Annotated in this window: 51 protein-coding genes and 4 pseudogenes; 39 read left to right on the forward strand and 16 right to left on the reverse strand. The window is 65.8% G+C overall.

Annotation, left to right across the window (positions count from 1 at the left end; genetic code table 11):
- Positions 1 to 99: 99 nt before the first annotated feature.
- Complete coding sequence (locus ACFXKN_RS31040; RefSeq protein ID WP_379434389.1) at positions 100 to 891, reverse strand: 3-oxo-5-alpha-steroid 4-dehydrogenase; 792 nt, start codon at positions 889 to 891, stop codon at positions 100 to 102.
- 104 nt (positions 892 to 995) lie between these two features.
- On the opposite strand from ACFXKN_RS31040, the gene ACFXKN_RS31045 reads away from it, so the two are divergent.
- The 7 genes from ACFXKN_RS31045 (at position 996) to trmD (ending at position 5,912) form a co-directional block, all read left to right on the forward strand.
- Positions 996 to 1,814: a nuclear transport factor 2 family protein gene (locus ACFXKN_RS31045; RefSeq protein ID WP_379434391.1), complete on the forward strand. Its 819-nt coding sequence runs from the start codon at positions 996 to 998 to the stop codon at positions 1,812 to 1,814.
- 109 nt (positions 1,815 to 1,923) lie between these two features.
- On the forward strand, positions 1,924 to 3,018 hold the full coding sequence (locus ACFXKN_RS31050; protein WP_379434393.1) for an amidohydrolase family protein: 1,095 nt from the start codon (positions 1,924 to 1,926) through the stop codon (positions 3,016 to 3,018).
- A gap of 227 nt (positions 3,019 to 3,245) precedes the next feature.
- Positions 3,246 to 3,824, forward strand: coding sequence for a Uma2 family endonuclease (locus ACFXKN_RS31055; RefSeq protein ID WP_378965316.1), 579 nt, complete (start codon positions 3,246 to 3,248; stop codon positions 3,822 to 3,824).
- A gap of 202 nt (positions 3,825 to 4,026) precedes the next feature.
- Positions 4,027 to 4,464 carry a 30S ribosomal protein S16 gene (gene rpsP / locus ACFXKN_RS31060; protein WP_378965320.1) on the forward strand — a complete coding sequence of 146 codons (438 nt, stop codon included), beginning with the start codon at positions 4,027 to 4,029 and terminating at the stop codon, positions 4,462 to 4,464.
- On the forward strand, positions 4,464 to 4,706 hold the full coding sequence (locus ACFXKN_RS31065) for an RNA-binding protein (protein ID WP_056811833.1): 243 nt from the start codon (positions 4,464 to 4,466) through the stop codon (positions 4,704 to 4,706). The genes rpsP and ACFXKN_RS31065 overlap by 1 nt, the downstream gene beginning before the upstream one ends.
- A complete protein-coding gene (gene rimM, locus ACFXKN_RS31070; RefSeq protein WP_379434395.1) occupies positions 4,707 to 5,231 on the forward strand; it encodes a ribosome maturation factor RimM in 525 nt (174 codons plus the stop codon).
- Between the two features lie 3 nt (positions 5,232 to 5,234).
- Complete coding sequence (trmD, locus tag ACFXKN_RS31075) at positions 5,235 to 5,912, forward strand: tRNA (guanosine(37)-N1)-methyltransferase TrmD (protein ID WP_379434397.1); 678 nt, start codon at positions 5,235 to 5,237, stop codon at positions 5,910 to 5,912.
- A gap of 1 nt (position 5,913) precedes the next feature.
- Here trmD and ACFXKN_RS31080 read toward each other — a convergent pair whose 3' ends face one another.
- Entirely contained in the window at positions 5,914 to 6,282 is a 369-nt protein-coding gene (locus tag ACFXKN_RS31080) for a VOC family protein (RefSeq protein WP_378626370.1), read from the reverse strand.
- Positions 6,283 to 6,681: 399 nt separating this feature from the next.
- Positions 6,682 to 7,527, reverse strand: a complete 846-nt coding sequence (locus ACFXKN_RS31085) for a LuxR C-terminal-related transcriptional regulator (protein ID WP_379434399.1) — start codon at positions 7,525 to 7,527, stop codon at positions 6,682 to 6,684.
- Between the two features lie 96 nt (positions 7,528 to 7,623).
- Between ACFXKN_RS31085 and ACFXKN_RS31090 the strand changes: the two genes are divergently transcribed.
- From ACFXKN_RS31090 to ACFXKN_RS31165, 16 genes are all read left to right on the forward strand, one after another.
- On the forward strand, positions 7,624 to 9,234 hold the full coding sequence (locus ACFXKN_RS31090) for an AMP-binding protein (protein ID WP_378965349.1): 1,611 nt from the start codon (positions 7,624 to 7,626) through the stop codon (positions 9,232 to 9,234).
- Complete coding sequence (locus ACFXKN_RS31095; RefSeq protein ID WP_379434402.1) at positions 9,234 to 10,847, forward strand: AMP-binding protein; 1,614 nt, start codon at positions 9,234 to 9,236, stop codon at positions 10,845 to 10,847. The genes ACFXKN_RS31090 and ACFXKN_RS31095 overlap by 1 nt, the downstream gene beginning before the upstream one ends.
- A gap of 99 nt (positions 10,848 to 10,946) precedes the next feature.
- On the forward strand, positions 10,947 to 12,128 hold the full coding sequence (locus tag ACFXKN_RS31100; RefSeq protein WP_379434404.1) for an alpha/beta hydrolase family protein: 1,182 nt from the start codon (positions 10,947 to 10,949) through the stop codon (positions 12,126 to 12,128).
- Positions 12,129 to 12,175: 47 nt separating this feature from the next.
- Positions 12,176 to 14,560: a Tex family protein gene (locus ACFXKN_RS31105; protein ID WP_379434406.1), complete on the forward strand. Its 2,385-nt coding sequence runs from the start codon at positions 12,176 to 12,178 to the stop codon at positions 14,558 to 14,560.
- Between the two features lie 24 nt (positions 14,561 to 14,584).
- Positions 14,585 to 15,475 carry a hypothetical protein gene (locus ACFXKN_RS31110; protein WP_378965371.1) on the forward strand — a complete coding sequence of 297 codons (891 nt, stop codon included), beginning with the start codon at positions 14,585 to 14,587 and terminating at the stop codon, positions 15,473 to 15,475.
- 157 nt (positions 15,476 to 15,632) lie between these two features.
- On the forward strand, positions 15,633 to 15,974 hold the full coding sequence (rplS, locus tag ACFXKN_RS31115) for a 50S ribosomal protein L19 (RefSeq protein WP_056811812.1): 342 nt from the start codon (positions 15,633 to 15,635) through the stop codon (positions 15,972 to 15,974).
- A gap of 107 nt (positions 15,975 to 16,081) precedes the next feature.
- The gene (gene lepB, locus ACFXKN_RS31120) at positions 16,082 to 16,825 is read left to right on the forward strand and encodes a signal peptidase I (RefSeq protein WP_378965528.1); all 744 of its coding nucleotides are present in this window, start codon (positions 16,082 to 16,084) and stop codon (positions 16,823 to 16,825) included.
- Positions 16,826 to 16,901: 76 nt separating this feature from the next.
- The gene (locus ACFXKN_RS31125) at positions 16,902 to 17,606 is read left to right on the forward strand and encodes a ribonuclease HII (protein WP_378912402.1); all 705 of its coding nucleotides are present in this window, start codon (positions 16,902 to 16,904) and stop codon (positions 17,604 to 17,606) included.
- A 46-nt stretch (positions 17,607 to 17,652) separates the two neighbouring features.
- Entirely contained in the window at positions 17,653 to 17,958 is a 306-nt protein-coding gene (locus ACFXKN_RS31130) for a DUF2469 domain-containing protein (protein ID WP_011210678.1), read from the forward strand.
- 91 nt (positions 17,959 to 18,049) lie between these two features.
- Positions 18,050 to 18,406: a YraN family protein gene (locus ACFXKN_RS31135; protein WP_378965380.1), complete on the forward strand. Its 357-nt coding sequence runs from the start codon at positions 18,050 to 18,052 to the stop codon at positions 18,404 to 18,406.
- A complete protein-coding gene (locus tag ACFXKN_RS31140) occupies positions 18,406 to 19,914 on the forward strand; it encodes a YifB family Mg chelatase-like AAA ATPase (protein ID WP_378965385.1) in 1,509 nt (502 codons plus the stop codon). Before ACFXKN_RS31135 ends, ACFXKN_RS31140 begins: the two co-directional genes overlap by 1 nt.
- Positions 19,911 to 21,080: a DNA-processing protein DprA gene (gene dprA, locus ACFXKN_RS31145; protein ID WP_378965394.1), complete on the forward strand. Its 1,170-nt coding sequence runs from the start codon at positions 19,911 to 19,913 to the stop codon at positions 21,078 to 21,080. The genes ACFXKN_RS31140 and dprA overlap by 4 nt, the downstream gene beginning before the upstream one ends.
- Positions 21,081 to 21,264: 184 nt before the next feature.
- Complete coding sequence (locus tag ACFXKN_RS31150) at positions 21,265 to 22,188, forward strand: tyrosine recombinase XerC (RefSeq protein WP_378965402.1); 924 nt, start codon at positions 21,265 to 21,267, stop codon at positions 22,186 to 22,188.
- Positions 22,189 to 22,669: 481 nt separating this feature from the next.
- Entirely contained in the window at positions 22,670 to 23,035 is a 366-nt protein-coding gene (locus ACFXKN_RS31155) for a YidH family protein (RefSeq protein ID WP_378965405.1), read from the forward strand.
- A 17-nt stretch (positions 23,036 to 23,052) separates the two neighbouring features.
- The gene (locus ACFXKN_RS31160; RefSeq protein ID WP_378965409.1) at positions 23,053 to 23,331 is read left to right on the forward strand and encodes a DUF202 domain-containing protein; all 279 of its coding nucleotides are present in this window, start codon (positions 23,053 to 23,055) and stop codon (positions 23,329 to 23,331) included.
- Positions 23,332 to 23,658: 327 nt separating this feature from the next.
- Positions 23,659 to 24,000, forward strand: a complete 342-nt coding sequence (locus tag ACFXKN_RS31165) for a hypothetical protein (protein WP_378965412.1) — start codon at positions 23,659 to 23,661, stop codon at positions 23,998 to 24,000.
- A gap of 160 nt (positions 24,001 to 24,160) precedes the next feature.
- Here the strand turns inward: ACFXKN_RS31165 and ACFXKN_RS31170 are convergent, their stop codons facing one another.
- The 3 genes from ACFXKN_RS31170 to ACFXKN_RS31180 all read right to left on the reverse strand — a co-directional run bounded on the left by ACFXKN_RS31170 (position 24,161) and on the right by ACFXKN_RS31180 (position 25,760).
- On the reverse strand, positions 24,161 to 24,673 hold the full coding sequence (locus tag ACFXKN_RS31170; protein ID WP_378965416.1) for a DUF1990 family protein: 513 nt from the start codon (positions 24,671 to 24,673) through the stop codon (positions 24,161 to 24,163).
- A 61-nt stretch (positions 24,674 to 24,734) separates the two neighbouring features.
- Positions 24,735 to 25,217, reverse strand: a complete 483-nt coding sequence (locus ACFXKN_RS31175) for a M23 family metallopeptidase (RefSeq protein WP_378965532.1) — start codon at positions 25,215 to 25,217, stop codon at positions 24,735 to 24,737.
- Between the two features lie 300 nt (positions 25,218 to 25,517).
- Positions 25,518 to 25,760 carry a hypothetical protein gene (locus ACFXKN_RS31180; protein WP_378965420.1) on the reverse strand — a complete coding sequence of 81 codons (243 nt, stop codon included), beginning with the start codon at positions 25,758 to 25,760 and terminating at the stop codon, positions 25,518 to 25,520.
- A 761-nt stretch (positions 25,761 to 26,521) separates the two neighbouring features.
- On the opposite strand from ACFXKN_RS31180, the gene rpsB reads away from it, so the two are divergent.
- From rpsB to ACFXKN_RS31205, 5 genes are all read left to right on the forward strand, one after another.
- Positions 26,522 to 27,400, forward strand: coding sequence for a 30S ribosomal protein S2 (gene rpsB / locus ACFXKN_RS31185; RefSeq protein WP_378965423.1), 879 nt, complete (start codon positions 26,522 to 26,524; stop codon positions 27,398 to 27,400).
- A 249-nt stretch (positions 27,401 to 27,649) separates the two neighbouring features.
- Positions 27,650 to 28,474: a translation elongation factor Ts gene (gene tsf / locus ACFXKN_RS31190; RefSeq protein WP_378965427.1), complete on the forward strand. Its 825-nt coding sequence runs from the start codon at positions 27,650 to 27,652 to the stop codon at positions 28,472 to 28,474.
- Between the two features lie 168 nt (positions 28,475 to 28,642).
- Positions 28,643 to 29,371, forward strand: a complete 729-nt coding sequence (pyrH, locus tag ACFXKN_RS31195) for a UMP kinase (protein WP_378607015.1) — start codon at positions 28,643 to 28,645, stop codon at positions 29,369 to 29,371.
- A gap of 49 nt (positions 29,372 to 29,420) precedes the next feature.
- On the forward strand, positions 29,421 to 29,978 hold the full coding sequence (gene frr / locus ACFXKN_RS31200) for a ribosome recycling factor (RefSeq protein ID WP_358187502.1): 558 nt from the start codon (positions 29,421 to 29,423) through the stop codon (positions 29,976 to 29,978).
- Positions 29,979 to 30,089: 111 nt separating this feature from the next.
- On the forward strand, positions 30,090 to 30,974 hold the full coding sequence (locus tag ACFXKN_RS31205) for a phosphatidate cytidylyltransferase (protein WP_378965536.1): 885 nt from the start codon (positions 30,090 to 30,092) through the stop codon (positions 30,972 to 30,974).
- A 3-nt stretch (positions 30,975 to 30,977) separates the two neighbouring features.
- Here the strand turns inward: ACFXKN_RS31205 and ACFXKN_RS31210 are convergent, their stop codons facing one another.
- Complete coding sequence (locus ACFXKN_RS31210; protein WP_378965435.1) at positions 30,978 to 31,346, reverse strand: lipopolysaccharide assembly LapA domain-containing protein; 369 nt, start codon at positions 31,344 to 31,346, stop codon at positions 30,978 to 30,980.
- A gap of 101 nt (positions 31,347 to 31,447) precedes the next feature.
- On the opposite strand from ACFXKN_RS31210, the gene rlmN reads away from it, so the two are divergent.
- From rlmN to ACFXKN_RS31225, 3 genes and pseudogenes are all read left to right on the forward strand, one after another.
- The gene (rlmN, locus tag ACFXKN_RS31215; RefSeq protein WP_301902122.1) at positions 31,448 to 32,557 is read left to right on the forward strand and encodes a 23S rRNA (adenine(2503)-C(2))-methyltransferase RlmN; all 1,110 of its coding nucleotides are present in this window, start codon (positions 31,448 to 31,450) and stop codon (positions 32,555 to 32,557) included.
- 363 nt (positions 32,558 to 32,920) lie between these two features.
- A pseudogene (locus ACFXKN_RS31220) lies at positions 32,921 to 33,145 on the forward strand (low molecular weight phosphatase family protein); the annotation flags it as partial.
- A 192-nt stretch (positions 33,146 to 33,337) separates the two neighbouring features.
- Entirely contained in the window at positions 33,338 to 34,135 is a 798-nt protein-coding gene (locus tag ACFXKN_RS31225) for a PIG-L deacetylase family protein (protein WP_378965451.1), read from the forward strand.
- Positions 34,136 to 34,195: 60 nt separating this feature from the next.
- Here ACFXKN_RS31225 and ACFXKN_RS31230 read toward each other — a convergent pair whose 3' ends face one another.
- The 7 genes and pseudogenes from ACFXKN_RS31230 to ACFXKN_RS31260 all read right to left on the reverse strand — a co-directional run bounded on the left by ACFXKN_RS31230 (position 34,196) and on the right by ACFXKN_RS31260 (position 42,521).
- Positions 34,196 to 36,310: an MMPL family transporter gene (locus tag ACFXKN_RS31230; RefSeq protein WP_378965457.1), complete on the reverse strand. Its 2,115-nt coding sequence runs from the start codon at positions 36,308 to 36,310 to the stop codon at positions 34,196 to 34,198.
- A gap of 159 nt (positions 36,311 to 36,469) precedes the next feature.
- A complete protein-coding gene (locus ACFXKN_RS31235) occupies positions 36,470 to 36,697 on the reverse strand; it encodes a hypothetical protein (protein ID WP_378965460.1) in 228 nt (75 codons plus the stop codon).
- 224 nt (positions 36,698 to 36,921) lie between these two features.
- Positions 36,922 to 37,329: pseudogene (locus ACFXKN_RS31240) on the reverse strand (ATP-binding protein); the annotation flags it as partial.
- Entirely contained in the window at positions 37,326 to 38,834 is a 1,509-nt protein-coding gene (gene istA, locus ACFXKN_RS31245; protein ID WP_378965464.1) for an IS21 family transposase, read from the reverse strand. The gene istA and the pseudogene ACFXKN_RS31240, both read right to left, overlap by 4 nt.
- Positions 38,835 to 39,146: 312 nt before the next feature.
- Entirely contained in the window at positions 39,147 to 40,709 is a 1,563-nt protein-coding gene (locus tag ACFXKN_RS31250) for a caspase family protein (protein WP_378965469.1), read from the reverse strand.
- Positions 40,706 to 41,071, reverse strand: a complete 366-nt coding sequence (locus ACFXKN_RS31255; RefSeq protein WP_378965472.1) for a hypothetical protein — start codon at positions 41,069 to 41,071, stop codon at positions 40,706 to 40,708. Before ACFXKN_RS31255 ends, ACFXKN_RS31250 begins: the two co-directional genes overlap by 4 nt.
- An 82-nt stretch (positions 41,072 to 41,153) precedes the next feature.
- A complete protein-coding gene (locus ACFXKN_RS31260) occupies positions 41,154 to 42,521 on the reverse strand; it encodes a DUF4041 domain-containing protein (protein WP_378965478.1) in 1,368 nt (455 codons plus the stop codon).
- Between the two features lie 194 nt (positions 42,522 to 42,715).
- Here ACFXKN_RS31260 and ACFXKN_RS31265 point away from each other — a divergent pair, with 194 nt between their 5' ends.
- From ACFXKN_RS31265 to ACFXKN_RS31300, 8 genes and pseudogenes are all read left to right on the forward strand, one after another.
- Positions 42,716 to 43,681, forward strand: coding sequence for a VWA domain-containing protein (locus tag ACFXKN_RS31265; RefSeq protein ID WP_378965481.1), 966 nt, complete (start codon positions 42,716 to 42,718; stop codon positions 43,679 to 43,681).
- A gap of 35 nt (positions 43,682 to 43,716) precedes the next feature.
- On the forward strand, positions 43,717 to 44,421 hold the full coding sequence (locus tag ACFXKN_RS31270) for a protein phosphatase 2C domain-containing protein (RefSeq protein WP_378965485.1): 705 nt from the start codon (positions 43,717 to 43,719) through the stop codon (positions 44,419 to 44,421).
- A complete protein-coding gene (locus tag ACFXKN_RS31275; protein ID WP_379434415.1) occupies positions 44,418 to 46,463 on the forward strand; it encodes a hypothetical protein in 2,046 nt (681 codons plus the stop codon). The genes ACFXKN_RS31270 and ACFXKN_RS31275 overlap by 4 nt, the downstream gene beginning before the upstream one ends.
- Positions 46,464 to 49,259 (forward strand): AAA domain-containing protein, encoded by a 2,796-nt coding sequence (locus ACFXKN_RS31280; RefSeq protein WP_378965493.1) that lies wholly within the window; start codon positions 46,464 to 46,466, stop codon positions 49,257 to 49,259.
- Between the two features lie 73 nt (positions 49,260 to 49,332).
- A pseudogene (locus ACFXKN_RS31285) lies at positions 49,333 to 49,726 on the forward strand (23S rRNA (adenine(2503)-C(2))-methyltransferase RlmN); the annotation flags it as partial.
- A 123-nt stretch (positions 49,727 to 49,849) separates the two neighbouring features.
- Complete coding sequence (locus ACFXKN_RS31290) at positions 49,850 to 50,572, forward strand: hypothetical protein (RefSeq protein WP_378965496.1); 723 nt, start codon at positions 49,850 to 49,852, stop codon at positions 50,570 to 50,572.
- Between the two features lie 93 nt (positions 50,573 to 50,665).
- Complete coding sequence (locus ACFXKN_RS31295) at positions 50,666 to 51,001, forward strand: helix-turn-helix domain-containing protein (RefSeq protein WP_378965500.1); 336 nt, start codon at positions 50,666 to 50,668, stop codon at positions 50,999 to 51,001.
- Positions 50,965 to 51,375, forward strand: a complete 411-nt coding sequence (locus tag ACFXKN_RS31300; RefSeq protein WP_378965539.1) for a hypothetical protein — start codon at positions 50,965 to 50,967, stop codon at positions 51,373 to 51,375. Before ACFXKN_RS31295 ends, ACFXKN_RS31300 begins: the two co-directional genes overlap by 37 nt.
- Positions 51,376 to 51,911: 536 nt before the next feature.
- Here the strand turns inward: ACFXKN_RS31300 and ACFXKN_RS31305 are convergent.
- The gene (locus ACFXKN_RS31305; RefSeq protein ID WP_379434418.1) at positions 51,912 to 52,745 is read right to left on the reverse strand and encodes a hypothetical protein; all 834 of its coding nucleotides are present in this window, start codon (positions 52,743 to 52,745) and stop codon (positions 51,912 to 51,914) included.
- 183 nt (positions 52,746 to 52,928) lie between these two features.
- Positions 52,929 to 53,167: pseudogene (locus ACFXKN_RS31310) on the reverse strand (IS630 family transposase); the annotation flags it as partial.

Below are 53,167 nucleotides of genomic sequence, written 5' to 3' on the forward strand. Positions count from 1 at the left end.
TTCGGCTCAGCGCTTTCGAGCGCTAACCGGCGACCCGGCCGCGGACCGGCCACTTCGTGGCCGCCGCTCCCCAGGGGTCGCGGGTGCGGGGTTGGTGTGTCAGATCACGCCGGGGATCAGCGCCTTGCGGGTTGTGGGGTAGTCGGCGAACTTCTCCCGGTACCACCGGTGGGTTGCGAAGGCGCGCGGCACCAGGTTCCCCGCGGTGATCAAGAAGATCACGACACCGGCCAGCGACCAGGTGAGCAGCGCGAACCCGGCCCAGGCGATCAGTTCGCCGAGGTAGGCCGGGCTGGTGACGAACCGGAAGCCCGCGCCGTGCGGGATGCGGTACTCGGCGGCGCCGGGGTTGTTCTTGTCCCGCAGATTGCGCACGATCGCCTCGGACCGGACCAGCAGGCCGAAGCCGCACAGGTACACGAGGACTCCGATCAGGAAGCGTGGATCGGTGAACCAGGCGGTGCTGTACTGGTTGTTGTAGTCGTTGCTGAAGAACGCGCCGTTGAGATAGCCGTGCAGGGCCGTCACGAACACGCCCGCCGCGACCACCGAGACGTTGAAACTGCTCTTCTTGCCCGGCACCTGCCGGATGGACAGCGGGAAGAACCAGCCGCGGTTGCTGTAGTGCAGCAGCCAGATGGCGGCCAATACCAGCGGCACCGGTTCGAAGCGATCGGGGCCGCTGAGATAGAACACCGCGAACACGACGGTCGCGGGCAGCTCCATCAGCCACCAGCCCAGTTTGGGGTTGAGATTGAAGCCGACTTTGTTCGACGCGAAGCGGCCGTAGGGGCTCTGCGCGAACAGTCCGCCGACGATCACGAACGCGGCGAAGGCGAAGGCGATGGTCAGCACGGTGTCGTAGGTGGTGTTCCCGGTGTACCAGTCCATCGAGATCCTCTTGTTCAACAGGCGCCGGGCACGATCGCCGACGCAAAACTAGAACACGTTCTATCATGGATCGCGCAGGGTGAGCACGACTATGGAGGACGTACATGCCGTTGGATCGGACCGATGAAGACCTGCTCGCGGCCGTGCGCGAGTCACCGCGAGCCGTGGCCGCGCACGACAAGGACGCCTGGGTCGGATTGTTCGCCGGGAACGCCGCGGTGCACGACCCGTACGGCTCGCGCGAGCACATCGGCCCCGACGCGATCTCGCGCTTCTACAACGTCTTCATCGCGCCGAACTCCATCGCGTTCAGCGTCGACCGCGATCTCGTCGCCGGGCACACGGTGGTGCGTGACCTGCACATCGAGACCACGATGTCGACCGGCGCGACCGTCACCGTGCCGATGCATCTGCGCTACGACCTGGTCGCCGCGCATGGCGGCTGGCGGATCGCCCGGCTCGCCGCGCACTGGGAGCTCGCGGTGATGATCGCGCGACTGCTGCGCACCGGGCCGACCGGTCTGCTCGCGGGCGCGAAGCTCGGTCCGCAACTCGTCGCCGAGCTGGGCGTGGGCGGGGCGATGGGCATGATGCGGGCGTTGCGGGGTGTGGGCGGGGCGGGGAAACGTGTCGTCCGCGGGCTGTTCGAGGCGGCTGCCGCCGGTGACTCGGACGGTGTCCGCGCGCTGCTCGATGAGCGGGCGGTGGTCGAGTTGCCTGCCGGTCACCCGATCGCGGCGGCGGACTTCGCCGAGCGCGCGCGAGACATCGAGTGGGACAAGATGATCGCCGCGGGGCGCACCGTCAGCGTGAGCGTGCGGGTCGGTGCGTCGCGAGGTGTGGCCTTCGTCGACTTCGCGCCGGATCGGCCGCGGGTCACCGCCGTGCGGGTCTTTCTCGATGGCGATCCGGTAGGCGACTGACGGCGCCCGCGAAGGGTTCGCGGTCGGCGCCGAGTTCCGCCGCGGGGTCGTGTGCGTGCATCGATCGCGCGCGGTAGGTTCGATCTCAGGCCGACGTCTGGAGGTTCGTGTGCATCTGCGTGGTGTGGTCCTGCCCGGTGACGAGGAGCGCGACCTCTGGGTTGTCGACGGGGTCGTGACATACGAGCCCGTGCGTGAGGCCGAGACCCTGTGTCGCACAGGATGGATCGTGCCGGGCCTCGTCGATGCCCATTGCCATGTCGGCATCCGCTACGGCGGCGGGGACGAGACCCACGAGGGCGCGATCGAGCAGGCCGAGACCGAACGCGATGTGGGCGCGCTGCTCCTGCGCGACGCGGGCTCGCCGATCGACACCCGTTTCATCGACGAGCACGCCGAGCTGCCGCGGATCATCCGCGCGGGTCGTCACATCGCCCGCCCCAAGCGCTATATCCGCGAACTCGGCATCGAACTCGACGACGAACGCGACCTGCCCGAGATCGTCGCCGAGCAGGCCCGCTTCGGCGACGGCTGGGTGAAGATCGTCGGCGACTGGATCGACCGTTCGGTCGGCGACCTGCGGCCGCTGTGGAGTGACGACATCCTGAAGCAGGCCATCGACGCGGCCCACGCGAACGGGGCTCGGGTCACCGCGCACGTGTTCGGTGAGGACGCGCTGCCGGGTCTGATCAACGCCGGCATCGACTGCCTCGAACACGGCACCGGCATCACCGACGACACCATCGAGTTGATGGTGGCCAACGGCACCGCCCTGGTCCCCACCCTGATCAACATCGACACCTTCCCCGGCATCGCCGACAGCGCCACGAAGTTCCCGGTCTACGCCGCCCACATGCGCGATCTGCACCGCCGCGTCCGCGACACCGTCGGCAACGCCCACGAGGCGGGCGTTCCGATCTACGCGGGCACCGACGCGGGCGGCTCCATCCGCCACGGCCGCATCGCCGACGAGATCACCGCCCTGTCCGGGGCCGGCTTGTCACCCCACGAGGCTCTCGGCGCCGCCTCCTGGAACGCCCGCACCTGGCTCGGCCGCCCCAGCATCGAAGAAGGAGCCCCGGCCGACTTCGTCGTTTACGCCGAAGACCCTCGCACCAATCCCGCCGCCCTCACCGATCCCCTATGGGTGGTCCTCCGCGGCATGGTCGTCAAAACCCCCAACCCCGTCACCGGCCACCGCTGAGCCCCGGCTCCATCTCACCGTTCGGTGTGAAATACGCGCAAACCGTGCGAACTTCGCGCGTAACGCTCACCAGTTTCGCGCGAAACGCTCACCAGGCTTATATACAGTGGAGTCGAGCGGTCGGCCGGTGGCTACCACAAAGTTCGTTGCCCGCCGCCTACCCTGGTTGACCGCACGAGTTCGGTTCGAGCGAGCGCCAAGCGAACGGGAGATCGGACGGAATGACCATGAGCGCTGAGGTTTCGATGTTCCACCCGCTGGGCCCGAAGACTGTGCAAGACTGGCTCGCCGAAGAGCAGCCGGTCGATGGATCTCGACTCGAACTCATCTGGGGGTACCTGCACATGACGCCGCCGCCAGGTGGTCCACATCAGTACGCTGCGGGTGAGTTGTTCGTCGCTCTACGCGCTGCTGTTCGTGCGGCGGGTCGCCCGGATCTCACGGCGCTCCTCGCTGTGGGTGTCCGGATCAGTACGCCTTTTCGTATCGGGATAATTCCCGATATCGCGGTGGTCAGCGTTCCGCCCGACCGCGTCAATTTTGCGGCGGACGATGTGGTACTCGCGGTGGAGGTGTGGTCCCCGGGCAACAGCCGCGAGGAACGGGACACCAAAATTGCGGCCTACGCATCGGCGCGGGTGCCGTATCTGTGGATCATCGAACTTCCAGACGGCAAGCCCGCGCGCTTCTGGGGCTACACGCTGGGCGAGTCCGGCTACCGCCAGGAAGTGTTCGCCACCGACGGTGAGACGGTGAAGGCGCCCGGTCCGGTACCGGTGCTGGTCGACACCTCGCAGTTGCGGTGAGATAGCGCGTCACCGAGGGAGGCGATTTCCGGGCTCGCCTGGTCGTCTGGCAGAATGAACCCTCGTCCTTCCTGGACAGTGTCAGCCCGTCTCCGGTTACGCACCGCGCGGCGGTCACGCACACATGCGCGAAACCGGACCCGCAGACCATGCGGGTCGCTGAATCGCGTGGTGACCAAACTAGTGAAAGAGGCAGATCAGCATGGCTGTTCGCATCAAGCTCACCCGCCTGGGCAAGATCCGCAACCCGCAGTACCGCGTCGTCATCGCCGACGCCCGCACCCGTCGTGACGGCCGGGCCATCGAGTCCATCGGCCTGTACCACCCGAAGGAAGAGCCTTCGCTGATCCAGATCGACGCCGAGCGCGTCGCGTACTGGCTGTCCGTCGGCGCGCAGCCGACCGAGTCGGTGCAGCGTCTGCTGGAGATCACCGGCGACTGGCAGAAGTTCAAGGGCCTGCCGGGCACCGAGGGCACCCTGAAGGTCAAGGCCCCGAAGACCTCCAAGCTGGACCTGTTCAACGCCGCGCTCGCCGCCGCCGACAACGCGCCGACCACCGAGGCCGTCACCCCGAAGAAGAAGGCCGCCAAGAAGGACGAGGCTGCCGCTGAGGAAGCCGCCACCGAGGCTGCCGAGTAATGACTGCTGTTGTTGCCGATGCCGTCGAACATCTGGTTCGCGGCATCGTCGCCAACCCTGACGACGTCCGTGTCGAGCTGCTCACCGGACGTCGTGGGCGCACCGTCGAGGTGCACGTCCATCCTGAAGATCTGGGCAAGGTGATCGGGCGCGGTGGTCGTACCGCGACCGCGCTGCGCACCCTGGTCGCCGGCATCGGTGGCCGTGGGATCCGGGTCGACGTGGTCGATACCGACGCCTAGATGGAACTCGTCGTAGGTCGGGTCGCCAAGTCGCACGGCGTGCGCGGCGAACTCGTCGTCGATGTTCGCACCGACGAGCCGGACGTCCGGTTCGCGCCGGGCGCTACGTTGCGCGGCAGGCTGCCGAAGTCCTCGGCGACCCGTGACTACACCGTGAAGTCGGCCCGAGAGCACTCGGGCCGGCTTCTGGTGTACGTCGACGGAATCGACGACCGCACCGCCGCCGACGCCCTGCGTGGCACCTTGTTCGTCGTCGACAGCGATTCACTGCCGCCGTCGGACGATGACGATGCCTTCTACGACCACGAGCTCGAAGGCCTTCGGGTCGAGTTCGCCGACGGCACCGCAGTCGGCACGGTCACCGAGGTGCTGCATTCGGCCGCGGGCGAACTGCTGTCGGTGCGTGCCGCCGACGACGGTCGCGAAATTCTCATTCCCTTTGTCACCGCCATCGTGCCGACGGTTTCGCTCGCCGATGGACTGGTGGTCATCACACCGCCCGAGGGCCTGCTCGATCCGGAGTAATTCGTGCAACTCGATGTCGTCACGATCTTCCCGGAGTATCTCGAGCCGCTGCGTACCGCGCTGCTCGGCAAAGCCGTCGACAAGGGCCTGATCTCGGTCGATGTGCACGACCTGCGCAATTGGACGCACGACGTGCACAAGTCGGTCGACGACTCGCCCTACGGCGGTGGTCCCGGCATGGTCATGAAGCCCACCGTCTGGGGCGATGCCTTGGACGAGGTGTGCCCCGACGACGCGTTGCTCGTCGTCCCCACCCCGGCCGGTGTGCCGTTCACTCAGGCCACCGCGCAGCGCTGGGCCACCGAGAAACACCTCGTCTTCGCCTGCGGGCGCTACGAGGGCATCGATCAGCGCGTGTTCGATGACGCCGCCCGCCGCGTCCGTGTCGAAGAGGTGAGTATCGGCGACTACGTGCTCATCGGCGGCGAGGCCGCGGTGCTGGTGATGACCGAGGCAGTGGTGCGCCTGATCCCCGGCGTGCTCGGCAATCAGCAGTCCCACCAGGAGGATTCGTTCTCCGACGGACTCCTCGAAGGCCCCAGCTACACCCGGCCGGTGTCGTGGCGGGGCCTCGACGTGCCGCCGATCCTGCTCTCGGGCGACCACGCCAAGGTAGCCGCGTGGCGCCACGAACAGTCACTGGAACGAACAGCGCAGCGTCGTCCCGATCTGCTGCCCTGACCTATCCCGCGATCACGCGGGTGGTGATGCAGAACGGATGCCCGGCAGGGTCGAGCAACACGCGCCAGCGCGGATCCGGTTGCACCGGTGCGGGTTTCGCGCCGATCGCGAGGGCGTGCTGTTCGCAGAGATCCAGGTCGGCGTCGGCGGCGAGGTCCAGGTGTACCGCGGCTGTGCCGGGCCACTGCGGCGGATAATAGTCCTCGACGCGTTGCGCGGCGACCGTCAGTCCCGACGGGATACGGATCCCGACGCTGTGCGCGTCGTTCCACAGGACACGGCCACCGAGCAGCCCGAGATAGAAGCGGGCGAGGGACTCGGGGTCGTCACAGTCCAGTGAGAGGCCGGCCAGTTGAAAAGGCTCCGTCATCGGACCGACGGTACCGGGCCGGATGCGCGCCGAGATTGTTTTGCCTAAAGACAGTTGGGTATCCATTGCGGTCATGCGTTGTGCGATCGTCCAACCTGAGACTTGCTGGTTCCATTCGGAATGGGTTCGGTACCTGCGTCTTTCGGCGCGATCGGGTCCGGCGCGGTGAATCCGGACGGGCTGCGCGCCGATGTTCCCAGTACAGGCATTGCGTCCGTGGGTGATCGGCTGTTACCGACGTAAGTGTGTTGCGAGTTTCGATGCCGGTGTCTCGTGCCGCTGTGGGCGATCGGGTCCGTCCGCGTGACTGTTCCAGGGCATTGGAACACTCATGACGGTCGAATAAAAGTGATATATCGCACATAGGGGACAGTGCGTGAAGGGGGCGGTGACGGCCGTTCAGGGCAGCAAGCCGTGCCGCCGTGCCAGCGCCACCGCCTCGTGTCGAGTGCTCGCATCGAGCTTGCTCATCGCCTGCCGCAGATAACTCTTCACGGTTTCGGCGCCGAGCGAGAGCCGAAGCGCCGCTTCCTGATTCGTGCAGCCGAGCGCGATCTGGGCGAGCACATCGAGCTCACGCCGCGACAGTCGCGGCGCGTCGCCGCCGGGCGCGCCGGTCAACACCTCGGTCAATCGTTCGCACACCCCGGAAAGCCGGTCGCGCAGGGCGAGATCGCCGGTCGCGGTCGCGAGGGCGCGCAGTTCGGCGTGGATCTCGCGCAGTTCCTCGGTCGCCGCCGGCGTGGACGCCGGCGGCGGCGCCGCGAGGTCGAGCAGCCGGACCCGCCGGTCCACCTCATCGCGGACGGTGATCTCGGCGGCGAGCCGCCGACTCGCTTGCAGGATCACCTCGGCGGTGCGGTCGCCGAGCGGGGTCGCGCCACGAGTGGCCGCGTAGAGCACCGCGCGAGGTTGATCGGAGACCAGGACCGGCACGGCGATCACCGACCGCAGTCCCTCGCCGAGAACCGCGGCGTCGTAGTGGTGGGTGATGGTGGGCGCGCCCCGATAGTCGGCCACCGACGCGGGCCTGCGGTACTCCATAGCCTGTCCGCCGAGACCGGAGGTGCGCAGCACCGACAGCCCGCGCATGCCCGTGGTGACGGTGCCCGCGAACTCGGTGAGCAGCAGGGTGTCCTCGTTCACCGCGCCGCCGAACACCACCGGGACGCCCGCCCGGCGCGCCACCCAGCGGATCTCGGCGCGCAGCGCGTCACCGTCGCGCGGGCGCAACAGGGAAGTCATGGATCACCCCTTTTCGGGGGTAGTGGTCGTCGTGAGCTATGCCACATTCTAGGTCAGACCCGGCAGACGATGCCCGGGTGTTGAGGAGAAGCTGCGATGACTACCGACCTGGACGCGCGGGTGCGCGACCTGCTCGACGACTACGACGGACCCGGGGCCTGCGCGGCCGAACTGCTCTGCGATCGGCATCCGGCCGAGCAGATCGCGTTCACGGTGGTCGAAGCCGATCTGAGCGCGCACGAGTTGACCTACGGCGAGCTGCGGGAGCGCTCGACCCGATTCGCCGCCGCGCTGGCCGAACTCGGCGTCGAGCCAGGCGACCGGGTGGGGACGCTGATGGGGAAGTCCGCTGAGCTCGTGGTGGCCCTGCTCGGTATCTGGCGCCGTGGCGCGGTGCACGTGCCGTTGTTCACCGCGTTCGCCGCACCCGCCATCGAGCTCCGGCTGAGCGCGAGTCACGCGAAAGTCGTTGTCGCCGATGCCGACCAGGCGCCGAAACTCGCCGCGGCCGGCTACCGGACGATCATCGTCGGCGACGCCGAGATCCCCGGCGCGCTGCGCTTCGACGATCTGCTCGCCGCGCACCGGCCCGACGATCCGCGCGCGCGGCCGGTGGCGGTCGGCGGCGACGGCCTGCTGGTCCAGTTGTTCACCAGCGGCACCACCGGAACACCCAAGGGCGTGCCGATCCCCGTCCGCGCGCTGGCGTCCTTCCACGCCTACCAGGAATTCGCCCTGGACGTGCGCCCAGCGGACGTCTTCTGGAACGCGGCCGACCCGGGCTGGGCGTACGGCCTCTACTACGCGATCCTGGGGCCGCTGGCCACCGGCGTGCGCAGCCTGCTGCTGCACGCGGGCTTTTCGGCGCCACTCACCTGGGACGTGCTGCAGCGCTTCGGCGTCACCAACTTCGCCGCGGCGCCGACCGTCTACCGGGCGTTGCGCGCCGACAGCGGTCCGGTCCCGGACGGATTCGTCCTGCGCAGGGCGTCGTCGGCGGGGGAGCCGTTGACCCCGGACGTGGTGGCGTGGTCGCAGCGCACCCTCGGTGTGGCGGTGCGTGATCACTACGGCCAGACCGAGCACGGCATGGTCATCTGCCACGCGTGGCATCCAGCCCTCGACGTCGCCGCCCCGCTCGGTTCGATGGGCAGACAGCTGCCCGGGTGGACCTGTGCGGTCCTGGCCGAGGACGCCGACATCGAGGCAGCACCCGGTGAGATCGGCCGGGTCGCCATCGACACCGACCACAGCCCGCTGCTGTGGTTCCTGGGCTACCTCGACGATCCGGAACGCACCGCGAGCCGATTCACCGCCGACGGACGTTGGTATCTGACCGGTGACGTCGGCGCCCGCGACGCCGACGGCTGCTTCCGCTTCAGTGCCCGCGACGACGACGTGATCATCATGGCGGGCTACCGGATCGGCCCGTTCGAAGTCGAGAGCGTGCTGGTCCTGCACGAGCAGGTCGCCGAGGCCGCCGTGGTCGGGATGCCCGACGAACTCCGCGGCGAGGTGCTCGAGGCCTTCGTGGTGACCCGCGCCGGCACCGAGGGCAGTGCCGAGCTGACCGCTGAACTGCAGCAACTCGTCAAGGACAAGTTCGCCGCCCACGCCTATCCGAGAAGGGTTCACTTCGTGGACAGCCTGCCCAAGACCCCGAGTGGCAAGGTGCAGCGATTCCTGCTGCGCAAGGAGATCCGCTGATGTCCGAACTCAGCTACACCTGCGGGCCCGCCGAAACCCCGCTGCTCGGTGACACCATCGGCGCGAACCTCGACCGCACCGTCGCGGCCCACCCGACGCGCGACGCGCTCATCGACTGTCCGACGGGGCGCCGCTGGACCTACCGCGAGCTGGGCGCCGCTGTCGACGCCGTCGCGACCGGCCTCGCCGCGCACGGCATCGGCCCCGGTGACCGGGTCGGCATCTGGGCGCCCAACTGCGCGGAATGGCTTCTCGTGCAGTACGCCACGGCGAAGATCGGCGCGATCCTGGTCAATATCAATCCCGCCTATCGCACCAGCGAACTCGACTTCGTCCTCCGCCAGGCCGGAGTGCGCCTGCTGATCGCCGCACCGGAGTTCAAGACCTCGGACTACGTCGCGATGATCGAGCAGGTCCGACCGAACTGTCCAGCCCTGGAACAGGTGCTGATCCTCGGCACCGCGCCGTGGCAGCAGGTGGCCGAGACGGTGCCCGACGCCGGGCGGTTGGCCGCGATCGCCGAGACGCTCTCGGCCGACGATCCGATCAATATCCAATACACCTCGGGCACAACGGGTTTCCCGAAGGGCGCGACGCTCAGCCACCACAACATCCTCAACAACGGGTTCTTCGTCGGCGAGCTGTGCGGGTACACCGAAGCCGACCGGGTCTGCATCCCGGTTCCGTATTACCACTGCTTCGGGATGGTGATGGGCAATCTCGCGGTCACCTCACACGGTGCGGCCGTGGTGATTCCGGCGCCGTCGTTCGATCCGGCCGCGACGCTGGCCGCCGTCGCCGCCGAACGCTGCACCTCGCTCTACGGCGTGCCGACGATGTTCATCGCGATGCTGGCCGAACTCGACAGCGGTGCCGCGCCGGAGCTGTCCAGCCTGCGCACCGGCATCATGGCGGGCTCGCCGTGCCCGGTCGAGGTGATGAAACGAGTGATCGACCGGCTCGGCATGGCCGAGGTCGCGATCTGCTACGGCATGACCGAGACCTCGCCGGTCTCCACACAGACCCGCCGCGACGACAGCATCGACCGCCGCACCGCCACTGTCGGTCGGGTCGGCCCCCACCTCGAGGTCAAGGTGGTCGACCCGGAGACCGGGCGCACCGTGCCACGCGGCGAACCGGGTGAACTGTGCACCCGCGGCTACTCGGTGATGCTCGGTTACTGGGAGCAGCCGGACAAGACCGCCGAGGCGATCGACGCCGCCCGCTGGATGCACACCGGCGACATCGGTGTGATGGACGAGGACGGCTACCTCGCGGTCACCGGCCGGATCAAGGACATGGTCATCCGCGGTGGCGAGAACATCTATCCCCGCGAGATCGAGGAGTTCCTCTACACACATCCCGATATCGTCGACGCCCAGGTCATCGGCGTCCCCGACGACAAATACGGCGAGGAACTCATGGTGTGGATTCGGTTGCGCGAGGGCGCGACACCCCTCGATGCCGCTGCCGTCCGAGCCTTCTGCACCGGTCGCCTCGCCCACTACAAGATCCCGCGCTACGTCCACGTGGTCGACGAGTTCCCGATGACGGTCACCGGCAAGGTCCGCAAGGCCGAGATGCGCGAACTCGCCAGGGAGATTCTCGGCTGAGTGACTGCGGCGCACGATGATTCGATCCATCACCGATCGCACGGTTTGCTAGCGTGTTCGCGACAGTCGGGCTGTTCGCGGCCCCGGCTGCGAATGATGATGGGGGAGACGGTGTTCCGTCGCGCGCTTGTGGTCTCGTTGTCGGTCTGTGCGCTGGTCGCGACGAGCGCGGGTGCCGCCGATGCCGGGCCGGGTGGTGTCGCTGTGCTGCCGAGCCCGAGTGGCGCCCTGCCGGTCGGCACGACGACATTGCACCTGATCGACGGCGCCCGGCCGGATCCGTTCCAGCCGGACCGGTCGAGGGAGCTGATGGTCTCGGTGTTCTACCCGGCGACCGACGTGGACCGGTACCCGCGGGCGCACTACGCGTCGACCGAGCTGATTCCCGGACTGGAGCAGAAGCTGGGCATCGAGCTTCCCGGCGCACTGGCACATGCCCGTCGGGGCGCGCCCGCACAGGCCGCGGGCACCTATCCGGTCGTGCTCTACACGCCCGGCGGCGGTGTCTCGCGGATTCTGGGCACGGGGCTCGCCGAGGACCTGGCTTCGCGCGGCTATGTGGTGGTGACGGTCGACCACACCTACGAATCCGGCCCGGCCGTCGAATTCCCCGGCGGCCGGATCGTGCGGCCCGCCGCGGCACCGAACGGCTTCGACACCGCCATCCGGGAGAAGTACGTCGCCGCGCGATTGCTCGACTTGCGGTTCGTTCTCGACTCGCTCGCCGGGCTGGCCGCGGGGACGAACCCCGATGCCGAATCCGACGCCCTGCCTACCGATCTGGGCCGTGTGCTCGACCTGGATAGAGTCGGCGCCGTCGGCCACTCCTCCGGCGGGTACACCGCCGTCGAAGCGATGCACGAGGACCGTCGTATCGATGCGGCCGTCGACCTGGACGGGCAGATCGGTGTCGACGAGGCATTCGGTCGGGCGGTCACCGAGGGTGTCGACCGGCCGACATTGGTTCTGACCAGCAGTCAGATCGAGCAAGTGGGTGATGCCAACCCCTCCCTCGATGCGTTCTGGCAGCGGGCCACCGGTTGGAAACGTCATCTGGCCATTGCCGATTCGGCGCACTACGACTTCACCGATATGCCGTCGCTGGTGCCCGCCGTAGCCCGGCCCGCCGCGTCGACCTACATCGGCGCCATCGACCCGGATCGGATGGCGACGTTGGTGCGCGGTTACGTCGCGGCCATGTTCGACAAGTTTCTGCGCGGGCAGGCCGACACCGTGCTGGATCGGCCGGTGACCGAACCTGAGGTGACGACAATCCGCTGACCTGGGTGCCAGCGGGGTGTCGGTGCGGAGCTGTAGTCTCTGCGGCTGTGACGACAGCGCCTGAGATCGCCGACAGCACGACCACCATCGCCAGCGTAGGCAGGCGGATCGCCGATGAACTGGGGGTGCGCGAGACCCAGGTCCGCGCCGCCGTCGAACTGCTCGATGGCGGTTCGACGGTTCCGTTCATCGCGCGATACCGCAAGGAGGTCACCGACGGGCTCGACGATGCCCAGTTGCGTCAGCTCGAGGAACGGCTCGGCTATCTGCGTGAGCTCGACGAGCGCCGCGGCGCGATCATCGAATCCATCCGCGGCCAGGGCAAACTCGATCCCACTCTGCACTCGCAGCTCATGCTCGCCGAGACCAAGGCGCGCCTGGAAGACATCTACCTGCCGTACAAACCCAAGCGCCGCACCAAGGCTCAGATCGCGCGCGAAGCCGGACACGAGCCGGTGGCCGACGCGCTGATCGGCGACCCGAGCACCGATCCGGCCGGATACACCGCCGAACAACTCGACGGTGCCCGCTCGATCCTCGTCGAACGCTTCGCCGAAGACGCCGACCTGGTCGGTGAGCTGCGTGAACTGATGTGGAACCGCGGCCAGGTCACCTCCACGGTGCGCGCGGGCAAAGAGGAGGCGGGGGCCAAGTTCTCCGACTACTTCGAGTTCAGCGAGCCGTTCCAGAAGCTGCCATCGCACCGGATCCTGGCGCTGCTGCGCGGGGAGAAGGAAGAGATGCTCACGCTGCACCTCGAAGCCGACACCGAAGAGCCGGTGCCCGGCGAGCGCACGATCTATGAGGGCCGCATCGCGGTCGCCTTCGGCATCGCCGACAAGGGCCGTCCGGCCGATTCCTGGCTGCTCGACACCGTCCGCTGGGCCTGGCGCACGAAGCTGGCGGTGAGCCTGGGTATCGATACCAGGATGCGGTTGCGTCAGGCAGCGGAGAAGGACGCGGTCGACGTGTTCGCCGCGAATCTGCGTGATCTGCTGCTCGCCGCGCCCGCGGGTACCCGCACCACCATGGGCCTCGACCCGGGATACCGCACCGGTGTGAAGGTCGCCGTCGTCGACGCCACGGGTAAGGCCGTCGCGACCGAGGTCATCTACCCGCACAAGCCGCAGGGTCAGACCGAGAAATCCCTTGCCGTGCTGGCCGCGCTCGTCGCCCGCTTCAACGTGGAGCTCATCGCGATCGGCAACGGCACCGCCTCGCGCGAGACCGATGCCCTTGCAGTGGAACTGATCTCGCGGATCCCGGAGAACAAGCCGACCAAGATCGTGGTCTCGGAGGCGGGCGCCTCGGTGTACTCCGCCTCGGCCTACGCCTCGGCCGAACTGCCCGACATGGACGTGTCGCTGCGCGGCGCGGTCTCCATCGCCCGGCGTCTGCAGGACCCGCTCGCCGAACTGGTGAAGATCGATCCCAAGTCGATCGGTGTCGGCCAGTACCAGCACGACGTGTCCGAGACGCTGCTGGCGCGCTCGCTGGGCGCGGTCGTCGAAGACGCGGTGAACGCCGTCGGTGTCGACGTGAACACCGCCTCGGTGCCGCTGCTGTCGCGGGTGTCGGGAGTGTCGGGGTCGGTGGCGGAAAGCATTGTGGCCCACCGTGATCAGAACGGGCCGTTCCGTAGCCGTACGGCCTTGCTCGAGGTACCGCGCCTGGGCCCCAAGGCTTTCGAACAGTGCGCGGGCTTCCTGCGTATCCGTGGCGGTGCCGACCCCCTCGACACCTCCGCTGTGCACCCCGAGGCCTACCCGGTGGTGCGCCGCATTCTCGAACACACCGGCCGGGAGATGGCCGAGGTCATCGGCAACACCAGCACCTTGCGTGCGCTGAAGCCCGGCGACTTCACCGATGAGAAGTTCGGTGTGCCCACGGTCAGCGACATCATCGCCGAGCTGGAGAAGCCGGGCCTCGACCCGCGCCCGGAATTCAAGACCGCCGAATTCGCCGCCGGCATCGAGAAGGTCGCCGATCTGAAGCCGGGGATGGTGCTCGAAGGCGTCGTCACGAATGTGGCCGCGTTCGGCGCGTTCGTCGATGTCGGCGTGCACCAGGACGGTCTCGTGCACGTGTCGGCGCTGTCGCACAACTTCGTCAAGGATCCGCGCGAAGTGGTGAAGTCCGGTGACGTGGTGAAGGTGAAGGTACTCGAGGTCGATGTCGCGCGTCAGCGGATCGGACTCACCCTGCGTCTCGACGACGAGCCGGGCAAGCCCGCGCAGGGGGACAATCGTGGTGGTGGTGGGCCGCGCGGTCAGGGTCGTGGACAGGGCGGTCGCGGCCAGGCACCTGCTCGCAATCAGGGACAGGCTCGTCAGGGCAACGGGAACGGTGGCGGCAACCAGCGCAAACCGGCTGCCGCACCGACGGGATCGATGGCCGACGCGCTGCGCAAGGCCGGTTTCGGCAACAAGTAGGCACTCGACGACAGGGCAGGCGGCATGGGACGGTGGCTCGAACACGAGGTGATCGCGCACGGCCGCCTGCCCCTGCTCTGTTTCCTGCTGGGGTTCATCCTCGGTTTCGTGGTGATCCGGGTCAGCGTGCGGATGATCCGGGCCAAGGTGCGCTGGTGGCCGGGCAATGTGAAGGCAGGCGACACCCATATCCATCACATGGTGTTCGGCGTGATCACGGTGCTGCTGTCGGGCATCGGGCTGATCGCTACCGCCGAGGACTCCACCCAGGTCACCTCGAGCGTGCTGTCCGCGTTGTTCGGGATCGGCGCCGCGCTGGTACTCGACGAGTTCGCGCTGATCTTCTATCTGCGTGACGTCTACTGGTCCGAACAGGGCCGCACCTCGGTGGATGCGGTATTCGTCGCGCTCGCGGTGACCGGCCTGCTCCTGCTCGGCGTGCAGCCTTCGACCTTTCTGGACTACGACGATTTCCGGTCGTCGCGCGGTGTCGGGGTGCGCGTGGGCGTGGCCATCACGACCGCGGTGAACCTGTTGCTCGCGGCGGTGGTGATCGCCAAGGGCAAGATCTGGACCGGACTGTTCGGCATGTTCTTCACCCCGCTGCTCCTGGTCGGCGCCGTGCGGTTGAGCAGGCCAGGTGCGCCGTGGGCGCGCTGGCGCTACGGTAACCGGCCCAAGACCATGAATCGGGCGGTCGAGCGGGAGCGGCGGTATCGCCGCCCGGTCATCCGCGCGAAGATCTTCGTCCAGGACCTGATCGCGGGCAAACCCGATGTCGAGCACGCACGCACCGCCGCCGAGGCCGAGTTGGCCCGCACCGTCGTCCCCGCGCCGTCCGCCCCGCCGCCGCACCCGCATCTGCTGCCGCGCCGTCGGACCGACACCGGGTCCGACCAGCCAAGCGACGGGTGAGGCCCGATTTCAGTCGTGGCTACCCGGTCTGGCACAATGAACCGGTTGCCTTGGACGAGTCATGTCCGAGAGCACTCCTGTTCTGAGCATGAACCGGTCGAGCGCGCGAGTGTCGCCAGGTTCCTCTGTTCACGCGAAGAATCCGAAAAGGTGGAAAATGAACACCCTTGATTTCGTCGACGAGAAGTCGCTGCGTAGCGATGTCCCCGCGTTCCGTCCGGGCGACACCCTGAACGTGCACGTGAAGGTCATCGAAGGCTCGAAGGAGCGCATCCAGGTCTTCAAGGGCGTCGTGATCCGGCGTCACGGCGGCGGCATCGGCGAGACCTTCACGGTCCGCAAGGTGTCCTTCGGCGTCGGCGTCGAGCGCACCTTCCCCGTGCACAGCCCCAACATCGACCACATCGATGTCGTGACCCGCGGTGACGTGCGTCGCGCCAAGCTGTACTACCTGCGCGACCTGCGCGGCAAGGCTGCCAAGATCAAGGAAAAGCGCTGATCTCGCAGTAGCACTTGGCAGTACCAGAATTCTTCAGGTAGCCCGGTACCCGACTCACGTCAGGGTGCCGGGCTACTCTGTTCGGCGTGGCAGACGAAAGTGGGTCGGTGTCGGTGTCCGATTCGGGTGACGAAGGTGGGCGGCGCAGAAAGAAGCGCGGCGACAAGAAGCAGCGCCCGTTCTGGCAGGAGCTGCCGATACTGATCGTGATCGCGGCGGTGATCGCCGCGCTGATGGTGACTTTCGTCGGTCGGCCGTATGTGATCCCGTCGCAGTCGATGGAGAACACGCTGCAGATCGGTGATCGCATCTACGTCCAGAAGATCAGCTACTACGGCTCCGAACCCGGGCCGGGCGACGTGGTGGTCTTCGTCGGACCGCCGTCGTGGAACGGGCACTACAAGTCGGTGCGTTCCGACAACAGCGTTGTGCGCGGGCTGCAGAATTTCCTGTCCTACTTCGGGCTGGTCCCGCCGGACGAGAACGATCTGGTCAAGCGCGTCATCGCGGTCGGCGGGCAGACCGTGCAGTGCTGCGATCCGCAGGGCCGCGTCATGGTCGACGGCAAACCGCTCGACGAGCCGTACATCAAGAAGGATTACCCCTGGTTCACCGACCGCCCCAACGCCGTGTACCCGGCGGGCCGGGTGTTCGGTCCGGTAAAGGTGCCCGAGGGCAATCTGTGGGTGATGGGCGACAACCGCAATGAGTCGGCTGATTCGCGCGCCCACGTCAGCGACGATCTGCAGGGCACGGTGCCGGTGGACAACGTCCGCGGCAAGACGGTGTTCAAGATCTGGCCACCGAACAGGATCGGCCCAGTAAAAACGCAAAACGCGCAAGAGAACTGACACGTTGAGGACGGGTGTTCCGGGTCGAGTGCACCCAGAACGCCCAGGAGAACTGACGCGACGGGACAATCGAACTGTGGGGCAGGATCGGACCAGCTGGCCGCCGCGGATGGTGATGCGCCGGGCGGGCGGCCTACGCACGCTCGAGGCAGCGCTCGTGCGCGGTGGCCTCGCGCCGGTGGCTGGTGTCGACGAGGCGGGGCGCGGACCCTGCGCGGGCCCGCTGGTGGTCGCCGCGTGCCTGCTGGCGCCCAAGGCCTACGACAAGCTTGCCGGGCTAGACGACTCCAAGAAACTCACGGAGGCGGCTCGTGAGGAGCTGTTCCCGGTGGTTCAGCGATTGGCGCTGGCCTGGAGCGTCGTCGTGGTGCCCGCGTGGGAGATCGACTCGATCGGCATCCACGTCGCCAATATCGAGGGCATGCGCCGAGCCGTCGCAGGCCTCGAACGCACCCCCGGCTACATCCTGACCGACGGATTCAAGGTCCCCGGCCTGCCCGCCCCCTCGCTGCCGGTGATCGGCGGCGACGGCACCGCGGCCTGCATCGCGGCCGCGAGCATCCTGGCGAAAGTGACCAGGGACCGGATGATGGTCGAGCTCGACGCACAGCTGCCCGGCTACGGTTTCGCCGCGCACAAGGGCTACAACACGCCCGAGCACACCGCGGCCCTGCGGCAGCTCGGACCCAGCACAGAGCACCGTCGTTCCTGGCGTAATGTGCGCGAGCTCGAGGTGCCCGGAGGTAGCCGAGTGGCTACTCCGGCGGCACATGCGCGATGATGTCAGCAATGAACGCGGCGCTGCTAGCAGGAGGACGTCCCACCCGATGAGTGCTGAGGACCTCGAGAAGTACGAAACCGAGATGGAACTGTCGTTGTACCGCGAGTACAAGGACATCGTCGGCCAGTTCTCGTACGTGGTGGAGACCGAACGGCGCTTCTACCTGGCCAATTCTGTCGAACTGCGCCCGCAGAACGCCGACGGCGAGGTGTATTTCGAAGTGCGGATGAGCGATGCGTGGGTGTGGGATATGTACCGCCCGGCTCGGTTCGTCAAGCATGTTCGGGTGATCACGTTCAAGGACGTGAACATCGAGGAGCTGGAGAAGCCGGACCTGCGCCTGCCGGAGTAGTTGTCCACAGGGGCGCGGTTATCCACAGGTTTTCTGTTTGCCCAGGTCGCGTGGGTCATCCGCGCGAGAGCTTATGGCCATGCTTTCGCTCATGGCACACAATCAGGCGCTCGGCGCATACGGGGAGAAACTGGCCGCGCAGTACCTCTGCGAGACCGGGATGGAGATCGTCGCCCGCAATTGGCGGTGTCGATACGGTGAGCTGGATCTGATCGTCGGGGACCCGTCGGTCACCGTATTCGTCGAGGTGAAGACGAGATCGGGGCTGGGGTTCGGTATTCCCGCCGAGTCGGTCACGTTCAGCAAGCAGCAGCGGATTCGGCGGCTGGCGCTGCTGTGGCTGGCCGAGCAGGACGGGCCGTGGCGGCGGATTCGCTTCGACGTCGTGTCGGTGCTGGTTCCGCGGGGGCGCGGGCCGGTCATCGATCATCTGACCGCGGCCTTCTGATGGCTCTCGGACGGGCGTTGTCGGTGGCGGTGACCGGGGTCGACGGACAGCTGGTGGAGATCGAGGCCGATATCGGTCAGGGTCTGCCCTCGGTGAATCTCGTCGGTCTGCCCGATACCGCGCTGCAGGAATCGCGCAATCGGGTGCGTTCCGCGGTGGCCAATACGGGGGAGAAGTGGCCGGACGGTCGGGTGATCCTGGCACTCTCACCGGCAACGCTTCCGAAGGTAGGAAGCGTGTACGACCTCGCGCTGGCTGTTTCCGTGCTCGATGCCTCCGGTGCGGTGCCCGGCGAGCGGCTGGTGAAGACGGTGCTGCTGGGGGAGTTGGCGCTCGACGGTCGGGTTCGGCGGGTGCGTGGAGTGTTGCCCGCCGTGATCGCGGCGCGGGCGGCCGGGCTGCCCACTGTTGTCGTGCCCGCCGAAGCGGTTGCCGAAGCGGGGCTTGTCGAGGGGATCGAGGTACTCGGGGCGACGAGCCTGCGAGCGGTGGTGGCGTGGCTGCGCGGGGAGGGCACGCTGCTCGAACCCGACGGTGTCGTGCCGGGGACACAGATGCCGTGCGGCGACCTCAGCGATGTCGTCGGTCAGGACGAGGCGCGCTGGGCGTTGGAGGTCGCGGCGGCGGGCGGACATCACTTGCTGCTCACCGGACCGCCCGGCATCGGCAAAACGATGTTGGCGCAACGCCTTCCAGGGCTGTTGCCACCGCTGTCGGAAGCGGAATCCTTGGAGGTCACCGCGATCCACTCGATGGCGGGATCGCTCTCGGCCGAGCAGCCGTTGCTCACGCTGGCTCCCTTTGTCGCACCGCATCATTCGACGTCGGTGACCGCCATGATCGGCGGCGGTTCCGGCATGGCTCGTCCCGGCGCGGTGAGCCGGGCGCATCGTGGGGTGCTGTTCCTCGACGAATGCGCCGAGATCGGCACCAAAGTTCTGGAAGCACTGCGGACTCCGCTCGAGGAGGGAGAAGTGCGCATAGCCCGGCGCGACGGTGTGGCGCGGTATCCGGCCCGCTTCCAGCTCGTGCTGGCGGCCAATCCCTGTCCGTGTGCACCGGCGCGCGATGTCGACTGCATCTGCGCACCGCTGGCTCGGCGCCGCTACCTGGGAAAACTATCGGGACCTCTGCTCGATCGCATCGATATCTGGGTCCAGATGCATGGGCAGGCCGGCGCGCCGTTCGGTGACGAGCAGGCCGAGAGCAGCACCACCGTGGCCGCGCGCGTTGCCCGAGCCAGAGCCCGCGCCGCGCAGCGGTGGAGCGAGGACGGGTGGACGACCAATGCCGAAGTGCCAGGCCATGTCCTGCGAAAGCGATTCAAACTGCCACGGGAGTCGATCGCACCGATCGAGACGGCTTTACGACTGGGGCGAATGTCGGCTCGTGGCGCCGACCGGGCGATCCGGGTCGCCTGGACGGTCTGTGATCTACGCGAGGGGGAGTTGCCCACCGTGCAGGATGTGATGTCGTCGTTGAACTTCCGGCAGCGAGGTGCGCAATGAGCGAGGTGCGTGCGGTGGATCTGGATGGGGATCCGGACGAGCGCAGGCTCGCCTGGGTGTATCTATCGCGCGTGGTGCAGGGGCCGTGCGCACCGCTGTCGGCACTGATCGCCTCGGTCGGGGTGTGTGAGGCCGCCCGTGCTGTCCGCGAGCACGAGTTGCCTGCCGCACTGCGCGGACCTACCGTCATGCGGCGTGAAATCGATTCAGCAGCAAGGGATCTGGACACCATCGCGCGTCTGGGTGGGCGGGTCATCACGCCCGATGACGAGGAATGGCCCGGCTGGCGGATGCTCGGTCTCGACCAACTCGACACCGAACGCGATCGCGAGGCGGCGGTCCCGCTGGTGCTGTGGGCGCGGGGCCCGCTCTCGCTCCACGCCGCGTCCGAACGCGCTGTCGCGGTGGTCGGTTCGCGGTGTAGCAGCGGATACGGGTTGCAGGTGGCCAGTGAGATCGCGTGCGACCTGTCCGGTCGGGGCTGGACGATCGTCTCCGGAGCGGCCTTCGGTATCGATGCCGCGGCCCATCGGGCGGCGCTGGCCGTCGGCGGGACCACCGTGGCAGTCCTCGCCTGCGGTGTCGATCGCCCGTATCCGGCTCAACACGACCGCCTGCTCGCCGCCATTGCCGAAAGTGGTCTCGTCGTCAGCGAATACCCGCCGGGCATCTCGGCCCAGAAACACCAGTTCCTGGCCAGGAATCGATTGATCGCGACACTCGGGGACGGTGTCCTGGTAGTCGAAGCGGGTCTACGCAGCGGTGCCCGCAACACGGTGAAATGGGCCCGCAGGCTGGGCAGACCGGCCATGGCTGTCCCGGGACCCGTCGGCTCGGCTTCCTCGGCAGGCTGCCACCGCATGATCAGAGACGGCGAAGCCCTCCTGGTAACCCGCGCCGAGGACATCATCGACGAAGCGGGCCCGCTCCGCCTCCCCGTCGCCGAAGGCAACCCGGTGGACACCGCCGCCCACCTACGCGGCGCCGAAGCCGAAATCTACGCAGCTCTACCCACTATCGGCTCCCGCCTTCCTCGAGAACTATCTCAACAATCCGGCCTGGACCTGGCCACCGTCAGAGCAGTACTGCCGAGCCTGGAACTAGCCGAATTGGTCGGCTGCGACTCCGACGGATGGTTTCGGACATCCAGCCGACGGGCGAGCTGAGGGGCGCCGAGCATGCGGTTGACGCGCGTGCATCGGCCATCGGGCGAGCGGGTGGTTGCGACGGCGGGGCAAGGCAGGGCAGTGGGTGCGGCGCATAGTCCGTCGGGTGGTCGGTGTGGGCGGCTCGCATCCGGGAGCGGCGTGGTGGGTTGCGTGGGGGACGGGGAAGGGTGACGGTTGGGTCATGGATGTGTTGCCTGATGATCTGACCGCATTGCTTACCGAGTTCGGGCGGCATCTGCGGTTGGGGCGGAATCGGTCGGCACATACGGTGCGGGCGTATCTGGGGGATGTGCGGTCGTTGCTCGAGCATCTGTATGCGCGGTCGGCGGATTCGGCGGTGCGGGAGCTGGATCTGCCGTTGTTGCGGTCGTGGTTGGCCGAGCTCGCGGCGGTAGGGGTGGCGCGGACGACCCTGGCCCGGCGGGCATCGGCGGCAAGGACTTTCACCGCATGGTTGACCGAGACCGGGCGGCTCGGTGTCGACCCCGGGTTGCGACTGCAGGCCCCGAAAGCACATCGCGTGCTGCCTGCGGTGCTCGGCCGCAATCAAGCCGAACACGCCATGGATGCGGCGGAATCCGGGGCGGCGCAGCAGGATCCGATGGCACTGCGGGACCGGCTGATCGTGGAGGTGCTGTACGCCACCGGAATTCGCGTCAGTGAGCTGTGCGGTCTCGATATCGATGACATCGATCGGGAGCGTCGCCTCGTGCGCGTTCTCGGCAAGGGCAACAAGGAACGCTCGGTGCCGTTCGGTGGTCCCGCCGACACCGCGCTCGACGCCTGGCTCCGCGCCGGCCGCCCGTCCCTGGTCAACGACAATTCCGGCCGCGCCCTGCTCCTCGGTCAACGTGGCCGCCGCCTCGACCAACGCCAAGCCCGCTCCGTCGTCCACGAGGTCATCGCCGCGATCCCCGGCGCCCCCGACATGGGCCCCCACGGTCTACGCCACACCGCAGCCACCCACCTCCTCGAGGGCGGCGCCGACCTCCGCGTCGTCCAGGAACTGCTCGGCCACGCCAGCATGGCAACCACCCAGCTCTACACCCACGTCTCCGTCGAACGCCTCAAACGAGTCCACGACCAGGCCCACCCCCGCGCCTGACCGCGGTGGTGCGGGTTTTCGACCAGGTCTGCCCTCGCGCCTGACCGCGGTGGTGCGGGTTTTCGACCAGGTCTGCCCTCGCGGTTGACCGCGGTGGCGCGGGTTTTCGACCAGGTCTGCCCTCGCGGTTGACCGCGGCGGTGCGGGTCTTCGACAGGTCCGCCTCCACGGCTGACAGCGGCGGAACGAGTCCACGACCAAGCGCACCCTGCGGCTGACCGCTGCGGAACGAGTCCGGGTACCGGGCCGCGCTTCGCCTGTGAGCAGATCGGCGAGAGCGGGACCGTAGCGCGGCATGGCATCGGCGGGGCGAGCGGGGTCGCGGGGCGGCATCATCGAGGGGCGAACGGCCGACGGTGGGCAACAGGGCGGCGTAGAGATCAGGTGGCGGTGGGACGACATGGTGGGCGTCGCGCTCGCGACGATCACGAGCGGATGGATCGCGGTAGCGCATGATGGGGACAGGAGGAGGTGGTGGTTAGTGACATTGCCCGAGGTCGGGGCCGAATCCGAGGACGGCGAAGAGGAGGTCGACTACCGGTTCACCCTCGCCAATGAACGCACGTTCCTGGCGTGGATCAGGACTTCGCTCGGTCTGCTCGCCGGCGGCGTCGCGGTGCACACCCTCGTCCAGCCGACTCGCCTGGCCGGATTCGCCGGTGTCATCTCGTTGATCAGCTTGGTCATGGGCCTGGTCGTCGCGCTCGCCGCTTTCCGGCACTGGCGTCGGGTGAATCTCGCGATGCGTGACGGGGGACCGCTCCCGGGAACGATCCTGGTTCCCGTTCTCTCGGTCGGCGTTGCGGTGGTAGCCGCACTCGCTTGCGTAGCGGTAGTGCTCTCGTGATCGCACCCACTCTTGCGATGGAGCGCACTGCCCTGGCCTGGCGGCGCACGTCACTCGGCGCGGCCGCCTGCGCCCTGCTCCTTGTCCACGAAGCGGCGGCCGACGGTCGGCCGACCTGGGTGCTCCCACTCACCGCCGCCACGGTCGCGCTGCTCCTGGCCGGTGTGGGCTGGTCCCGCGGCCGCGCGCTCGATCGCGGGCGTGCGGGCGCCGGTCACCGATTCGTCGCGACCACCACCCTCGCCGTAGCGACCGTATCTCTGATCGCCGTCGTCACCTTGCTGCTCAACGGCTAGTGCGGCCGCCTCGCCTTCCTGGCTGATGTGCTGTTCAACCGGTGGTCCGGTCGTGCCCATACTGCGGCCTGCCCATACTGCGGCCTGCCGTGACTGCGGCCTGCCGTGACCTGTCAGCCCGTTCGGCTGGATCGACCGGGCCGTTCAGCAGCGTGTAATCCACAGGGATTCGGGGGAGTCCGTTTGCCATGGCCGCGACGGTGGGACCGCAAACCGCGCCTTCTTCAACGCCTACCGGCTGCAAAAAGTGTCCGCGCGTTCGCGAGCGACCGCCGCCGACACGGAACTCGGTCGACGATCGCAGCACCGGAAAATAGTGTGGTCGGCGTGACTTCCCTGCGCGAGCGGCTGCGTGCCGCGTTGAAACCTGCGATGAAGGCCCGCGACCTCGGTGCGGTGTCGGCGCTACGTTCGGCGCTGGCGGCGATCGACAACGCGGAGGCGATCGATGTCGGTGAGAGGAGAGCCGGTGCGATGGAAGCCAGCCCAGTTGGTCTCGGCGCGGCCGAGGCCAGCCGCCGCGACCTCACCGATGTCGAGATCGAAGCGATCGTTCGTCGCGAGATCGACGAAAGACGCCTCGCGGCAACCGAATACGAGCACCTCGGTGCGATCGACCGCCGCGATCGGCTGATCGCGGAGGCAGACGCGCTTGCCGCACTCCTCTGAGGCCACCGAGTCCGTGAGTGACGGCCACCGAGTCCGCGAGGCCATCGTCCTCGGCCGGTCTCGAAGCGCCGACATCGAGCGACTCGGCGAGGGTTGGTAGCTCGGCACGGGCGCCGAAGGAAGCGATCCCCGCCTGCATCCGCGCCGGTCGGGCGCGTCGTCAGCCGTTGGTGGGCAAGGTATTCACGTAGCGGTGGGCGAACCAGCGCTGGATCAGGCGGACGACGGGGCCACCGATGCGGACGTACCAGGTGCCCGGCTTGGAGAAGGCGGTGACCAGGCCGTAGACGGTGTCGTCGGTGGGGTCGTACTCGACGGCGAACAGTTCTTCACCGACCTCGGGGTGTCCGGGGAGGGTCCCGTAGGCGAAGCCCGCGCGGTCGGGTTCGTCGAGGACGTAGACCACACGACAGGGTGCGGTGATGCCGAGGCGGCCGATTCCGAGGAACACCGTCAATGCGGTTCCCTGCTGGGCGGTTTCGGTGTCGGCGCTCTGGAAGACGCCGGAGCCCTTCTGCATCCCGTACTCGAGGATGTGGGTGGCCGCGCGGTCGAACAGATCGCGGCCGTGACCGACCGGCCGTCGTAGCCGGAACCGGTGGTATCCGCTCGGCATGGTGGTGCGGGTGGCACCGACCTCGGGGTAGGTGAACGGCGCTGTTTTGTCTGGCACGTCTCGATTCTCGTCCGCAGCCGATCGTCGTGGGGGCCGGGTGGTGGAGTGGTTCGTCACGTCATGGCTCCAACGGTTTCAGGCGGACCGGCACCTCGTGCAGGAGTCCGAGCGGGTCGACGTATTCGCGCCGGTTGTGCGCACCGGACTCGCGACGGGCGCCCCAGTGCAGGCAGGCGGTGACCGGACACCCCTCGTGTCCGGCCACCAGGGTGCCGAGCGGCGTTCCCCTGCTCACCCGGCTTCCCACCCTCACCTGCGCCCGCACCGGTTCGTAGGTGGTGCGCACGCCGCCCGGATGATCGATGGACACCACCGGTTTGTTCGCCACTTCCCCCGCGAACACCACGATGCCGTCGCCCGCCGCCAGCACCTGCTGCCCGGCCGCGCCCGCCAGATCCACGCCTCGATGCCCCGGCAACCAATTCCGCTCCGGCTTGTCGAACTTGCGTTCCACTGTGGGCCGCGGCCGCAGCGGCCACCCGAACGGCCTGGATTCGGCCGCCTCGGCGGGTACCGCACCACTGAGCACAATCGCCACCAGACAGACGACACCGACTACCCGCCCGAATATCGACCGGATCCGGCGTACCGCACGACGCGACTTCCCGGCGTCGCGAGGCCACTCGTCGCGGTCGGCCACGGCGGCTCGCGTCACAGTGCCGACCCTGGACCGATCGAGACCGTGAAGGCGAGCCCGCATCTTCGGTCCGGCATCGGGATTCTCGAGGTTCCGAGACCCGTTTTCTCGGTCCGGCACCACGGAGCGGTTCGGAGAATCAAGACGGGTAGCGAGCGTCGGCACATACCGTGCGGTGTCGGGCTTGTCGAACATCGCCCGGTCTCAGCGGTGCGGTCGCGGTGTCGGCACCCGCTGCGGCGCCGCCAGCGTTCGCAACATCTCCCGCAGAACCGCGGGAAGCTCCGCCGCCGATCCACTCCCACCCCCGGTTCGCACCACGATCTCGATCTCCGACCGCGCCCCCGCGCTCTGATCCACGCCGCGCGGACGGCCGGGCGCGGAACCGAGGTCGTGGATCGTCACCCGCACCGGAGCCGGTGCGGGAACAAGCTCTCGACGCGGCACGACGATCACCGGCACCACTACCGGCGCTCGCCCGCAGGAACCCGCTGCCGCGTTCCGCCGCGGTACTGGAGGCGCTATCGGTACCGTGCCCGGCGCGGCCGCACGTTGCGATGGGAAAATCGGTTCGCCTGCCCTTCTCGCGGGTGGCTGCGCGAGGACGACGGCACCGTCGCCGCCGGCGCATATCGGCGACAGCCCGGCTGGGGGTGTCGTCTCGGCGGGCCGAGTCACCGACGGTCCCGCGGCATCGCCCGACGTTGGGTGAGCCGCCGCTGGTGCAGCGGCGACTCCGGCCACACAGAGCAGCGGAAACGTAGTGATCAGGGTGCGTGTCAATGGGTTCATGCCCCCACTCTGGGCGCCGGGCAACCCCGCCGGGACAACGATTTCGGGATTGTGGACAACTTCCCCGCATGTGGATATCGACCACTTCATCTGCGAAATGGGCGGTCGCTGCGCAGGGTCGATTTCGGACCTGGCCCCGGTCCGCGTAGACTGAACAAGCGGTTTGTGCTCAGCAGCCAGTGCGTGTGCGTGGTACGGACCGACTTCGCGCGCCACCCGTGCTCGTCCATCCGGTCGTCGCTCGCAAATGCAGACGGTCCGCAAGGGCATGTCAGTGCGAGTTCTCCAACGGATGAACAGGGAAATCGTCGGCTGGTCCCGGATTCTTCGAATCGGGTCCGGCGGTTTCGGTGGCGCCAGGGCAGTCGATCGCCGATCGACCGCGACAACCGGCAACGAAAGAGGATACGAGGGCTATGCCTGTCGTAACTATGAAGCAGCTGCTCGACAGCGGCGCGCACTTCGGCCACCAGACTCGTCGGTGGAACCCGAAGATGAAGCGGTTCATCTTCACCGACCGCAACGGCATCTACATCATCGACCTGCAGCAGACGCTGACCTTCATCGACAAGGCCTACGAGTTCGTCAAGGAGACTGTTGCCCACGGTGGCACCGTTCTCTTCGTCGGCACCAAGAAGCAGGCCCAGGAGTCGATCGCTTCCGAGGCGCTGCGCGTCGGAATGCCCTACGTCAACCAGCGTTGGCTGGGTGGCATGCTCACCAACTTCTCCACCGTGCACAAGCGCCTGCAGCGCCTCAAAGAACTCGAGGCGATGGAGCAGACCGGTGGCTTCGAGGGTCGCACCAAGAAGGAAATCCTCATGCTCACGCGTGAGATGACCAAGCTGGATCGCACCCTCGGTGGTATCCGTGACATGGCCAAGGTTCCCTCGGCCATCTGGATCGTCGATACCAACAAGGAGCACATCGCCGTCGGCGAGGCGCGCAAGCTGAACATCCCGGTCATCGCGATCCTGGATACCAACTGCGACCCCGACCTGGTCGACTACCCGATCCCGGGTAACGACGACGCGATCCGTTCCGCCGCACTGCTCACCAAGGTCGTCGCCTCCGCGGTGGCCGAGGGCGTGCAGGCCCGCGCGGGCCAGGCTTCCGGCGACGCGAAGCCCGAAGCCGGCGCAGGCGAGCCGCTGGCCGAGTGGGAGCAGGAGCTCCTGTCCTCGGCGACCCCGGCTGCCGAAGCCGATGTCGCCGCCGCGACCGAGGCCCCGGCCGTCGAGACCCCGGCTGAGGCCGAGGCCGACCCGGCGCAGCACACCCCGGCCGACTTCTGAGCTGACCGGTAGCACACTGTTCACCTTGCCGGCCCGTCTGAATTCAGATGCGGTCGGCAAGGTGGCGTAATACCGAACGAAAAACTGCATGGCCTACGGCCGAGAAATCTCTTTCCTTGATTCTCGGCCGCCTCGATCTGGACTGACCAGAGGGTGCGACGAAGGAGTGCCCGGCGGGAGGGAAGATCGAGGTTCCCAGGCCGAGAATCCGCGGCGCCAGCCGCCAAAAATACAGGAGGCTCGCCCCCGATGGCGAACTACACCGCTGCTGATGTGAAGCGGCTCCGGGAGCTCACCGGCTCCGGCATGATGGACTGCAAGAACGCGCTGGCCGACTCCGACGGCGATTTCGACAAGGCCGTCGAGGTGCTGCGCATCAAGGGCGCCAAGGACGTCGGCAAGCGCGCCGAGCGTGCGACCGCCGAGGGTCTGGTCATCGCCAAGGACGGCGTCATGATCGAGATCAACTGCGAGACCGACTTCGTCGCCAAGAACGCCGAGTTCCAGCAGCTGGCCGACGCCATCGTGACCGCGGCCGCCGCGGCCAAGCCGGCCGACCTGGACTCCCTCAAGGCGCTCAAGCTGACCGACGGCACCGTTGACGACGCCGTGCAGGCGCTGTCGGCCAAGATCGGCGAGAAGCTGGAACTGCGTCGCGTCGTGTCCTTCGACGGCGCGGTCGCCACCTACCTGCACAAGCGTGCTTCGGACCTGCCGCCCGCCGTCGGCGTGCTGGTGGAGTACGAAGGCACCGGCGACGCCGCTGCCGACGCCGCGCGTGCCGCAGGCATGCAGGTCGCCGCGCTCAAGGCCAAGTACCTGACCCGCGAGGAGGTGCCCGCCGACGTCGTCGACGCCGAGCGTCGCATCGCCGAAGAGACCGCGCGCGAAGAGGGCAAGCCCGAGGCTGCGCTGGTCAAGATCACCGAAGGCCGCGTCAACGGCTTCTTCAAGGACGTCGTGCTGCTCGAGCAGTCCGCCGTCACCGACTCCAAGAAGACCGTCAAGGCGCTTCTGGAAGAGGCGGGCGTGAACGTGAAGCGTTTCGCTCGTTTCGAGGTCGGCCAGGCCTGATCCGCCTGAACTGACGAAAAAGCCTCTTCGGCGCGGTGTGATGCCGCGCCGAAGGGGCTTTACTCGTGGATCGACCGACCCCACTTCTGGGTGATCGCAACCTGATAGGGCAGGATGGATGCCGCCTGCTCGCCCTGCTCTCGACCTCGCCGAAGGAGACCAACACCCATGACCGACCCGGGTAACGACCGCCCTGGATACAACCGGGTGCTGCTCAAGCTGGGTGGGGAGATGTTCGGTGGTGGTGGGGTCGGTCTCGACCCCGATGTCGTGCAAACGGTGGCCGAGCAGATCGCCGAGATCGTCGAGACCGGCGTGCAGGTGGCCGTGGTGATCGGCGGCGGCAACTTCTTCCGCGGAGCCGAGCTCGAGGAGCGCGGAATGGAGCGAGCCCGCTCCGACTATATGGGCATGCTCGGCACCGTGATGAACAGCCTTGCCCTCCAGGATTTCCTTCAGCAGCAGGGCGTGGACACCCGCGTGCAGACCGCCATCACGATGGGCCAGGTCGCCGAGCCCTACCTGCCGCTACGCGCCAAGCGTCACCTCGAGAAGGGCCGTGTCGTGATCTTCGGCGCGGGCATGGGTATGCCCTACTTCTCCACCGACACCACCGCCGCCCAGCGCGCGCTGGAGATCGGCGCCGACGTGGTGTTGATGGCCAAGGCGGTCGACGGCGTGTTCGACGCCGACCCGCGCGTGGACCCGAATGCGAGCATGTTCACCGAGATCACCCACAAGGAAGTGATCGAAAAGGGCCTGAAGGTGGCCGATGCCACCGCGTTCAGTCTCTGCATGGACAACCAGATGCCGATGCTGGTGTTCAATTTGTTGATCAAGGGCAATATTGCTCGCGCGGTCGCCGGTGAACCCATCGGCACCCTGGTTCGGTCGTGACCCCGCATCCGCGGACGATGACGATGACGATGCTGTGGAGGATTCGGTCGTGATTGATGAAGCGCTCTTCGATGCCGAGGAGAAGATGGACAAGGCCGTCACGGTGGCGAAGGACGACCTGGGCAGCATTCGTACCGGTCGCGCCAACCCTGGCATGTTCACCCGTGTGCTGATCGAGTACTACGGCTCGCTCACCCCGATCACCCAGGTCTCCAGCATTACCGTGCCCGAGCCGCGCATGGTCGTGATCAAGCCCTACGAGCAGAGCTCGCTCGGCCTGATCGAGAACGCCATTCGCAATTCCGACCTCGGCGTGAACCCGACCAACAACGGCGACATTCTGCGCATCTCGGTGCCGCAGCTCACCGAGGAACGTCGCCGCGAGATGGTGAAGATGGCCAAGAGCAAGGGTGAGGACGCCAAGGTCTCGATTCGCAACGTCCGCCGCAAGGCGATGGACGAACTGAGCCGCATCCAGAAGGATGGCGAAGCGGGTGAGGATGAGGTCGGGCGCGCCGAAAAGGAGCTCGACAAGACCACCGCCAAGTATGTGGCGCAGGTCGACGAGCTGGTCAAGCACAAGGAAGCCGAACTGCTCGAGGTCTGAGCGCCAGATCTCGCCAGTCCCGCTCGTGCGGGGGATGAACGGAACGACGAGTTGAGCGACGGGACAATCGTGGCCGAAGACGCCGCCGCCACCGGGGCGGCACCGGATCCCATGCCGGACAAGGTCGAGGAGACCGCGACCGCGGCCACGCCGCAGGGCGAGCAGCCGCCTGCCCCGACTTCACGGGCCGGGCGCAATCTGCCCGCAGCACTGGCCGTGGGGCTGACGCTCGGGCTGTCGCTGATCGCGATCCTGTTGTTCGTCCCGAAGGTGTTCATCGCGGTCGCGGGGCTCGGCGTGGGTGTCGCGACCTGGGAGGTCACCAAGCGGCTGCGCGAAGCCGACGTGCTGGTGCCACGGATTCCGCTGCTGGTGGGCGGTCAGGCGGTGTTCTGGCTCGGCTGGCCGTGGGGGGCGAGCGGGGTGCTCGGCGCGTTCGCCGCCACCGCGCTGGTGTGCATGGTGTGGCGCCTGTTCGATCACGGACTCAGTACCGCGCCGAAGAACTTCCTGCGTGACACCGCGATCGCCTTGTTCACCCTCACCTGGATCCCCTTGCTGGCCGCGTTCTCGACGCTGCTGCTGCTCGAACCCGACGGCAATCTGCGGGTGCTCACGTTCATGATCCTGGTCGTGTGCTCCGATGTCGGCGGCTATGTCGCCGGAGTGCTGTTCGGCAGGCATCCGATGGTGCCCGCGATCAGCCCGAAGAAGTCGTGGGAGGGGTTCTGCGGTTCGCTGGTGTTCAGCGTGATCGGCGGTCTGCTGACCGTCACCCTGCTGCTCGAGGCCAATTCGATGATCGGTGTGGTGCTCGGTGTCGGGCTGGTGGCCGTGGCGACGATCGGTGACCTGATCGAGTCGCAGGTCAAGCGGGAACTCGGCATCAAGGACATGGGGACGCTGCTGCCGGGGCACGGCGGAATCATGGATCGCCTCGACTCGATGCTGCCCTCGGCGTTCGTCTCCTGGCTGGTGCTCAGCGCGCTGGTGTGAGCGTCAGGACTTCTTGGCGGCTTGCCGTAGTTGCAGGATTCGCACCCCGCCGACCAGGCCCATCACCAGCGCGCCCGCGATCAGCGACAGCAATACGGTGATGCCGAGCGGCAGTTCGAAGTGCCAGAACAACAGGTTGGTGCGGACCTTGTCGAGATTCTGGATGATGAAGATCAGCAGCACGATGCCGAGCAGGGCGGCGGCCAGTAAGGCGATCCAGGCGTAGCCGGTGCGCGATCCGTGCACAGCGTCGCGTGGCACCGATACCGCTCGCTTCGCCGGTTCGGCGGGCTTGCCGTGCTTGCCGGTGAGATCGGTCGGCGGCGGGTCGTGATCGGCCGGTGACGCACCGGATTCCGCAGATGTACTCATGGTTCGATCATTGCCGACTGCTATGGCTCGCGCACGCATCTTGTCGATAACGTTGCCCGGCGTCGCAACCCCGACGCCGCGTTTGGGACAATGGTGAAACTATGGCCATCTCCCTGCCCCTCGTGTTCGATGCCCCGCGCCGCGGCATGCCGCCGCGCCACCTCGCCGATCTCGATTCGGACGAACGCAAGGCCGCGGTGCAGGAGCTGGGATTGCCGAAGTTCCGGGCCGACCAGCTGGCCCGTCAGTACTACGGCCGCCTGCAGTCCGATCCGGCGCTGATGACCGATCTGCCCGCCGATGTGCGCGCGAAGGTCGGCGAAACGCTGTTCCCGCCGCTGCTGTCGGTGGTGCGCAATATCGCCTGCGATGAGGGCGATACCCGCAAGACGCTGTGGAAGGCGCACGACGGGACGCTGCTGGAGAGCGTGCTCATGCGCTATCCCGACCGCAATACGCTGTGCATTTCCAGCCAGGCCGGGTGTGGGATGGCGTGTCCGTTCTGCGCGACCGGGCAGGCGGGGCTCACCCGCAACCTGTCGACCGCGGAGATCGTCGACCAGGTGCGCGCCGCCGCGGCAGATCTGCGCGACGGCGAGGTGCACGGTGGTCCGGGTCGGCTGTCCAACATCGTGTTCATGGGGATGGGTGAGCCGCTGGCCAACTACAAGCGGGTGGTGAACGCGGTTCGCCGGATCACCTCGCCCGCTCCCGACGGGCTCGGCATCTCGCAGCGGTCGGTGACGGTGTCGACCGTCGGCCTCGCGCCCGCGATCCGTAAGTTGGCCGACGAGGACATGTCGGTGCGCCTGGCGGTGTCGCTGCACACTCCCGATGACGAACTGCGCGACACTTTGGTTCCGGTGAACAATCGCTGGTCGATCGCCGAAGTGCTCGACGCCGCACGGTATTACGCCGACAAGTCCGGGCGCCGCGTGTCGATCGAATACGCGTTGATCCGCGATATCAACGATCAGCCGTGGCGGGCGGACCTGCTCGGCAAGAAGCTGCACAAGGCGCTCGGCCCGCTCGTGCACGTGAACTTGATCCCGCTCAACCCGACACCGGGTAGCGAGTGGGATGCCAGCCCGAAGCCGGTTGAGAAGGAGTTCGTGCGCCGGGTGATCGCCCAGGGTGTGTCGTGCACTGTGCGTGATACCCGCGGCCAGGAGATCGCCGCCGCCTGCGGCCAGTTGGCGGCCGAGGGCTGAGCTCGCTCATGGGCGGTATCCCAGCTTGGCGACTCTCCCTTCTTCACGGAAGCTTCTCTCCACTATGCACGTCGACCGGAGAAGTTCGATCCAACTACCGAAGTTCCGGGTGGAGAGCACATCGACCTACTCACATGGGCACTGCCGATGATTCGGTCACCTTCGAAGTGCCCGGCGACCGCGCGATCGTAGGTGTTAGCGGGCCGCTCGCTGATCCGCACATCAGGGGCACATGCGCCCTGGCCACGCGTTTGGCCCGAGCCCGACGGATCCGCCTACTCCGGCTCATGTTCCGATCGTGTGCCCGCGCCCGGGGCGGCAGCACGACCGGCTGGCCCACCAAAGGTGGCGAGCAGGCGGCGCTCCGCTGGAACGGCACCCGGCACCACCGCCAACGCTCTGTCCGCCGAATCGCTGCGCGAAGTCGGGTGTCGACATCAGCGCCGAGACCCCGAAATCGATCGACCCGGTTCTGCTGGCCTCGGCCGACCTGGTCATCACGCTCTGGTGGAAGCCCACCTCGACCCGGCCGACGGAGTGCGGATCCTCAACTGGGACAACGACGAACCCTCCGAATGTGGCTTGGATCGGCGGGTTAGCATCGACGAACTGCCCTGACCCGTCGGCGCGGAAACGCGTAGTGGAAGGAAATGTCGCCGACCGCAGAGGGTCCCGGCGGTGAACTGACTCGCAGTGGCTGGAAGTCTTGTCGGGGACCACGACGGAGCGCTCGGTCACCGGGGGAGAATGCCACCTATAGCTGCGGTGCATAATGTCGAGGTGGCGACAGTGGTGGCTTTGCATGCCCATCCCGACGACGAGATCTTGCTGACGGGAGGCACCCTCGCGAAGCTGGCAGATGCCGGCCACCGCACCGTCATTGTGGTCGCCTGCGACGGACACATGGAACAGTTCGACCAGCTGGTCGCGCCGCGACTATGTGAGTTGCAGGCCAGCGCAGGGATCCTCGGCGTGGTCAGGGTCGAGCATCTCGGCTATGCCGACAGCGGACACGGACCGATCCTGTATCCGAACCCGCCAGGCCGAACACTTTTCGCTCGCGCCGACCTCGAAGAGGCCGCCGAACGGTTGGCAGCGATTTTGCGGGAAGAATGCCCCGAGGTGTTGCTCAGCTACGACCGCCACGGCGGTTACGGTCACCGTGACCACGTCCGTATTCACGAGCTCGGTGCGATGGCGGCGGCAAAAGCGGGAGTGCCTCGGGTGCTGGACGCGACACTGCCGCGGGAGCTGCTGGTGAAGCTCGTCGCGCCGGCCCGGCTGTTCGGGTACGCCGCCACGGCGATCCGCGGCGGTTTCACCGCCCGCTCCGATATCACCCACCGGATAGACGTTCGTGCGTTCGCTGCACAGCGGCTGGCAGCCTTGGCGGAGCACCGCTCCATTCTCGAGGGTGGTGGCCGATTCGCCAGGATCGCTCGGGGGCTGTGTTGGATCCCCGCGCCGGTGCGGACGCGTTTGTTCCGCTGGGAATGGTTCGCCGAGGAAGGGATCAGCCCTGACGTGGCCGGTCCGCTCGACAGCATCTTCGCGACGCCGCCGCGCTGCCACCGCTGATGAAGGCGATCGCGGCGACGACCGCGCTGACTGGTGAAGTCATCCACCCGAGACACGGTCTCAGAGCAGTTTTCGGTAATCGCCAGACTCTGGATACTTCTGGGCATGCCATTCTGAAATAAATCTCGGTGCCCACCAGTTCCGGGTTCCCATCAGCATCATTAGTGCGGGAGCCAGGATCATTCTGATAAGAGTGACATCAGTCAGGACCGCAAGGGTCATGCCGACCCCGAACAGTTGAAGAAATTCAACGCGAGACATCGCGAGAGTCATGAACACGATAGACATCACCAATGCGGCGGGGACGAATACTCTGGCGCTGGCCGATACGCTCGAGACGATCACATTCGCCAAGTCGTCCGGTGAGCGACTGGATTTCATCCATTCTCGACGGAAACTTGCCAGTAGAAACACCTCGTAGTCCATCGATAGCCCGAAGGTAATGCAGAAGACCAGGACGGGGGTCATCGAATCGATGTATCCCGTGGCTGTGACGCCGAGATAACTGGCGAGATGCCCTTCTTGGAAGATCCACACCAAGGCGCCGAAGGGAGCGGCCAGCGAGAGGGTGTTCAGAACAACTGCTTTTAGAGGTAGCACGACGCTGCCGGTAAATAGGAACAACAAGAAAAGTGTAACCGAGATCATTATCAGGACGGCATAGGGAAGTCGGTTCCCCACCGATTGTACCGAGTCGATGTTCATAGCCGCGAACCCGCCCACCAGAACCGGGCCCGGTGATTCGACTGCTCGGATATCGGATAATTGTTTCTTACCTTCATCGGAGTACGGGTCGACCGCCGATGCCACCGTCAGGACAGCGTCCCCGGATTCGACCCGAGGATCCATGGGTCCGCTCATGCGCAGGCCGTCGGAGAAGAAAGTGTTATTCGCTTTCACGAATTTGACACCGTCGATCTTGGAGATATCCGCGGAATATTTCGTCAGCCTGTCGTCATGCCCCAGTACTGTCGGTAGCACGATCTGGACGGATGATTGCGAGTCGACGCTGAACTGTTCGCGGATGATGTCCCCGACTTGTCTGCTGGGAATGGATGCCGCGAGCACGCGATCATCGGGGTACCCGAAGTTCACAGAGATGAAGGGTGCGCACACTGCAAGGAGCGCCGCGATGCTCACCAAGGCGGACAAGATCGGTCTTCGGACTGCGATCTTGGTCAGTTCGATCAGTCGTGGCTTCTTGCGCAGTCTCGACCAGAACGGCAGCGACGAATTCGGAAGCAACCGGCGGACATTGGGCTTGTCGATCCTGTCCCCGATGACGAGCAACACCGCCGGAACCAGGATGAGCGAAGTGAGCGCCGACGCCAGGACAACCGCAAGACCGACGTAAGCGAAGGATCTCAAGAAGAACTGCGTGAACACCAACAGTCCTGCAAGGCCGGCACCGACTATGCACGCCGAGTACAGGACTGTCCGCCCGGCCGCACGCATCGTGGCGACGACGGCCGCCTCGGTGGCCAGTCCCCGTGTGCGCTCCTCCCTGTATCTGGTGACGATCAGCAGGCTGTAGTCGATGGCCAGCGCCAACCCGAGGACGGTGGCGACGTTCAATGAAAATATCGATACTTCGAATAATTCGGCGGACAGACGCAGAATCCCCAAGGTGATCACGATCGAGCACAGGCCGCTCAGGATCGGAAGCGAGGCCGCGACGACACCGCCGAATACAAATATCAGAACGATCAGTGTTGCCGGTACGGCGAGACGGTCCGCGCGGGAAATATCCTCTCCCGCGACTTGACTCGCGTCGATGAGGAATCCGTAGGTGCCTCCGATACGAATCGTGGTGTCTGTGAAACTCATGGCATCGATATCTGCTTTGATGGATCGTGCCGCTGCATCGTCCTTCGCGGTCGCGAGAATTACCGCATCATTCCCCGACCTTCCGCGTAGCGCTCTGGCCTCGTCTGGTGATGCGGCCGTCCAATACGATGTGACGCCGGTGGTACCTGCAGTGCCTTTCGCAAAGTTCACGATGCTCTTGCCTGCCTTGATAGCGGACGCACTATCGACTCCACTATCGGAGGAAACCATTATGACCAGGCTGGGACTTATGCCTCGGCGATGTTCGTAGACGTATTCCGCCGCTTTGACAGATTCGAGATCGGACGACAGGAATCCGCCCGGCTGCAAATGCTGTTGAACACCCATGCCGAAAAGTCCGCAAATGGCGGTGACACCACTGACAAGTGCGATAGCGAGCCACGGTCGCCTGACTATGCACATCAAGACTCGGACGAGCACGATCTTCTCCCGGCAGGATCAGGCAGCGTTTCCAATTGGTGACTGCACATTATACTGTCCGGTCCGTCACAAGTTAGCCGCAAACCTGGCCTCTCGGTTCCGTCGCATCTCCTTGATAGCGGAAATAACATCGACAGCCGCCTCCGGTCCTCCGACCGAGACTCCGGTTTCCAGATTCACCACGCCACGATCGGCGAGAGTCTCGAGTTTGTCTTGGACCCCGGACCGTGAACCCGCGATGATGAAGCGGTCGCGCAGATAGTCCCAGACACCGAATTCCTGCGCCAATTCCACATACCGTGCGCGCATGGTGTCCGGCTGGCGTCCGTGAAGTCTCAGGTCATAGCTTGAGGCGAGTCGGCGCATTCCATCGTGCAGGGAGGCGGTACGAACTTCGATGCCATGTCACCGCGCGCCAGATGGTGGGCGAAGGAGGCTACGAGCCATCCCGTCTCTCTCATCGCCACCTCAGGATCGCCGATCCTGACAGCACCGCAGTTCCACCACAGATCGAGAGTCGCGGCGTGTCCGAGCCCGATCAAAGTGTGACTCTTGCCTGTCCCGGGCGGCCCGATCAGACACAAATTATGTTGGGCCCGAACCCATTCCAGCGTGGCGAGGTAATCGAACGTGGCCTGCGGGATCGAGGAAGACCCGACGTCGAACCCGTCGAGAGTCTTGGTCACCGGGAACGCGGCGGCCTTGAGCCGGTTCACGGCGTTGGAGGCGTCGCGGGCGGCGCATTCGGCCTCGATCAGAGTCCGCAACACTTCCTCGGGCGCCCAACGTTGCAGCTTCGCGGTCGCGAGGACCTCAGGGGCGTCGCGGCGGACGGTGGACAGCTTCAACCGCCGCAGGCCCGCGTCGAGGTCCGCGGCCAGCACCGGAACCTGTTTGGCTGCTACTCGTTTCGATGGTGTGGTCACGACGCGTCCTCCTCTCGGCTGATCTTGTAGGCGTCCAGCGACCGGGTCCCCGCGACCGGCAGATCGACCACCAGAGCGTTCCCGGCCGGACGCGGATGCGGTGCGCCCGCGCCGGCAGCGAGGATGGAACGGACGTCGGCGGCGCGGAACCGTTTGAACGCGACCGCGCGACGCAGCGCGGCGACCAGGTCGTCATGGCCGTGAGCGTCACCGAGAGCCAGAAGTTCACCGAGCTCCGCGCCCAGGCGGGTGTTGCCGGCGGCGGCCGACCCGACGAGGAACGCTTGCGCGTCGATGCCGAGGGCGCAGAACTGTTGTTCTGTCACGGTTTTGGGGCGCGGGCCCCGGTTCTGCGTGGGGCGGGGCTGGTCGTAGTGGTCGTCGTTGATCGAGACCTCGCCGGGAGCGAGGAGTTCGTGCTCGGCGACGATCACCCCGCTGTGGTCTTCGACCACGAGCAGCGAACCGGAGTCGATGACCAGGTTCACGTGGTGGCCGATGAACCTGTTCGGCACCGAGTAACGGGCCGATCCGTAACGGACACAAGACAATCGGTCGACCTTGCGGCGCGCCGATGTCGCACCGACCGGCAGTCGCAGCGACGGCAGGTCGGTGAGGAGTTCGCGTTCGACGGCCAAACGATCGTCGGGGACCGCCGCGATCTCGGAGTGGATCGTCGAGTTCACCTCCGCGCACCAGGTTTTCGCTGCCGCGTTGGCTCGGGCGAGGCTCAGTTCCCGGCCCGCGAGGCCTGCTTCGGTCAGCAGCGGGACCGCCAAGTCGGTTTGGGCGTAACCGCAGAGGCTCTCCACGATTCCTTTCGACTGCGGGTCCGCGGCGTGACACCAGTCGGGTTCGAAGCCGTAATGGGTTGCGAACCTGACGTATTCGACAGTCGGGACCATCACTCCGGCCACGACACCGCCTTTGAGACAGCCCATCCGGTCGGTGAGGACTTTCGCGGGGACACCGCCGAGTTCGTCGAACGCTTCGGCGAGCATGGCCAGGGTGGTGGACTGGCGTTGATCGGCAGCGAAGCGGGTGAACCGCCACCGCGAGAACGCCAACACCGCGCAGAACAGCTGCAACCCCGGTGCGGCTTCGGCCCAGTCCATCACCAGGTACTCGCCCGGAGTCCAGGTCGCGGGGCGGCGTCCTCGATGATTATCGTTGCGCCACAACATTTTCTGTTGCGCGACCAAGCGCCGGAAGTTGCGGGGTGAGCCCTGGTACCCGGCGACGCGAGCGATTGGCAGCAGTCGTTTCGCTGAGATCCGGCCGCTGGATTTCTTCACTCGTTCGGCGACCAGACCGGTCACGGCCTCGTAGTTGCGGGGCCGGGCTGGCCGGGCGGGCGATTTCTGGCCGGTCTGGGCGGCTTCGGCGGCGTCGATGACGCGTTTCACGGTTTTGTGGGTGGTGCCGCACATTTGCGCGGTAGCTCGGTAGGTTCCGGTTTCCCGGTAGGCGGAAATGATGTCCATTCGTTCCCTCTCGGACTTCAATGGAGCTCCCTGGGTTGGTGCTCGGTGACAGTTGGCGCTATCACCGTCACCGCCCAGGGCCTGTGCTCCGGGTCGACACACGGTCAACCCGCCGAAGGGGGTGGGGACTTTTAGGTGGCCACCAGTGGTGACCTACACGTGGCCACCAGTGGGGACTTTCTCATGGCCAGGGACACGGCCTCTCAGGTTCCCTGGACCAGGCTCGCCAGCAATACCGCGACGGTCCGAGCATCGCCGCCCTGGCACGTCAGCTGAACTATGCACCGCCGGTATCGGCATCGTGGCGCGTGCCGATGTCGAGATGTGAGGTCATCAGGCCCAGAGCGTAATGGGGTTCTGCCGTCGGGGAACGGTCTTGTCGACGAGTTCGGCGAGAATGTCCGGGTCGTCGACCAGTTGACCCTGGATCCCGTAACGGTCACCGAAAGGCCCGATGAAGTCGTGGATCCGAATCACCGCGCGGGTGATTCCCGCATGGGCGACTACCGCGAAGTCGACGCCGTGCCAGTTCGCTGGTCTGAATTTCCAGAAGACCCGTGCGGAGCCGAGTAACTCATCATCGGACATGCCGTGGTAGTAGCCGCTGCCGGTGCGGGTGTGCACACCTCCGCCCCAGGGAGTTTCGTCCCAGGTAGCCGGGCGGTTGGCCCATTTCCCCAGTGTTATGAGCATCAGTCGACGGGTCGTCGGCAACGAGTACTGCGATGCCTCATCGTCGGTCCGCATGTGCGGGTCGACCGGCAAGTCTTTTCGCGGCACCACTTTTCGCAGCTTCTCGCCATTGCGCTGTGGCGAGGTATGGCCCGCTGCATGCCACCATCGGGCGGCTTCGGCCTCGCGCCCGCTGAGCCGAAGCCGGATCGCGAGGTTGTGCATGGCGTTGGTGTCGCCGGTTTCGGCGGCACGCTGATACCAGTATTTGCCGTCTTCGAATCTGCGCTGGATTTCGCTGACCACCGCGACGTTGTACATCGCACCGGGATTCCCGGCCTCAGCGGCGAGGCGCCACCACTGTTCGGCGTGCTCGAGATCTTTCGCGCGGTGGAATCGTTGCGCCAGCTCGATCATTGAGTCGACGTCGCCCTGCTGTGCGGCGTCGAGGACCGCTAGTGCGTCGACATCGACGGGATCAGCGACTGCAGGTGCTGCCGACGTGGTGGGTGGAGCGAACAGTCTCAGCGCGTGCGCCGAATTGTGAACTCGGCATTGTGGTTCCGGCTGGCTACGGCCCCTCAGTATCTTGGCCGTGCTGGCGTAGAGCTGATCGAGGGTGAGATCGGTGTCCGTCGCGGCGGCCAGCAGGGCCGCGGTGAATGCGGTGTGGCGGCCGTCTGTCGGTGCCAATGAGGGTTTGTTCTTGGGGGACGAGGTGAGTACGTACGTACCCTCGATGTTTTGGGTCTCGAACGTGACGAGGTCGGCGGACGTGCTCATGGTTTCGATGGCGTTGCCGGAGAAGCAACAATCCAGAATGACGATACGCGCCTGCGCGCGGCTCTTGCTGATGTGGCGTTTGACGACGCCGAACGGCACCGAACTCAGTTCGATCTGGTCGGGGTCACTGTCGGGCAAAACCAGATGCAGGTTTCCCGCTTGATCCAGCTTTCCGTGCCCGGAGAAATAGAACAGTAGAACATCTTCGGCCTCGGCCGCTGCCTGGGTGATCGCGGTTCCGACTTGTCCGGGCATGCTCGGGTTGTGCAGGACGGTGCAGTGTTGCTCGGCTACCGCGCCACCGGATGGCGAGGTCAGGCGTTCGGCGAGGTCGTTGATGTTGTTGGCGACGGCGGGCAGATCATGGAAGTCGGGGTGTGAGAAGCGGCTCGCCCCGATCAATACCGTGCGCCACCCGTTGCGGTCCGCGGCACCGGTCACTGCTCGGCCCGGTAGTCGAGGAGCTGGCGCAGGAGTTTCTCGACGTCGGTTCCCGCCCCGACACCCTTCGCGTCAATCGTCATCTCGCCGTCGCCGCGGGTGAACGTCAGTTTGATGTCGGACTGTCGGACGGTGAACCACGTCGACAACGAACTCGCCAGCGCGGTGAGGGTGCCACCCGTGCCGACGGCGACGACGAGGACTTCGGCGAGCCCGCCCATCTCGCCATCGCGAATAGGGCTGTCCACCAATGTCACCCGACCGCGCAACGCCCGGTCGTCGTTGAACCACTCGTGCAGGTCGAACAGATCGTCGGCACCGCCGCTGGTGTGGAGCGTGAACTCGCTCTGCGTATCAACCACCGCACCATATTGCCACGGGCGCGACGACGTCGAAACCTGATCGGTGCACTGATTATGTTGCCGCCCAGCAACTTCCGTGTCATCAGCGCGACCGGGCGGCTCGGCTCTGGTGGTACTCCACAGCTTTGGCCAGGTCATCGAAACTGCCGACCTGGCCCACCACCGCCTGAAGATGTTCACGCACCTCGGCAGGAGTGGCGTAGAAGAACTCGCGGCGCTGGTTAACGAGGTTCACCCGCCGGTCGGCGAGTCGCTGATGCAACTGGTCTCTGATGCCGACCGCGTCCTTGTCGTAGAACATCGTGTGCATGTCGTACTTGAACGGCACCGAGGTGTTGCCGAGTTCGCGGATCCGGTCCTCCGGGTCGAACCGCCGGGTGAGGCCGATCATTACCATGTCCTTGAACGCCCCGATATTCGATAGCACGTAGACGAATCCGGCCCGGTAGTTGTCGGCACGATCCTGGATCGTCGCGATGTCGCTCTCGAGCTTCGCCAACAGACCGCGTAGCTGATCGGCGTCGGCGGACCGTGCCTTGCCGATCGCCTCCAGCGCGGCGAGGGATTCACGGTAGCGCCGTTGCTCCTTCTCCAATCGTTCCCGCTCCCTGGACAATTCAGTGTGCGCTCGCCGTTCCTCGCGCAGCCGATCGCGTTCCTCGCGCTCGTGCTCCTTCTGCCGCGCGAGAAACTCCAGGTAGTCGGCCGTCATCTCGAGTTCGCGGCAGCGCAGCGAGTGGTAATGGACGGACACCCGCAGCTGCATGGTCTTGCCGAGGCGTTCGATCGTGGTGGCGATCTTGTTCAGTCGAGTCAGCGCGCTGGTCAACTTGTACGGCTTGAGACTGCGGACGAGGTTGTCCGCTTCGGCGTTGTATGCCCGCAACATCAACTTCGAGTACTCGCGGACCATCTTCCGTCCCTCGGTGACCGAACCGTTGACGGTCCACGTGGTCGATGCCTCGATCGCACCACCGTCGCGGCGCGCCATCGCCTTGATCTCGCCTTGCAACAGCTCCAGCGCCGTGCGGTAGGCCATCGAGTCCGAGAGCGGATGGCGGTACTCGTAGATCCCGATCTCCTGCAGCACCTGCTCGTCGCGGGTGCTGATCACCTCAGCGCGCAGGGCGTCCAGCATGGCCTGATCGTCGGTTACTTGAGTGGCGAGCTGGTCGCGCAGCTGCTGCAGTTGCGCTGTTTCGAGCCCTCCCAGCGCCGTCAATTGTGCTCGGAGCCGTTGATTCTCGGCTATCGCGTCGGCGAGTTCGGCGGACTGGCGCTTCGCCAGCGCGCGTGCGCCGAACAACGGCACTTTCGCGGTCGATGCGCCCGGGTTCGGCGCGGCAGGTGCGGCGGCCATCCTGTTGTCGGTCCATTCGATGCCGTTCCAGTACCTGAGGTAGTCGGCGTCGGAGGGGTCCCGGTACCAGTTCGGTGGTGTGTTGCTCATCGTATTTCCCCCTGGCTCTGTCGGCTCCTTCGAGGATGCCAGAACGAGCCTTGGTGGTCGACGGGTTGTCCTCGGCTCGGACGACGAGGCGCGGCCCCCGGGGGCGAGCTGTCGGCCCGATGGAAAAGTAAGGGCTACAATCTCTTTCGAGTCCGAGATGCGTGCGGGGATGGCGCTATTGGTGATCTGTGTTCATGGAATGGGGAATCGTGTACTCAGCGGAGATCAACCGTAGGCAGCCGGCGTTGTTGATGTTGCTGGTAGATCAGTCGTTCTCGATGTCGGAGCCCGCGGGGCAGGGGCAGGGCACGAAGGCTGATGTGCTGGCGCTGGCGGTGAACAACTTGCTCGGCAACGCCGTGCTGCTGTGCAGTCGCGGCGGCGAGCGGATCTACAACTACTTCGAGGTCGGGGTGGTGGGGTACGGCGCGAAGATCGGGCCGATCCTGCATGGCGCCGATGCCGACCGGCGGGTGTTGCCGGTCTCCGAACTCGCTGAGAATCCGCGCCGGGTCGATGCGGTGACCCGGCGAGTGCCCGATGGTGCGGGCGGCGTCGTCGCGGTGAACCAGCAGATGCCGGTGTGGGTGGATCCGCTGTCGGATGGCGCTACACCCATGGTGTCGGCACTGACCTACGCCGAACCGGTGATCGCGTCGTGGTGCGCGGAGCATCCGTCGAGTTTCCCGCCGATCGTGATCAATGTGACCGACGGGGCCAGTACCGATGGTGACCCGCGCGACGCGGCCGACCGAATCCGCGCCCTGTCCACCGACGACGGTGCGGCCCTGGTGTTCAACCTCCACTTGTCGGCCTTCGGTGGGCAGTCGGTGACCTTCCCGGACACTGCGGCGGGTTTGAGCGACCCGAACGCGCAGCGACTGTTCGAGGCTTCGAGCATTCTGCCGCCGTCGATGCTGGAAGCGTCCGCGTCACTCGGGTATTCGGTGAACGCGGGCTCGCGCGGGTTCCTCTACAACGCCGACGTCACGATGGTGATCGACTTCCTCGACATCGGTACTCGCGCGGTCACTCCGACCGGGCTGAAGGAGCTCATGAGCCCGGCCGCCGATGACCTGGTTTCGGATGACGGTGACGATGCGGCCGATGACGGCCAAGACGGGAGTACGCGCGCACACGGCGACGCCCCGACCTGGTAACCGCCCCGGAACACGTTCGGGCACAGGGGGATACGATGACAAATACTCCAGCGGCGCGCCTGGCCACCCGGCACAAGGAAGGACGCGACCCGGACGAGAACGATGATCGCGCGATCGGTGGCACCGGGTCGCGCTTCGCGCTCGCCGACGGCGCGTCGACCACCGCTCGTGCCGAGGAGTGGGCGGAGCTGCTGGTAGCCGCCTACGCGATCGATGGCGCGGACATTCTAGAACTCGCCGTGCTGGATGCACTCAGGTCGCACTGGCGGGAACGGGTCGACACGGCAGGGCTTCCCTGGTACGCCCAAGAGAAGCTGCGGCGCGGCGGCGCGGCGACATTTGTCGGGGTGGATATCGACGTGGCGCGGCAGCGGTACCGAGCGATCGGGATCGGCGACGCGTGTTTGCTGCACCTGCGTGACGGAGAGCTGATCACAGCGGGTCCGCTAGATCATCCGCGCCAGTTCGGTCGCACCCCGGCCCTGATCACCACCCATTCCGGGGATGTCTCCCATCGGGCGGCGCTCTGGGAACACGGCGACGACTACGCGGGTGGTGATCACCTCGTGCTCGCCTCCGATGGTCTGGCGAAGTACCTGCTGGAACAGAAACGCGGTGGTGCGCTCATCGACGTGAGCACGATCCCCGGTGACGACGACGAGTTCCGGACGTGGGTGGAGCACGCGCGCCGCGCCGGCATGGACAACGACGACACGACGATCTGCGCGGTGCGACTATGAGATTGCCGAGCCTGCTGAATTACCAAAGTGCGGTGGCCAATCCACCGATCGCTTTCCGCCATGTCGACCTGCTTCGAACCGGTGAGCCCGTGCGCAACGCGCAGGGCATGCCGTCAGTCGCCTCGGGCGGGTTCGCGGCGACGTTCGCCATCGACAGCGCTTCGAAACAGCGCTTCGCGGTGCGCTGTTTCCACAAGCAAGGCCATGATGAGCGCCGACTGCGCGAACGCTACGAGCACATTTACCGGTTCGTCGCTGGCCATCCGAATCTGACGTTCCTGATCGATGCGGTGTACCAAGCCGACGGGATCATGGTGAACGGCACGGGTTTTCCGACCGTGCGCATGCGATGGTCGACCGGTGAGATGCTCGGCGTGTGGGTGGAGGACTGGATCGAGGGCGACCAGGATCCGGTCGCAATCGAGACGGTGCGGGTCGCGATCGCGGACGCGGTCGTCGCGTTGCGCGCCGCGGGCGCCGCGCACGGCGATCTCCAGCACGGGAACATCCTCGTCGGCCGGGACCTTTCGATCACCCTGATCGACTACGACGGCATGTTTGTCGATACGTTCGCCGGTACCGGGTTGCCGGCAATCGAACAAGGTCACCGCAACTATCAGCATCCCGGTCGCGGTGGCCGTTTCGACAGTGGCATCGACACTTTCGCGGCCGCGGTTATCGATGTCTCACTGCGGGCGCTACGGCACCAGCCATCGCTGTGGGACGACTTCGGCGGTACCGGCGAGAACCTGATCTTCACCGCACGGGACTTCGTCGACCCGGAGAACTCGCCGTTGTTCGCCGCGCTCGCCCGCATCAGCGGAGTCGCCGACGCTGCCGCTGCGTTGAAGCGGGCCTGCCGAACCGACTACGACTACGTCGAATCCGTCTTGGCGGGAACCGGGGCGGGCGCACCGACTGCGGGCGGTTTCGAACTGGCGCTCGGTCAGTTCGTCGCGGGCAGCGAACGTGACGAGCTGCTGAACCGTGCGGGTGAGACCATCACCGTCTACGGGAGAATCCAGTTCGGCATCGTCAACAAGGGATTCCAGGGCCGCGATGTGGCCTTGATCAACCTCGGTGACTACCGGCGGGGCGATTTCACCATCGTCGCCCACGACGGCGTCGCACGTCAGCTCTTCGACAAGTACGGCAGCCACAGCACGCATGGAAAACGCCTCCTGCCGAAGCTGAAAGGCTGGCAGATCGCGATCACCGGCACCGTCGTGACCTATGTGAACAAGGGCGTGCCTGTCCCGCAGATCGAACTCGTGCGGGTCGGCCTGCTACGCAATCTCACCGATCAACAGATCGCCGCGCTGAAATCCCCGCCACCCGCTGTCGCACCAGCACCACCCAGGCCTACCAGGGCACCGAAGAGCGCGGGCGCGCCGCCGATTCCGTCGTCGACGCGAGCTGCGGCGGTTGTGCCGCCCACAGATCGTTCAGCGGCACAGGCGCGCAGACAGGCCGAGCTGAGCAGGTTGTACGAAAACCCTGCCATGAGGGTGCGTCCCCCGGCGGCTCCGGTGCGAACGAGCTCGCCGTCCCCTGCCCCGCCGAGTACCCCCACACCGGACACAGCACCCAAGCAGCCGCGGACATCGCGGTCCGCGCGCCCGGCGCCTACCAATTCGGCCGTACGATCGGCGCCTCCCAACCAGGCCGCGCGCCCATCGCCTGCTGCTGATCCGGCAGCACGCCCGGCACCTCCCAATCCTGCCCCCCGGCCGACGTCTCTCAGCCCCGCTGCCCGGTCGGTGCCTGGCACTCCTGCCGCACGCCCATCGCAGGCTATCCCGGCAGCACGGTCGACACCCGCAACTACGGCCGAATCGTGGTGGGCCCCGCATCTCCCTCCGTCATCGCACCGTCCGGCCGCTCCGCCGCCCCCTCCTCGGCCACCACAGCCACCCCCACCCGTCACATGGCACCCGCCGGTGAACCACCCGGGACACCAGCGGTTGTCGGTGCGTTGGGACTGGATGGTGTTCGGGCTCGCGATCCTGGGTTTGCTGACCCTGACGATCCTGGTGGTCTAGGTGACGATCAACGCACGTGAATACGCCGTGGTCGTCCGCGAACGGGGCGGTAGTTCCGTCGAGAACAAGACCGCCGAGATAGCGGGCTATCAGATCGACGGTCGGCTGATCCACATCAGCTACGCACGCGGCGGCACCTATCGCTACGGCCGTGACCGGGTCTACCTCGCGAACCACCCACGACAACTACCACCGGACCAGGGGACCGAGATCCTCGCCGACGGTGTGCTGTGTGACAGTTCCGGTGGCGCTTACCTTTTCGACACTCCCGATGGTGGCTGGTGGCACATCTTCGCCCGGGACGGGACCTGGCATGCGCGCCCCGCGAGCGAGGTCGAGGTCGTTCGCAACGGCGCCGCGATTGCCGAATCTGCTGCGGTACTGCGGTATTGGCGCGAACTTGCGGGTCTACTGCCGGAGGCGGGCCATCTCCTGCGGGAGGGGCTCGACCACCTCACCTTCCTTCACCCTGACAGCGTGCTGCATAGGTTTCTCACCGGCGCACGCCTGGAACAGCGCGACGACGCGCCCGATCCGCGAATCTACCCGTTTCACACCAATCCGAGTCAGCGCAAGGCGATCGACAACGCGCTGCGATTTCCGATCTCGGTGGTGGACGGCCCGCCCGGCACCGGCAAGACACAGACCATCCTCAACCTGATCGCCAACATCTTGCTCGATGAGTCCAAGACCGTGGCGGTCGTGTCCTCGAACAACGCCGCGGTCGAGAACGTGCGCGACAAGCTCATCGACGTCCAAATCGGCTATGTGGTAGCCGATTTGGGCCGGTCGGAGAAGCGGCGGGAGTTTCTCGGCAGAGGTACCCAGGACAACCGGAACAGGCTTGTCGCGCGCCTTGTCGCGACCGAAAGGGGCGAGATCGGCTCGGCCGAGGAGATCGCCACCCTGGATCGGCGGTTACGCCTCCTCCAAACCACGCAGGGCGAACTCGCCCAACGGCGATCCGAGCGCGACGGTTACCTGCTCGAACGCGAACACTTCATGACCCACTTCGATCGGCAGTCGCTGCCGGACGAGCGGTTGTTGCCGGTGCTGCGCTGGCCCGCGGACAAGATCCTGGACTACATCGCCGACACCGATCCCGGCCTGGCCCAGCCGGGCGTGCTACCCGAGGCCGTCGACCGGATCATCCACTGGATCAGATACCGGTCGATGCGAGCGGTCGACGCCAGCGACGTCGAGGTCGTCCTGCGGCTGCAACGACTGTACTTCGACAAGAGGATCGCCGATCTCGATGCCGAGATCGGCCGGCTCACCAGCACGTTGAGCTCCGCGAAGTTCGACGAGCTGATCGATCGACACCGCGAGCGCTCGCTGCGGTGGCTCACCGACCGCTTGCGTGACCGCTACGCCCAGCACCGGCCGGGTATCTACGGTCACAACTACCTGCGCGAGTGGCAGCGGTTCAGCCGCGACTATCCGGTGATCCTCAGCACGTGTCATTCCCTGCAGCGCAGCATCGGGCGCGGCAGGATGCTCGACTATCTCATCATCGACGAAGCCTCGCAGGTGAATCTGCTCGAGGCCGCGAACGTGCTCGCCTGCTGCAAGAATGTGATTGTCGTGGGGGATGTGAAACAGCTGGCCCACATTCCGGGTCTCGAGTCGAAGGATTGTCCGCCCCCGCCGCATCCCGTGTACGACTTCCACCGGAACAGCGTCTTGTCCGCGTTGATCGAGCTGTACGGGGATGCGCTGCCGCGCACCATGCTCCGCGAGCACTATCGATGTCATCCCGACATCATCGGATTCTGCAACAGCAAGTTCTACGACGACGAGCTGATCACCTTCACCACCAGCACCCCCGGCTGGGAATCGATGATCGTCGCGCGGACCGTCGAAGGCAATCACATGCGTCGCCACAGGGAGAGCCGGTCCAACCAGCGAGAGATCGACGTGATCGAACGCGAGATCCTCCCGACGTACTGTGCCGACTTCGCGGCGACGGACATCGGCGTCACCACGCCCTACCGCAAGCAGGTCAGCAAGGTCACAGACGCGCTCCTCGGTGCGGTCGAAGCAGACACGATCCACCGATTCCAAGGTCGGGAGAAGGACGTGATCGTGATGACCACGGTCCTCGACGAGACATCGGACCCCGAAGAGAAGGGCGGGCTCGGGTTCCTCGACGACCCACAGAAGATCAATGTCGCCGTCTCGCGGGCGAAGAAGCGCTTCGTGCTCGTCACCAACCACGACATGCTGCCGCGCAGCAGCAATCTGCGCGACCTCATCGGCTACATCGGCTACCGGAACCCGGGCAGCACCGTTTTCGACAGCTCGATCGTCTCGGTATTCGACCTGCTCTACCGCGACTACTCCGCGCGACTGCGACCGCTCATGTCCCGAATTCGGCGACGTTCCCGATTCCTGTCCCAGGACATCATCGCCACGGTGCTGGAAGAGGTTGTGCAGGAACAGAATTACATGGGTCTCGGCATCCGGGCCGAGGTACTAGTTCGAAACCTACTGCCCGACATAACCAAGCTGACAGTCGCTGAGGCACGGTTCGTGAACAATCGCGCGAGCTTCGACTTCGTCGTATTCAACCGTGTCACCCGTCGATGGGTCTGCGCGGTCGAGGTCGACGGATACGAATACCACGAGAACAACCCGGACCAGCTGGCCCGCGACGCGCTGAAGAACAAGGTCTGCGTCAAATACCGCATCCCGCTGCTGCGCCTACCCACCACCGGTAGCGCCGAAATACCCCGCATTCGAGCCTCTCTCGACAGGGTGCTCACACCCGGGTTCAACATTGGCGGGTTGCTATGATGCCAGATTGTGCGTTGAAACTGTTGATTGGTCTAACCGCACATACGGACAGTAATTTTCGGCCGTTGAGGGGTCACTGCATACTCCCGACGATGAGCTGCGGGATACCTTTGGTTCCGGTGAACAACCGTTGGTCGGTGGCCGAAGTCCTGGGCGCGGCACGGTATTACGCGGATAAGTCGGGTCGTCGAGTGTCGATCGAGTACGCGTTGATCCGTGATATCAACGACCAGGGGTGGCGCGCGGACATGCTGGGCAAGAAGCTGCGTAAGGCGTTGGGGCCGTTGGTGCATGTGAATCTGATTCCGTTGAACCCGACTCCGGGTAGTGAGTGGGATGCGAGTCTGAAGCCGGTGCAGGACGAGTTCGTGCGCCGTGTCCAGGCGCAGGGCGTTACCTGCACCGTGCGCGACACTCGTGGCCAGGAGATCGCGGCCGCCTGCGGTCAACTCGCGGCCGAGGGGTAGGGGTGGCAGCCGATCTTACTAACTTGGAGCACACCGTTAGCCGTTCTAACGCGCGTCGCTCGACCTGACGTCTGCCTCTGCAACCAGGCTGCCAATTCGATTGCAGATCAGTAAGATTGCGTCATGACGCCACAAGGTCAGATCGGTTGGGCATCCTTCGACGTGAACGTCAACATCTCCGCACCTGTGGTCGGCGACTACGTCGACCCAGGACTGATGCACTGGACTGGGACTGCCACATACGCCGTCAGCTCCGACGGCGATAGCCCAGCTGATGACGTTCCGCTTGGTCTCTCGGTAGTTCACACTGATGAACGCGGCGACCGCGAGAAACGGTGGACGGTGTTGACGATGCACGGTCTGCTGGTTGATCCGTACATCGTCGAGAGCCGCATCGATGACCTCCTTGATGGCATGTCCCAGGACTACGCACATTTCGCACCTCTGTTCGGCGGCGACAATCAGTTTCATCCTGACCTCGCTGAGATCATCGAAGGCATGCACTCAGCGGCCGTTCTGATCGACCGGGTCTACATGGCGGAGATGTGGCGAGGTCGTGGCGGAGTTGGTCGCCTGCTCATCAGCCGTATTCTTCGGCTCTTCGCTGAGTCTGTTGGTGTCGTGGCGACGCATCCATTCCCGATCGAGCTGTTGAGGGAGCGGGACGATCGGACCGGTCTGACCGAGCATCCGCGCTTCGCGGAAGAGCTGGCCAAGGTGCAAAGGACCTGGGAGCCTCTGGGGTTTGAGCGGTATACCTCCCATTGCTGGGTAATGGACCCGGCGATGCGGACGCATATGGATTCAGTGGCGCGACTTGAGAAGACGCTGTTCGCCGATGCATAGCCAGGACTGCTAGTGCCTCGGCTCGGAAGGTTGATGCGGCAATCTGCCAAGGTGGCGGATTGATCATCAGCGCGTGAGCGGTGATGCTGCCCGGTGGAGGTGGTGCCGGTGGCTCGCAAACCGGATGTGTTCAGAGCGGTGAACCCGGAAGAAGGCCGCAACTTGGCCCAGATCGCGCGGCGTAGCGAGCAACCTGTGCGAATGTGGTGGGCGATCGTGGTGATGGCCTCGGCCCAGCATCAACCCGTCGGGTTGATCGCGAAGCTGATGCAAGTATCGGAACTCTATGTGCGCCAAGTGATTCACGACTTCAACGCGCACGGATTCGAGTCGCTGGACCCAAAACGGAGCGGGGCAGGCCGACGAAGACCGATCAAGCGACGCTTGATCGGATCTGTCAGATCGCCCGGTGCTGCCCCCACGATCTGAACTGGCCGTTCTCGGCATGGAGTTTGTCGAAGCTGGCGCACGTGTTGCGTACCAACAAGATCGCGGACCTCAGCCGCGAGACTCTGCGCCGGATTCTCATCGCCGGTGGAGTGTCGTGGCCGGCCACGAAAACGTGGAAGACCAGCAACGATCCCGACTTCGTCGCCAAGATACACCGGATCCTCGATCTTTATGGCAACCCACCTGCCGATGGGCGGGTGATCTGTGTTGATGAGTTCGGGCCGTTGAATCTGTTACCGCGGGCCGGTCGGGGCTGGTTCCCGAAACGGCGACCGACGCGGTTACGTGCGACCTATCACCGCCCTCGGGGGTGCGACAGATGTTCGGTGTCTTTGGATTTGGCCTCGGGTTAGCTCTACTACCGGATCAGTGATCGGAAGCGTTGGACCCGAGTTCCTGGCCTTTGTGAAGTCGTTGCGGGCTCGTTGGCTTGGTCGGAAACTGTATCTGATCTGCGAGAACTCGGTGTGTATAGGCGGGCCGGGGCGCGGGACTGGTGCGGGTCGAACGCGGTCGAGTTGGTGTTCGTGCCGACGTATTCGTCGTGGCTGAACCGGATTGAGTGTGAGTTCGCGGCGTTGCAGTACTTCGCGCTCAACGGCACTGACCACCGCAGCCACGCCGAGTAGGACGCCGCGATCGGTGATTACATCCGCTGGCGTAATCAGCACGCCGGACCCTGTGCGCGAATTCGCGGTCGGTTCCAGGATCCGGCGTTCGGATTACCTACCTAACGTTGCGTGACGCGGCACTAGCACCTGCCTGAAGTTCCGCTCTGCATGTGATTTAACCTGGGTGCGGGGGGTTTATCCGCGGAGCCGCGATGCCCACCGCTGCATCGCGGAGACTCATCGGTCGGGCGGTCTAGCCGCACGAGTTCGGATGTGCCTTACTCCTCTTTATCGAGGTCGGTGTAATCCGGGATCGGGGCATTGAATACTTCAACAGCCCAGCCACCTTGGCCGTGTCCTCCGGTTGAGTAGCCGTGCTCGTCGCGCTCGGCATCTTGGACCCAGACCGTTACTGGGTGAATGCGGACGTACTTTCCGGCGTCATGGGCCTTCGTCGCCAGCTGAACGCCATCGCGAAGGTTGGACTCGACCAGCTCGGACTTGTCGTCTAACTCGCCAATTTTCCAACTGGTCCAAACAATCTCGGGATTCAGTCCGTCAACGTGTGGCCAGCGTCCGGGCCGCGGTTCGTCGTAGGCGATATCCGGGGTGGCGGTCCGCCCATCCAATTCCCAGTATTTTCCTCCCCGCCATGTCGATTCGATAGCGTTCTCTAGCCGCACCGGCAACTCTACTTCGCCCGAGTTTGGGCCACGCATGAATTCGTACAGTTCATCTATGCCCCTGGGGCGTTGCAGCTGGTCTACGTAGTCCGGCACGGAGTGGATGGGGCCACGCCAACTCCACTCGCCGTAAAATGGCGTAGTACAGCGTGTTTCGAGGTATCGGCGGATGGAATCTGAGACTGCCTTCGGGAACATGCCGAGATCCGGATGCGTCAGCTCTGCACGCACGGCAAAGTCGTCGTCAGGCTGAGCTTGCTCCTGTATGAATTGATTCAATCTGCTGACCAGATCCGGAACGAGATCGAGGTGGTCGGTGCCAACTGTGGTAACCAACTCCAGTTCGTCTGGGATACCTACTGTGCTGTCGATAGATACGGCGAAGATCTGCGTCCGGGATAACGTTGGATGAGCGAGGAAGTAGCGCACGGTAGTACGGCTCCTGGGATGCGATGGGTAACCGAGCACAGCAGACTGCACACGGCGAGTCTCGAATGGGTTCGTCAGATCGCGTCCGGGTCGGCCTGGTGTCCGGCCTGGCATCGATCAGAGTGATTATTGTCCAGTCCGGCGTGGTGTCCGAAGCGGCGTGACGACAAGGCTAGTGCCTCGTCAAGCAACCTTCGGTAGGTAATCCGGTAGCCGGATCTTGGAGTTGACGGCGAAGTCTCGCTTGGGTCGGGCGTGCTGGTTGTGCCAGCGGATGTAGGCACCGATCGCGGCATCTTGCTCGCCGTGGCTGCGGTGATCGGTGCCGTTCAACGCGAAGTAGCGCAGCGCCGCGAACTCGGACTCGATCCAGTTCAACCACGACGAATACGTCGGTAAGAACACCAACTCCACCTCATGTG

The sequence above is a fragment of the Nocardia sp. NPDC059195 genome (assembly GCF_042754695.1).
Classification (GTDB): Bacteria; Actinomycetota; Actinomycetes; order Mycobacteriales; family Mycobacteriaceae; genus Nocardia.

Coding starts and splice junctions, on each gene's coding strand:
- ACFXKN_RS31040 (WP_379434389.1), bottom strand. CDS start 891: ATGGACTGGTACACCGGGAACACCACCTACGACACCGTGCTGACCATC.
- ACFXKN_RS31045 (WP_379434391.1), top strand. CDS start 996: ATGCCGTTGGATCGGACCGATGAAGACCTGCTCGCGGCCGTGCGCGAG.
- ACFXKN_RS31055 (WP_378965316.1), top strand. CDS start 3,246: ATGAGCGCTGAGGTTTCGATGTTCCACCCGCTGGGCCCGAAGACTGTG.
- rpsP (WP_378965320.1), top strand. CDS start 4,027: ATGGCTGTTCGCATCAAGCTCACCCGCCTGGGCAAGATCCGCAACCCG.
- ACFXKN_RS31065 (WP_056811833.1), top strand. CDS start 4,464: ATGACTGCTGTTGTTGCCGATGCCGTCGAACATCTGGTTCGCGGCATC.
- rimM (WP_379434395.1), top strand. CDS start 4,707: ATGGAACTCGTCGTAGGTCGGGTCGCCAAGTCGCACGGCGTGCGCGGC.
- ACFXKN_RS31080 (WP_378626370.1), bottom strand. CDS start 6,282: ATGACGGAGCCTTTTCAACTGGCCGGCCTCTCACTGGACTGTGACGAC.
- ACFXKN_RS31085 (WP_379434399.1), bottom strand. CDS start 7,527: ATGACTTCCCTGTTGCGCCCGCGCGACGGTGACGCGCTGCGCGCCGAG.
- ACFXKN_RS31090 (WP_378965349.1), top strand. CDS start 7,624: ATGACTACCGACCTGGACGCGCGGGTGCGCGACCTGCTCGACGACTAC.
- ACFXKN_RS31095 (WP_379434402.1), top strand. CDS start 9,234: ATGTCCGAACTCAGCTACACCTGCGGGCCCGCCGAAACCCCGCTGCTC.
- ACFXKN_RS31100 (WP_379434404.1), top strand. CDS start 10,947: ATGGGGGAGACGGTGTTCCGTCGCGCGCTTGTGGTCTCGTTGTCGGTC.
- ACFXKN_RS31110 (WP_378965371.1), top strand. CDS start 14,585: ATGGGACGGTGGCTCGAACACGAGGTGATCGCGCACGGCCGCCTGCCC.
- rplS (WP_056811812.1), top strand. CDS start 15,633: ATGAACACCCTTGATTTCGTCGACGAGAAGTCGCTGCGTAGCGATGTC.
- ACFXKN_RS31130 (WP_011210678.1), top strand. CDS start 17,653: ATGAGTGCTGAGGACCTCGAGAAGTACGAAACCGAGATGGAACTGTCG.
- ACFXKN_RS31135 (WP_378965380.1), top strand. CDS start 18,050: ATGGCACACAATCAGGCGCTCGGCGCATACGGGGAGAAACTGGCCGCG.
- ACFXKN_RS31140 (WP_378965385.1), top strand. CDS start 18,406: ATGGCTCTCGGACGGGCGTTGTCGGTGGCGGTGACCGGGGTCGACGGA.
- dprA (WP_378965394.1), top strand. CDS start 19,911: ATGAGCGAGGTGCGTGCGGTGGATCTGGATGGGGATCCGGACGAGCGC.
- ACFXKN_RS31150 (WP_378965402.1), top strand. CDS start 21,265: ATGGATGTGTTGCCTGATGATCTGACCGCATTGCTTACCGAGTTCGGG.
- ACFXKN_RS31160 (WP_378965409.1), top strand. CDS start 23,053: ATGGAGCGCACTGCCCTGGCCTGGCGGCGCACGTCACTCGGCGCGGCC.
- rpsB (WP_378965423.1), top strand. CDS start 26,522: ATGCCTGTCGTAACTATGAAGCAGCTGCTCGACAGCGGCGCGCACTTC.
- tsf (WP_378965427.1), top strand. CDS start 27,650: ATGGCGAACTACACCGCTGCTGATGTGAAGCGGCTCCGGGAGCTCACC.
- pyrH (WP_378607015.1), top strand. CDS start 28,643: ATGACCGACCCGGGTAACGACCGCCCTGGATACAACCGGGTGCTGCTC.
- ACFXKN_RS31205 (WP_378965536.1), top strand. CDS start 30,090: ATGCCGGACAAGGTCGAGGAGACCGCGACCGCGGCCACGCCGCAGGGC.
- ACFXKN_RS31210 (WP_378965435.1), bottom strand. CDS start 31,346: ATGAGTACATCTGCGGAATCCGGTGCGTCACCGGCCGATCACGACCCG.
- rlmN (WP_301902122.1), top strand. CDS start 31,448: ATGGCCATCTCCCTGCCCCTCGTGTTCGATGCCCCGCGCCGCGGCATG.
- ACFXKN_RS31230 (WP_378965457.1), bottom strand. CDS start 36,310: ATGGGTGTTCAACAGCATTTGCAGCCGGGCGGATTCCTGTCGTCCGAT.
- ACFXKN_RS31260 (WP_378965478.1), bottom strand. CDS start 42,521: ATGAGCAACACACCACCGAACTGGTACCGGGACCCCTCCGACGCCGAC.
- ACFXKN_RS31265 (WP_378965481.1), top strand. CDS start 42,716: ATGGAATGGGGAATCGTGTACTCAGCGGAGATCAACCGTAGGCAGCCG.
- ACFXKN_RS31270 (WP_378965485.1), top strand. CDS start 43,717: ATGACAAATACTCCAGCGGCGCGCCTGGCCACCCGGCACAAGGAAGGA.
- ACFXKN_RS31275 (WP_379434415.1), top strand. CDS start 44,418: ATGAGATTGCCGAGCCTGCTGAATTACCAAAGTGCGGTGGCCAATCCA.
- ACFXKN_RS31290 (WP_378965496.1), top strand. CDS start 49,850: ATGACGCCACAAGGTCAGATCGGTTGGGCATCCTTCGACGTGAACGTC.